General features: G+C 72.0%; 53 protein-coding genes (2 of these 53 only partly in view). 25 read left to right on the top strand and 28 right to left on the bottom strand.

Annotated elements, in window-relative coordinates; all coding sequences use genetic code 11:
- Both ACN28A_RS20325 and ACN28A_RS20320 read left to right on the top strand, forming a co-directional pair.
- Nucleotides 1-1067: the 3' portion of an IucA/IucC family protein gene (locus ACN28A_RS20325; RefSeq protein WP_421397116.1), read on the top strand. Its footprint begins 829 nt before the window's first position; the window shows 1067 of its 1896 coding nt (coding positions 830-1896); its start codon lies off the left edge, out of view; the stop codon is at nt 1065-1067.
- 56 nt (nt 1068-1123) lie between these two features.
- Nucleotides 1124-2695, top strand: a complete 1572-nt coding sequence (locus ACN28A_RS20320; RefSeq protein ID WP_421397114.1) for an IucA/IucC family protein — start codon at nt 1124-1126, stop codon at nt 2693-2695.
- A 37-nt stretch (nt 2696-2732) separates the two neighbouring features.
- On the opposite strand, the gene ACN28A_RS20315 is transcribed toward ACN28A_RS20320, so the two are convergent.
- A complete protein-coding gene (locus ACN28A_RS20315) occupies nt 2733-4961 on the bottom strand; it encodes a hypothetical protein (protein WP_421397112.1) in 2229 nt (742 codons plus the stop codon).
- Between the two features lie 335 nt (nt 4962-5296).
- On the opposite strand from ACN28A_RS20315, the gene ACN28A_RS20310 reads away from it, so the two are divergent.
- The 6 genes from ACN28A_RS20310 to ACN28A_RS20285 all read left to right on the top strand — a co-directional run bounded on the left by ACN28A_RS20310 (nt 5297) and on the right by ACN28A_RS20285 (nt 9645).
- Entirely contained in the window at nt 5297-5515 is a 219-nt protein-coding gene (locus ACN28A_RS20310; protein WP_421397110.1) for a winged helix-turn-helix domain-containing protein, read from the top strand.
- Nucleotides 5516-5770: 255 nt separating this feature from the next.
- Complete coding sequence (locus tag ACN28A_RS20305) at nt 5771-6031, top strand: hypothetical protein (protein WP_421397109.1); 261 nt, start codon at nt 5771-5773, stop codon at nt 6029-6031.
- Nucleotides 6028-6687, top strand: coding sequence for a hypothetical protein (locus ACN28A_RS20300; RefSeq protein WP_421397107.1), 660 nt, complete (start codon nt 6028-6030; stop codon nt 6685-6687). Before ACN28A_RS20305 ends, ACN28A_RS20300 begins: the two co-directional genes overlap by 4 nt.
- A complete protein-coding gene (locus ACN28A_RS20295; protein ID WP_421397105.1) occupies nt 6635-7084 on the top strand; it encodes a hypothetical protein in 450 nt (149 codons plus the stop codon). The genes ACN28A_RS20300 and ACN28A_RS20295 overlap by 53 nt, the downstream gene beginning before the upstream one ends.
- 10 nt (nt 7085-7094) lie before the next feature.
- Entirely contained in the window at nt 7095-8306 is a 1212-nt protein-coding gene (locus tag ACN28A_RS20290; protein ID WP_421397104.1) for a type III PLP-dependent enzyme, read from the top strand.
- Nucleotides 8307-8358: 52 nt separating this feature from the next.
- Nucleotides 8359-9645, top strand: a complete 1287-nt coding sequence (locus tag ACN28A_RS20285) for a GNAT family N-acetyltransferase (RefSeq protein WP_421397103.1) — start codon at nt 8359-8361, stop codon at nt 9643-9645.
- Between the two features lie 10 nt (nt 9646-9655).
- Here the strand turns inward: ACN28A_RS20285 and ACN28A_RS20280 are convergent, their stop codons facing one another.
- Nucleotides 9656-10042, bottom strand: coding sequence for a MerR family transcriptional regulator (locus ACN28A_RS20280; protein ID WP_421397101.1), 387 nt, complete (start codon nt 10040-10042; stop codon nt 9656-9658).
- Between the two features lie 51 nt (nt 10043-10093).
- Between ACN28A_RS20280 and ACN28A_RS20275 the strand changes: the two genes are divergently transcribed.
- A complete protein-coding gene (locus ACN28A_RS20275; protein ID WP_421397099.1) occupies nt 10094-10855 on the top strand; it encodes an MBL fold metallo-hydrolase in 762 nt (253 codons plus the stop codon).
- Nucleotides 10856-10986: 131 nt separating this feature from the next.
- Here ACN28A_RS20275 and ACN28A_RS20270 read toward each other — a convergent pair whose 3' ends face one another.
- A complete protein-coding gene (locus ACN28A_RS20270; RefSeq protein ID WP_421397097.1) occupies nt 10987-12249 on the bottom strand; it encodes an erythromycin esterase family protein in 1263 nt (420 codons plus the stop codon).
- Nucleotides 12250-12323: 74 nt separating this feature from the next.
- On the opposite strand from ACN28A_RS20270, the gene ACN28A_RS20265 reads away from it, so the two are divergent.
- The gene (locus ACN28A_RS20265; protein ID WP_421397096.1) at nt 12324-12515 is read left to right on the top strand and encodes a DUF2795 domain-containing protein; all 192 of its coding nucleotides are present in this window, start codon (nt 12324-12326) and stop codon (nt 12513-12515) included.
- Nucleotides 12516-12539: 24 nt separating this feature from the next.
- On the opposite strand, the gene ACN28A_RS20260 is transcribed toward ACN28A_RS20265, so the two are convergent.
- Nucleotides 12540-13187: a LuxR C-terminal-related transcriptional regulator gene (locus ACN28A_RS20260; RefSeq protein ID WP_421397094.1), complete on the bottom strand. Its 648-nt coding sequence runs from the start codon at nt 13185-13187 to the stop codon at nt 12540-12542.
- On the bottom strand, nt 13175-14317 hold the full coding sequence (locus tag ACN28A_RS20255; protein ID WP_421397093.1) for a histidine kinase: 1143 nt from the start codon (nt 14315-14317) through the stop codon (nt 13175-13177). Before ACN28A_RS20255 ends, ACN28A_RS20260 begins: the two co-directional genes overlap by 13 nt.
- Before the next feature lie 112 nt (nt 14318-14429).
- Here ACN28A_RS20255 and ACN28A_RS20250 point away from each other — a divergent pair, with 112 nt between their 5' ends.
- Complete coding sequence (locus tag ACN28A_RS20250; protein ID WP_421397091.1) at nt 14430-15617, top strand: serine hydrolase domain-containing protein; 1188 nt, start codon at nt 14430-14432, stop codon at nt 15615-15617.
- A 29-nt stretch (nt 15618-15646) separates the two neighbouring features.
- On the opposite strand, the gene ACN28A_RS20245 is transcribed toward ACN28A_RS20250, so the two are convergent.
- The 10 genes from ACN28A_RS20245 to ACN28A_RS20200 form a co-directional block, all read right to left on the bottom strand.
- Nucleotides 15647-16303: a response regulator gene (locus ACN28A_RS20245; RefSeq protein WP_421397090.1), complete on the bottom strand. Its 657-nt coding sequence runs from the start codon at nt 16301-16303 to the stop codon at nt 15647-15649.
- Nucleotides 16267-18195: a sensor domain-containing protein gene (locus tag ACN28A_RS20240; protein ID WP_421397088.1), complete on the bottom strand. Its 1929-nt coding sequence runs from the start codon at nt 18193-18195 to the stop codon at nt 16267-16269. Before ACN28A_RS20240 ends, ACN28A_RS20245 begins: the two co-directional genes overlap by 37 nt.
- Before the next feature lie 172 nt (nt 18196-18367).
- On the bottom strand, nt 18368-20032 hold the full coding sequence (locus ACN28A_RS20235; RefSeq protein ID WP_421397087.1) for a molybdopterin-dependent oxidoreductase: 1665 nt from the start codon (nt 20030-20032) through the stop codon (nt 18368-18370).
- Between the two features lie 61 nt (nt 20033-20093).
- Entirely contained in the window at nt 20094-20720 is a 627-nt protein-coding gene (locus ACN28A_RS20230) for a fasciclin domain-containing protein (protein WP_421397086.1), read from the bottom strand.
- A 131-nt stretch (nt 20721-20851) separates the two neighbouring features.
- Entirely contained in the window at nt 20852-20992 is a 141-nt protein-coding gene (locus ACN28A_RS20225; protein ID WP_421397085.1) for a DUF4383 domain-containing protein, read from the bottom strand.
- 80 nt (nt 20993-21072) lie between these two features.
- Nucleotides 21073-21810 (bottom strand): anti-sigma factor, encoded by a 738-nt coding sequence (locus tag ACN28A_RS20220; RefSeq protein ID WP_421397083.1) that lies wholly within the window; start codon nt 21808-21810, stop codon nt 21073-21075.
- Nucleotides 21810-22418: an ECF RNA polymerase sigma factor SigK gene (gene sigK / locus ACN28A_RS20215; protein WP_421404533.1), complete on the bottom strand. Its 609-nt coding sequence runs from the start codon at nt 22416-22418 to the stop codon at nt 21810-21812. The genes ACN28A_RS20220 and sigK overlap by 1 nt, the downstream gene beginning before the upstream one ends.
- Before the next feature lie 233 nt (nt 22419-22651).
- On the bottom strand, nt 22652-23557 hold the full coding sequence (locus ACN28A_RS20210; RefSeq protein ID WP_421397082.1) for a Gfo/Idh/MocA family protein: 906 nt from the start codon (nt 23555-23557) through the stop codon (nt 22652-22654).
- A 72-nt stretch (nt 23558-23629) separates the two neighbouring features.
- Nucleotides 23630-24361: a hypothetical protein gene (locus ACN28A_RS20205; RefSeq protein ID WP_421397081.1), complete on the bottom strand. Its 732-nt coding sequence runs from the start codon at nt 24359-24361 to the stop codon at nt 23630-23632.
- Between the two features lie 104 nt (nt 24362-24465).
- Nucleotides 24466-26802: a HelD family protein gene (locus ACN28A_RS20200; RefSeq protein ID WP_421397080.1), complete on the bottom strand. Its 2337-nt coding sequence runs from the start codon at nt 26800-26802 to the stop codon at nt 24466-24468.
- A 259-nt stretch (nt 26803-27061) separates the two neighbouring features.
- Here ACN28A_RS20200 and ACN28A_RS20195 point away from each other — a divergent pair, with 259 nt between their 5' ends.
- Nucleotides 27062-27427, top strand: coding sequence for a hypothetical protein (locus ACN28A_RS20195; protein ID WP_278058771.1), 366 nt, complete (start codon nt 27062-27064; stop codon nt 27425-27427).
- The gene (locus ACN28A_RS20190; RefSeq protein ID WP_421397077.1) at nt 27420-27866 is read left to right on the top strand and encodes a hypothetical protein; all 447 of its coding nucleotides are present in this window, start codon (nt 27420-27422) and stop codon (nt 27864-27866) included. The genes ACN28A_RS20195 and ACN28A_RS20190 overlap by 8 nt, the downstream gene beginning before the upstream one ends.
- A 31-nt stretch (nt 27867-27897) precedes the next feature.
- Here the strand turns inward: ACN28A_RS20190 and ACN28A_RS20185 are convergent, their stop codons facing one another.
- A complete protein-coding gene (locus ACN28A_RS20185) occupies nt 27898-29553 on the bottom strand; it encodes an alpha-amylase family protein (RefSeq protein ID WP_421397076.1) in 1656 nt (551 codons plus the stop codon).
- 179 nt (nt 29554-29732) lie between these two features.
- Between ACN28A_RS20185 and ACN28A_RS20180 the strand changes: the two genes are divergently transcribed.
- On the top strand, nt 29733-30395 hold the full coding sequence (locus ACN28A_RS20180) for a DedA family protein (protein WP_421397074.1): 663 nt from the start codon (nt 29733-29735) through the stop codon (nt 30393-30395).
- A 58-nt stretch (nt 30396-30453) separates the two neighbouring features.
- On the opposite strand, the gene ACN28A_RS20175 is transcribed toward ACN28A_RS20180, so the two are convergent.
- From ACN28A_RS20175 to ACN28A_RS20160, 4 genes are all read right to left on the bottom strand, one after another.
- Nucleotides 30454-31845 (bottom strand): chitinase, encoded by a 1392-nt coding sequence (locus ACN28A_RS20175; RefSeq protein ID WP_421397072.1) that lies wholly within the window; start codon nt 31843-31845, stop codon nt 30454-30456.
- Between the two features lie 152 nt (nt 31846-31997).
- On the bottom strand, nt 31998-33434 hold the full coding sequence (locus ACN28A_RS20170; RefSeq protein WP_421397071.1) for a carbohydrate-binding protein: 1437 nt from the start codon (nt 33432-33434) through the stop codon (nt 31998-32000).
- A 65-nt stretch (nt 33435-33499) separates the two neighbouring features.
- Nucleotides 33500-34393 carry a YidC/Oxa1 family membrane protein insertase gene (locus tag ACN28A_RS20165; RefSeq protein ID WP_421397070.1) on the bottom strand — a complete coding sequence of 298 codons (894 nt, stop codon included), beginning with the start codon at nt 34391-34393 and terminating at the stop codon, nt 33500-33502.
- Between the two features lie 321 nt (nt 34394-34714).
- Entirely contained in the window at nt 34715-35074 is a 360-nt protein-coding gene (locus ACN28A_RS20160) for a DUF6412 domain-containing protein (RefSeq protein ID WP_421397068.1), read from the bottom strand.
- Between the two features lie 263 nt (nt 35075-35337).
- Between ACN28A_RS20160 and ACN28A_RS20155 the strand changes: the two genes are divergently transcribed.
- A complete protein-coding gene (locus ACN28A_RS20155; RefSeq protein ID WP_421397067.1) occupies nt 35338-36564 on the top strand; it encodes a carboxylate-amine ligase in 1227 nt (408 codons plus the stop codon).
- A gap of 17 nt (nt 36565-36581) precedes the next feature.
- The gene (locus ACN28A_RS20150; protein WP_421397065.1) at nt 36582-37952 is read left to right on the top strand and encodes an FAD-dependent oxidoreductase; all 1371 of its coding nucleotides are present in this window, start codon (nt 36582-36584) and stop codon (nt 37950-37952) included.
- Here ACN28A_RS20150 and ACN28A_RS20145 read toward each other — a convergent pair.
- On the bottom strand, nt 37877-40873 hold the full coding sequence (locus tag ACN28A_RS20145; protein WP_421397063.1) for an AfsR/SARP family transcriptional regulator: 2997 nt from the start codon (nt 40871-40873) through the stop codon (nt 37877-37879). The two genes, ACN28A_RS20150 and ACN28A_RS20145, sit on opposite strands and share 76 nt — an antisense overlap.
- A gap of 344 nt (nt 40874-41217) precedes the next feature.
- Between ACN28A_RS20145 and ACN28A_RS20140 the strand changes: the two genes are divergently transcribed.
- Nucleotides 41218-42297, top strand: coding sequence for a hypothetical protein (locus tag ACN28A_RS20140; protein ID WP_421397061.1), 1080 nt, complete (start codon nt 41218-41220; stop codon nt 42295-42297).
- 485 nt (nt 42298-42782) lie between these two features.
- Here ACN28A_RS20140 and ACN28A_RS20135 read toward each other — a convergent pair whose 3' ends face one another.
- Nucleotides 42783-44876, bottom strand: a complete 2094-nt coding sequence (locus tag ACN28A_RS20135; RefSeq protein ID WP_421397060.1) for a tetratricopeptide repeat protein — start codon at nt 44874-44876, stop codon at nt 42783-42785.
- Nucleotides 44877-45123: 247 nt separating this feature from the next.
- On the bottom strand, nt 45124-45573 hold the full coding sequence (locus ACN28A_RS20130) for a hypothetical protein (RefSeq protein ID WP_421397059.1): 450 nt from the start codon (nt 45571-45573) through the stop codon (nt 45124-45126).
- Nucleotides 45574-45776: 203 nt separating this feature from the next.
- On the opposite strand from ACN28A_RS20130, the gene ACN28A_RS20125 reads away from it, so the two are divergent.
- Both ACN28A_RS20125 and ACN28A_RS20120 read left to right on the top strand, forming a co-directional pair.
- On the top strand, nt 45777-46016 hold the full coding sequence (locus ACN28A_RS20125; protein ID WP_421397058.1) for a hypothetical protein: 240 nt from the start codon (nt 45777-45779) through the stop codon (nt 46014-46016).
- Between the two features lie 74 nt (nt 46017-46090).
- Entirely contained in the window at nt 46091-46711 is a 621-nt protein-coding gene (locus ACN28A_RS20120) for a DUF1707 SHOCT-like domain-containing protein (RefSeq protein WP_421397057.1), read from the top strand.
- Nucleotides 46712-46825: 114 nt separating this feature from the next.
- Here ACN28A_RS20120 and ACN28A_RS20115 read toward each other — a convergent pair whose 3' ends face one another.
- Nucleotides 46826-48097: an ArsB/NhaD family transporter gene (locus tag ACN28A_RS20115; RefSeq protein ID WP_421397056.1), complete on the bottom strand. Its 1272-nt coding sequence runs from the start codon at nt 48095-48097 to the stop codon at nt 46826-46828.
- A 186-nt stretch (nt 48098-48283) separates the two neighbouring features.
- Here ACN28A_RS20115 and ACN28A_RS20110 point away from each other — a divergent pair, with 186 nt between their 5' ends.
- From ACN28A_RS20110 to ACN28A_RS20100, 3 genes are read left to right on the top strand one after another with little or no spacing between them, the layout of a single operon-like run.
- Nucleotides 48284-48643: a GntR family transcriptional regulator gene (locus ACN28A_RS20110; RefSeq protein ID WP_421397054.1), complete on the top strand. Its 360-nt coding sequence runs from the start codon at nt 48284-48286 to the stop codon at nt 48641-48643.
- Entirely contained in the window at nt 48640-49560 is a 921-nt protein-coding gene (locus ACN28A_RS20105; protein ID WP_421397053.1) for an ABC transporter ATP-binding protein, read from the top strand. The genes ACN28A_RS20110 and ACN28A_RS20105 overlap by 4 nt, the downstream gene beginning before the upstream one ends.
- The gene (locus ACN28A_RS20100; RefSeq protein ID WP_421397052.1) at nt 49557-50249 is read left to right on the top strand and encodes an ABC transporter permease; all 693 of its coding nucleotides are present in this window, start codon (nt 49557-49559) and stop codon (nt 50247-50249) included. Before ACN28A_RS20105 ends, ACN28A_RS20100 begins: the two co-directional genes overlap by 4 nt.
- On the opposite strand, the gene ACN28A_RS20095 is transcribed toward ACN28A_RS20100, so the two are convergent.
- Genes ACN28A_RS20095 through ACN28A_RS20085 form a run of 3 tightly spaced genes read right to left on the bottom strand, consistent with a single transcriptional unit; the run spans nt 50239 to nt 51852 of the window.
- Nucleotides 50239-50535: a hypothetical protein gene (locus tag ACN28A_RS20095; protein ID WP_421397051.1), complete on the bottom strand. Its 297-nt coding sequence runs from the start codon at nt 50533-50535 to the stop codon at nt 50239-50241. The two genes, ACN28A_RS20100 and ACN28A_RS20095, sit on opposite strands and share 11 nt — an antisense overlap.
- A gap of 34 nt (nt 50536-50569) precedes the next feature.
- Nucleotides 50570-51400 carry an Fpg/Nei family DNA glycosylase gene (locus ACN28A_RS20090; RefSeq protein WP_421397049.1) on the bottom strand — a complete coding sequence of 277 codons (831 nt, stop codon included), beginning with the start codon at nt 51398-51400 and terminating at the stop codon, nt 50570-50572.
- Between the two features lie 41 nt (nt 51401-51441).
- Nucleotides 51442-51852 carry a VOC family protein gene (locus ACN28A_RS20085; RefSeq protein WP_421397048.1) on the bottom strand — a complete coding sequence of 137 codons (411 nt, stop codon included), beginning with the start codon at nt 51850-51852 and terminating at the stop codon, nt 51442-51444.
- 207 nt (nt 51853-52059) lie between these two features.
- Between ACN28A_RS20085 and ACN28A_RS20080 the strand changes: the two genes are divergently transcribed.
- The 3 genes from ACN28A_RS20080 (at nt 52060) to ACN28A_RS20070 (ending at nt 55181) form a co-directional block, all read left to right on the top strand.
- A complete protein-coding gene (locus ACN28A_RS20080; RefSeq protein ID WP_421397047.1) occupies nt 52060-53553 on the top strand; it encodes a hypothetical protein in 1494 nt (497 codons plus the stop codon).
- Between the two features lie 21 nt (nt 53554-53574).
- On the top strand, nt 53575-53934 hold the full coding sequence (locus ACN28A_RS20075; RefSeq protein ID WP_421397046.1) for a hypothetical protein: 360 nt from the start codon (nt 53575-53577) through the stop codon (nt 53932-53934).
- Between the two features lie 62 nt (nt 53935-53996).
- Nucleotides 53997-55181, top strand: a complete 1185-nt coding sequence (locus tag ACN28A_RS20070) for an epoxide hydrolase family protein (RefSeq protein WP_421404531.1) — start codon at nt 53997-53999, stop codon at nt 55179-55181.
- On the opposite strand, the gene ACN28A_RS20065 is transcribed toward ACN28A_RS20070, so the two are convergent.
- Nucleotides 55148-56549, bottom strand: the 3' portion of a protein-coding gene (locus ACN28A_RS20065; RefSeq protein WP_421397045.1) for an ABC transporter ATP-binding protein. The gene runs 332 nt beyond the window's last position; only the last 1402 of its 1734 coding nucleotides appear in the window; its start codon lies off the right edge, out of view; it ends in the stop codon at nt 55148-55150. The two genes, ACN28A_RS20070 and ACN28A_RS20065, sit on opposite strands and share 34 nt — an antisense overlap.

Here is a 56549-nt window from a genome sequence, read left to right as displayed (position 1 = left end):
CGCTGACCGCCCAGCGGCTCGACCTGCCGGTGCTCCGCGCCGACCGCATCGCCACCGGCAAGCCGCCGACCGCGCCCGACGCGCCCGAGGTGCTCGTCCGGCCGACCCTGTCGACCCGGACGGTGGCGCTGGTCGACGACCCGTACACGCATCTGAAGTTGCCGCTGGCCACGGCGACGCTCGGGGCCCGCAACACCCGTACCATCGCGCCCGGCACCCTGGTCGACGGCGCGGAACTGCACCGGCTGCTGGCCCGGATCGCCGCCGCCGAGCCGGCGTTCACCGGCCGGATCCTGCACGCGGACGAGAGCTGCTACGGCCATGCCGGTGATCCCGTCCGATCCTTCCTGGTCCGCCGTTTCCCGGCCGAGCTGGCCGGGCGGGTCGTCGTCCCGGTCGCCGCGCTCGCCGCCGAGGACCCGGCCGGCGGTACGGTCGCGCAGCGGGTCGGCGGCCCGGACCCCCGCCCGCTGCTGGAGTCCTATCTGGACCTGCTCGTCGACTGGCACGGCTATCTCTGGCTTCGGCACGGCGTCGCGCTGGAGGCACACCAGCAGAACATCCACCTCGTCCTCGACCGGCCGACCGGCGGCGGTCAGCCCGGCGCCGGGGTCCGGCTGCTCTACAAGGACAACGACGGTGCCCGGTTGGTCCGGCGGCCGGGCCCGGCGCTGCGGGACGACCGGATGTGGGTCACCGATCCCGGCGAGCTGGCCGACGTGTTCACCACGATCACCCTGCACCTGGCCGCCGCCGCACCGCTGCGCGCCCTCGCCGAGCGGGGCGTGCCGGTGCCGGACCCCGGCACCGCGCTGCGGACCCGGCTGACCGCCGCCCGGGACCGCTGGGCCGGCACCCCGGCCGGAGCGGAACGAGACGCCCCGGCCGGCTGGGACGTGGCCGCCGCCGGACGGCAGCTCACCGAACGCGTCCTGACCGCCGACCGGTTGCCGGTCAAGGCGATGCTCACCGCCGGCACGCTGCTGCCGAAGCAGCGCACCGGCTGTGCCGACATCAACAAGTACTACCGGCGCACCGGCCCGAACTACCTGCGGTCCGACCGGTGACCGGGGTGGCGAACCGGGCGCCGGGAAGCAGGCACCGCAGCAGCGAGGAGCAGCCGATGACCGCCGCCGTGTCCCGGCCCACCGCCGACGTCGCGAGTACGCACACGCTGCTCGGCTGCGTCGCCCGGGAGGTCGCCGGGCCGGAACGGCAGACCACGCTCGCCGACGGGCACGCCGTGGTACGGCTGCCGCGCAGCGCCGTACTGCTGCGCTGTGCGGTGGCCCGGGTCTCCGAGGTGGGCGCGCACCGCTACCAGGGGCCGGTGCAGCGGCTCTCCGCCGGCACCTGGGCACCGGTGGACGCGGCCGAACTCGCCGCGCTGGTCGCCGACGAGCTGACCCTGCGCACGGGGGTACGCAACGACGAGTTCGCCGAGCAGGTGGTGGCGAGCCGGGACGCGCTGGACCGGGTACTCCGGCTGCGCCCGGCGGCCGATCCGGACCCGACCGGCGACCCGGCGATCGACTCTTATGTGGACTCCGAGCAGTCGCTGGTGCACGGCCACCCCCGGCACCCGACGCCGAAGTGGCGCAGCGGCGACGTCGAGGCGTGGAACGCGTACGCCCCGGAGCTGCGGACCAGCCTGCGGCTGCGCTGGATCGGCGTACCGGAGGAACTGCTCGGCTCGGCGGGACCGTTCGACGAGCTGATCGGGGTACTCGACCCGCCGGAGGCACCGGTCGGGTACGCCGTACTGCCGGTGCACCCCTGGCAGTACGCGCTCGCCCGCCCGCTCGACCCCCGACTCGTCGACCTCGGTACGGCCGGTGCGATACTCCGGCCGACCGCCAGCGTGCGTACCCTCTACGCCCCGCGCGCCGACCTCTTCGTCAAGACCAGCCTGCACGTCCGGATCACCAACTGCGTGCGAAAGAACGCCCGTTACGAGCTGACCGGGGCGGTGGCGCTGACCCGGCTGCTCGCCGGGCTGCCGCTGCCGCCCGGGGTGGCGCTGCTGCCCGAGCCGGCGTACCGGACGGTGGAGCTGCCGGTGCTGGACGAGACGTACGGGGTGATCCTGCGCGGCGGGCTGCGCCCGCACCTGGCCGACGGCGAGACGCCGCTGCTCGCCGCCGCCCTGGCCGCCGCGCCGCTGCCGGTGGCCGACCCGGTCGGCTGGTGGGCGGCGTACGTCCGGCTGCTCGTCCCGGCCGTACTGGAACTCTGGGGGCGGCACGGGGTGGCGCACGAGGCACACCTGCAGAACGTGGTGGTGGTGCTGGACGCCGAGCGGTGGCCGGTGCGGATGCTGCTGCGCGACCTGGAGGGGGTCAAGCTGGACACCGAGCGCCGGGCCGACTGGCTCGCCCGGCTGCCGGCCCCGATCGGGTACGACCCGGAGCAGGCGTTCAACCGGGTCAGCTACTGCCTCTTCGTCAACCATCTGGTCGAGCTGGCCGGGGCGCTCGCCGACGCGCGACCGGGGATCGAGGCGCGACTCTGGGCGGTGCTGCGCGAGGTGGTGGCCGAGACCTCCGCCCGGCTCGGCGAGCCGCCCCGGCTGCGGGCGCTGCTGGCCGGCGTACCGCTGCCGGTCAAGGCCAACCTGCTGGTGCGCTGGCAGCGGGCCGCCGACCGGCACGCCGACTACCTGCCCTTCCCCAACCCGATCGGGGAACGCTGGTGAGCACGCGTGCGCCGAGCCCGAGTCCGAGCGCGGCTCGTCAGAGGCCGAGGGCGCCGATGGCGGCGGGCAGGGTGGCCGCGACGGCGAGTTGGCGTACGTCGTGGTGCTCGCGGACCGACACCCGGCAGGTGCCGTCGTCGTAGTGCACGGCGACGGGTTGCCCGGGATGGTGGCGGGCGAGCCGGCGCAACAGGGGTACGGGATCGTCGACGGTGCTCGGGGTCGGGTTCTGCGGTACCGGGATCGGTGCGGTCGGATCGGCAGGGACGTTTCCGGCGATGGCGAGTTCGAGATAGTCGAGGCAGTACGCGGTCGCGGCCTCCGGGGTGGGCTGGGTGGGCGGATCGGCCGGGGCGGGCGGGACGCCTGGACGGTCGACTGTGACGTCCCAGCTCTCGCCCTGGACGAGGAGCAGGTCGCCGGCATTCCGGCTGTGGTCGGTGAGGGTGATCGTGACCGTCAGCCGTAGCCCGAGGAGGAGCCGGAGCAGGTCGGCCAGGGGCGGCGCCTCGGGCCGACGGGCGAGCACGAACAGTCTGGCTGCGGGGCGGCCCCGGGCGGCCCAGCTCAGATACTCGGTGAGCGGGTCGGCGTCCGGCTGGTGCAGGGTGACGGTGCCGTCCCGGAGACAGTGGTCGAGGGTGCCGCCGCCGTCGAGTTCGACCAGGTCCTCCGGGCGTACGCCGAAGTGGTCGGCCCAGCCGGCGAGCCGGAACTGTTCGGGAAGCTGGTGCAGCGGTTTGCCGCCGGGGTGGGTCGCGACGTGCGACGCCGGAACGTGCTGCCCGGCTCGCCAGTGTTCCTCCCCCGCCGGCCGGGCCGGCTCGGCGACATCTCCGGCAAGGTCGTCGGGCCGGGCGAGGCCGTCGGGTCGGGCGAGGCCGTCGGGTTGGGCGGTGAGGTCGGCCCGCCAGGTCTGCTCGCCGGTCTGCCAGCCGGACGGACCGGCCCGCCAGTGCAGGTGCGCGACCCGGCCGGCCAGGTCGGTGATGGTGACCGTCACCGCGCCGTGCAGCCGGCGGCTGTCGAGACAGGTGTGGCAGCGCAGCACTGACGGGCTGCGGCCGGAGCCGGCGCAGTGCGGACACTCCGGGTCGGCGCGGTCGGTGCCGAGCCGGCAGCCGCAGCGGCGCAACCGGCTGTGCGGATCGCAGTCGGGGCAGTCGACGTACCGGACGGGTGGACCCTGCCAGGATGGTGCCGGCGGCTGCCATCCGCGCCGCAGTACCGGCGAGCGGCGGCTGACGATCTGCCCCGTGGACCGTTCGGTGAGGGTTTCGGTGCTGCCGTCGGCGCGCAGGCTGGTGTGCCACCAGCGTCCGTCGCGCCAGACCGCCTGCGCCCCGCAGGTCGGGTCGCCGGTGCGCAGATCGACACAGTCGGCGAGGATCCGCCGTTCGAGCTGGTCCAGGTCGATCGTCGACGGCCCGGCCGAGGGTGCTGTGCCGGTCAACTGGTGGGCGGGGGTGGTCAGGCCGCGCGCCTCCAGCCCGTAGAGGGCGTCGAGATCTGTCGTGGCGGTGATCGCGCCGGCCAGGTCGTCGGCGTACCCGTAGGTTTCGGTCGGGACCGGCCCACCCGGCACCTCGAACCGGACCGCCCAGGTCAGCGCAGGCGTGGCGGCCAGCCGGCGGGCCTCGACCACCAGGTCGAGGCAGAGCAGGTCGGCCAACCGGCACCACCGGCGCAGTTCGGCCGCCGCCTCCCGTTCCGGAACGACGGTGGTACGACCGAGGTAGAGCCGCCACGCGTCGTTGCTCTCCCCGGCGATGGCCTCCGCCTCAAGCACTTGCCGCACCGGCCCGGGTTGGTCCGGCCGCCAGGCGCGCGGCAGCAGGACGAGCGGCCCGTCCGGTTCGGCGGGCTGCCGGACGTCGGTCCACGAGCCGACACCGACCAGGCCGGCCAGCTCCCGCAGCAGCGGGCCGAGCGGCAGATGCCAACTTCCGCCGCCGTCACCCGGCCAGGGCGTCGGGTCCACGACTCCGGGTACGACGTTCGCCGACGCCACCGCTCCGCTGTCCAGGTTCGTCATCGTCAGCACGAGTTGCGCCCGCCGCCGACCGGTCTGCTGGCAGTCGTGGCACGGGCGGCCGACCGTGCCGACCCCCTGACACTCCCGACAGTCCCGGTACGCCTCCGCCGCCGCCGGCCGGTCCTGCTCCGTGACCAGCAGGCGGTCACCGCCGTAGGTGCAGTGGCAGCGGTCGAGCGTGAACGCGAGCCCGTCACACGACCGGCACGACACCACCGGCACCCCGGCCATCAGAACCCCGCCAGTAGCCGTGCCGAAGCCGACCGGCGCCCCGGCCTGAGCCGCCGTAGCGACTCCCCCTCCCGCTGCGACATCCACTGAGACGGAACGCGCACGACCTCACCGACCTCTCTCGACCATGGCAGTAGCTGGACCGGGTGGTCCCGGCCCGAGCCCGGGACGGACAACCCGCGCGAGCTGGCCGTCCCGAGCAGTAAGTGATCACAAAGTGCTACCTAGGGATCACCCAGACAGAACATATCGCGGTATGCGCGAGAAGTACAGGTAGTTGAACCTGTCGACCGTGCGTGATCGAATCGACCTGCTACCTAGGGAGATACGCACACATGGTCACGCCGAACTACCAGCGTGTCGCCGACGACCTACGCGAACAGATCAAGTCTGGAGCGCTCGGTCCGGGCGATCGCCTACCCTCGATCCGGCAGCTCCAGGCCGATTACGGGGTCGGCAACAATGCCGTCCACATGGCGATCGTCATCCTGAAGTCCGAAGGTCTCGTCTACGGCCACCAGGGCAAGGGTGTCTTCGTGACCGAGTCGGAGTAGGCGGTAGCCGCGACTCGCGTAGCGAGCGGTCGACAGGGCTGCGGCCTCGGATGCTCTCGGATAGTGTTCGACCCGCCACCCAGGAGTGACACACCAGCGATGTCCGTCCTTGCTGGCGCACGTCCCACAGCCGTAGGGCACTGGCACTCGCGAAGTGACACGGCCAGCATCGAGCAGGTCAGGGCCGAACTCGCCGCCAGCGGCTGGACAGTCGGGACTTCAGGGATCCGAGACGCCAACACCGGATGAGGTGCAATGAACGTCGGAGATGTGAAAGCCACAGTTCGTCAGGGCCTCCGGGCCGTCGACACGGGACGGCGCACGATCGAGGCGGTCGCGGCCGAAACAGCGGACGCCACCAGTCGGGCCGGCTACGCGGTGTACGACAGCAGCCATCCCGAGATCGACGAGGCGATGACCTGCCTACGGGAGGCGGCCCGCGAGGTGGAACTAACGAACCGTCGCATCGAAGCGACGACCGAGGCAGCCCACGAGTTCCTGAAAGCCCTGGGATGAGCAGCGTTGGCGACGTCGTCGCACAACTCCGCGAGGTGATCGAGCAACTGGACCGGACCGCGATGGCGGCGATCCGGGCCCAGCAGGACCTGACGAGCGGACACTCGTCCTTCACCGACGCGGGACGAGGAAGTGACCACCCGAAGATTCGCCTGACGATCTCCGAAGCCGAGACGGCCGGCGCGAAGGCCGGCAAGATCGCTCGCTTGTTGGCCGACGGCGCCGATCACTTCGCGGCCTACATCAACATCATCGCACCTGGTGCCGTGCCACCACGAGGCCAAGCTACGAATTCCGCACCGTCCGGTGAGGAAATCGTTCAGGATGCAGCCAAACGCGCCTCCATCTTCCGCAAGGCGTCGAGAGCGACGACGCACAACGCCGAACAGGTGGGCGACTACGCCAAGAAGTTTGCCGACTTCATCGACGCGGCCCGCCCGAAGGGCGCCAAGGCGCAGATTCAGCAGCAGGAACCTCCGCCCGCCGCGACTCCACCCCCGACCCATGGCGAGACGGCGCAGGCACTGGTGGTGACAAGCGCCGTTCTGATAGCGGGCGCACTGCATCTCGTTGACAAGTTCAGGCAGAAACGAAAGGACAACCATGACAGAGCGACGCGCGCACCTCGAACTGATCCGCCTGATCTCGAAGGGTGACGGAGACAGCTACCGCCGGCACTGTGCGCACCTTGACGCCGAAGGCTGGGAGGGGTTCGGGGAGGTGGTCGGCGCCGCCTTCTTCCTCGCGGCCGACCGCGCATTTGGCACGAACGTCTCGACCGCCGAGGTGATCCGCTTCGTTGCCGATGCCAGGGCAGAAATCCAGGACACCGGCTTCGATCTCGACCCCAGGGCCGCCGAAACGCTGATACTCGCGGCCAAGACCGGCAAGCCGGACGCACTCGAAAAGCTCGACCAACAGACGATCATCGAGAACGAGATGCTACTCCTCTGGAAGTTTCTAGAAGATCTTGACGACACGGGTCTCGACAGCTTCTTGAACGAGGTCGAAGCGCTCGTTGAGCAATGGAGCAGGGACGCCCAGCTTGACTAGCATCAGCGCGGTGAGCGCGAGGAACGAGCCCGGAATCCGAACCCGCCAGCGCCGACGCACGGCGACCTCGGTGCCGGGTCCCGCCAAGCCGGGTTACTGGTACGACCTGGCCGGGCTGGACGCCTGGGCGGCGGCGGTCCGGGCCGCGTTGCCGGCCGGGGTCGAGCTGCTCTACGCGATGAAGGCGAACCCGGACCCGGGCATCCTGGGTACCCTCGCCCCGCACGTCGACGGCTTCGAAGCGGCCAGCGGCGGCGAGCTGCGGCACCTGGCCGAGGTCTTCCCCGGCACCGCCCCGGCTGCCTTCGGCGGGCCCGGCAAGACCGACCCGGAACTCGCCGCCGGGCTGGCCGCCGGGGTACGCCGGTTCCACGTCGAGTCTCCGACCGAGCTGTACCGGCTGTCCCGGCTGGCCACCGACCGGGGCGTGACCGCCGACGTGCTGCTCCGGGTCAACCTGCCGGCGACGGTCGGCGGGGCGGTGCTGGTGATGGGCGGCCGGCCGAGCCCGTTCGGGATGTCCCCGGCCGACGCCCGGGACTGTGCCGGGCTCGACCTGCCGGGGATCCGGATCCGGGGCGTGCACGCCCATCTCGGCAGCGGACTGGACGCACCGGCCGCCGCCGGGCTGGCCCGGACGATCGTGGAGTGGGCGGTGGCCGAACTAGACGCCCGGGAGGTGAACGTCGGCGGCGGCATGGCTGTCGACTACACCGACCCGACCGCCCGGTTCGACTGGCCGGCGTACGGGGCAGCGCTCGCCGACCTGCTCGCCGGGTATCCCGGCCGGACGCTGCGGATCGAGCCGGGCCGGGCGATGGCCGTCTATTGTGGACGTTACCGGGTCGAGGTGCTGGACGTGAAGCGTTCCGGTGCCGAGTGGTTCGTGGTGGTGGCCGGCGGCACGCACCAGTTCCGCACCCCGGCCGCGAAGGGGCACTCGCAGCCGTTCACCGTGCTCCCCCGGCCGGAGTGGGCGCACCCGTTCCCTCGGCCGGTCACCGGTGACTCCGGGCCGGTGACCGTCGTCGGGCAGCTCTGCACTCCGAAGGACGTGCTGGCCCGGCTGCCGGACGCGGCCGTACTGCCGCCGCCGGGCCGGATCGCCGCCGGTGACACGATCGTCTTCGAGATGGCCGGCGCGTACGCCTGGAACATCAGTCACCGGGACTTCCTGATGCACGACCCGCCGGAGTTCCGGACCGGCGTACCGGAGAACTGATCCGCGCGCCGAAGGACTGACCGGCGACCGATCTCTGACTATAGTCAGAGAAATGACGGCGACGACACAGGCGACCACACAGGAACAGGCGGCGACAGCGGAACAGGCGGCGATCCTCGACCAGGCCCGGTCGGTCCGCGACTTCAACCGCTACTACTCGCAGCGGCTCGGGCTGCTCACCGACCGCTACCTCGGCCAGGACCGGCCGCTGAGCGAGGCGCGGCTGCTCTACGAGATCGGCACCGGCGCCTCGGTCCGCGATCTGCGCGCCCGACTCGGCTGGGACTCCGGCTATCTGAGTCGGTCACTGCGCTCACTCGCCGGGCAGGGCCTGGTCCGGCTCCGGACGCACGAGACGGACGGCCGGGTCCGGGTCGCCGAACTTACCGACGCCGGCACCGCCGAACTCGCCGAACTGGACCGCCGGTCGACCGCCGCGGCCGGTGAACTGCTCGCCCCGCTCACCGCCGCCCAGCGGGCCGAGCTGATCGAGGCACAACGGCGTACCCGCCGGCTGCTCCGGCTGGCCGCCGTCACGGTCGAGCCGACCGACGCCGACTCGGTCGCCGCCCGGCGCTGCCTGGCCGAGTACGCCGCCGAACTCGCCACCCGGTTCCCCGAGGGCTACGACCGGACCGCCCTGGTCAGCCCGGACCAGGTCAGCGGCGGGGCCGGCGCGTTCCTGGTCGCCTACGAGCAGACCCGGCCGGTCGGCTGCGGCGGCATCCGCACCCTGGCACCGGGGGTGGCCGAACTGTGCCACCTCTGGGTGCACCGGGACGCCCGCGGGCTCGGGCTCGGCCGGCGGCTGCTCGGGGAGCTGGAGCGGCAGGCGGTGAGCCGGGGACTGCACACCGTCCGGCTCGGCACCCACCGCTCGCTGCCGGAGGCTGCGGAACTCTACCGCTCGGCCGGCTACCACGAGATCCCGGCCTACGGCGACAGCCCGTACAACCAGGTCTGCTTCGCTCGGGTGCTGGCCGACGGAGTACCCGGGACCGGGCTGCCGTCGCTGCACGGCCGGCGGTTCCGCGCGGTCGCCGAGGTCGACGGCGGCGAGGTCGGCACCGCGACCGTCTTCGACTACCGGGAACGCGGCGGGGAGGTCTCGGCGAGGTACGCCGGCGGCAGCATCCGGACCGGCCACCTGGTCGGCACCCGGGACGGTGACACCCTCGACTTCCGCTACGTGCAGCTCAACACCGCCGGCCAGACCGCCACCGGGCACTGCGTCAGCCGCATATCGAAGCTGCCCGACGGCCGGCTGCGGCTGGACGAGACCTGGACCTGGGAATCCCGCGAAGGCTCAGGCGCCAGCGCCGTCGAGGAGATCGAGTAACCGTTGTGGCTCAGGGCGCCGACGACACGAAGTCCTGACAGGCGGGACACTCGCGAAGCACGGGGTGGGAACACTCCAGGACGTGATCGAGGAAGGCCGCGACCCGTTCGAGTTGGGCACGTTGGCGGTTGATCACGTCGCGCTGCTTGGCGACGAGGCGCCGGCGCTCGTGTCGGCGGCCGTTCAACAGCTGGGCGATCACGCTGAGCGACATGCCGGCCTGCTGGCACTTGATCGCGATCGAAAGCGCATCCAGCAACTCCGGGTCGTAGCGTCGGGCGCCGCTCGCGGTGCGATGCGGAGTGATCACCCCTTCGACCTCCCAATGCCTGAGGAGGTGTGCCGAGACCCCGAGACGTTCGGCCGCCTCGCCGATTCGCAGTAGTTGCATGCGCATGTGCCAATGATCGTTGACTTCGTGCCGACACGAACTTCTACCCTGCACCGAGTGCGAATCCACGAGCTCAACTGCGGAACCCTCAACGTCCCGGGCGGGCAAGCCGTATTCGGGGTACCTCACTTCGTCTGCCGATGCCTCCTGATCGAGCTGGAAGGCCGGCTCATCGCCGTCGACACCGGGATCGGATGTGCGGACCTCGAGTCCCCCGGGCCTCGCCTGGGTGAAGGCTGGATCGCGCAGGTCAACCCAGCACTCGATCCCGACGAGACGCTCATTGCCCGCGTCATCTCGCTGGGCCTGGATCCGGGAGACATCTCCGATGTGATTCTGACTCACCATCACCGCGACCACGTTGGTGGCCTTGCCGACCTCCCGGCGGCCCGCGTTCACGCCACGAGCGCGTGTCGATCCGCTGTTGAAGACGGTGACGGACGTGTCATGCCCGCACAATGGGCGCACCGTGTGGCGTGGGCTCCCCCGCCCACCCCGGCGCATCCGTGGCGGGGACAAGCCTGCTGGGCGCTCGACGACATCCCGGCATCGATCCGTCTGGTCGCGTTGGCCGGCCACTCGCCGGGACACGCCGGCGTACTGATCGAGAACGCCGCCCAGGGGCAGGAACTCCTGCACGTCGGTGACGCGATCTACCACCACGCACAGCTTGCCTGCACCGCACCGCCCGCAGTCGAGGCGTTCGCCGCCGCGACGCAACACGACGAAACCGCCAGACTCCACACGCAACGACTGCTGGCGGAGCTTGCCGACGACAGGTCGGTTCGCCTGGTCAACTCACACGACCCCTACCTCTGAGCCACCCGCACGGCGAGTTCTCGGCGAGCGTGATACCACCAGGTCATCATGATGCCTCTGTGGTATCACGCCAGAACCTCCTGCCGCCGTCTCTCGCGGCTCGAAGCTGGCGCTGAGCTGCACCGCCAACGCTAGACGCCGGAGGGGTACGTCTCCAGTTCACCGGGGGCGGCCGAGGCGGGCAGCGGGTGCAGGGCGGTGGTGTGGTCGCACCAGAGAAAGGCGTCGTAGCGGTCGCCGAGCCGGGTCGGCACGTAGTTGCCCCACGCCTCGAACGACGGGTCGTAGACCACCCCGATCGCCCGGTGGTCGGCCTCGTCGTCCAACCAGTCCGGCCGGTCGCCGTCACCCGCGTCGAAGACCAGCAGCGCGCGCTCGGGCAGCACGTGGTGCATCCGCTCCTCCACCGAGCCGGGCCGGGCCGGCGGCACGGTCATCACCTCGGCCGGTGCGCCCCACCGGTCGGCGGCGACCACGCTGCCCTGGTAGCTGCCGAAGCCGACCAGCACCACGTCCTCGGCGCCGTACCGCTCGCGGGCGAGCTGGCCGATGTTGACCATCCCACCGGCCGCCATGTCGGTGGCCCGGGCGTCACCGACGTGCGTGTTGTGCGCCCAGACGACCGCCCGGGACCGCGGGCCGTACCGGTCCAGCAGCCGGTCGAGGGTGTCCATCATGTGGCTGTCCCGCACGTTCCAGGACTGCGGGCCGCCGCCGACCATCGCCCGGTAGTACCTCTCCGCGCCGGCCACCACCGCCGCGTTCTGCCAGGCCGAGAAGGCGTCCGCGCCGTCGGCGGCGGCCCGTTCCCGGGTACGCGCCAACAGCCGAACCACCTCCTCCTCGCAGCGGGCCGAGACGAACCGGCTGGCCAGCCCGTACTCCTCGATCCGGCTGCCGTACGGCTCGAAGCACCGGTACGCCTCCTGGGCGGTCTCCAGCGACGCCGGGTCCTCCTCGCCCAGGTAGTCCAGGATCGCCCGCATCGAGTCCCACAGGCTGTAGACGTCGAGCCCGTGGAAGCCGGCCCGCGACCCGTCCGGCCGGTCGATGTTCCACGCCCGCAGCCACCGGCAGAACCGGGACACCTCGGCGTTGGCCCACATCCAGGTCGGCCACCGCTCGAACCGTTCCAGCGCGCGCTGCGGGTCGTCGTCGCCGCCCGGCGCACCGACCACCGAGCGGTGCACCAGGTCGCAGTCCGGCCAGTCGCCCTCCACCGCCACGAACGAGAACCCGCACTCGGCGACCAGCCGGCGGGTGAGCTGCTCACGGAGCCGGTAGTAGTCGTACGTGCCGTGGCTCGCCTCGCCGAGCATTACCACCCGGGCCGAGCCGATGCGCGCGAGCAGCGGGTCGAAGTCGTCCGCCGCCCCGAGCCGGGATACCAGCATGGGCGGCGGCTACCCCGCGGACCGCACCGGCAAACCCGTGGTGTGGGTGGGACGAAACCGGGTATCCGGCCGGTATGCGAGCCAACGCCATCCAGTTGCAGGAGTCGCTCGCCGGGCTGGACTACCCGGTGTCGAAGGAGGACCTGGTGCGCTGGGCCCAGGAGACCGGTGTCGACACCCAGACCCTCAAGCTGCTCCAGTCGCTGCCGGTCGAGCACTTCCAGACCCCGACCGAGATCGGCGACGCGATAATCGAACTCTCCTGACCGACGGCGAGCGACCGGGGGGTGTCAGCCCTGCCGCTGGAGGTACGCGAGTACGGCCCGAACCCGGCGATGACCGCTGTCGGCGGTGACCAGTCCCAGCTTGGCGAAAACGTTTCCCACATGCTTGTGCACGGCGTTGTCGGTGACGAAGAGTCGGGCCGCGATCGCCGCGTTGTCGTGCCCCTCCGCCATCAGCGCCAGCACCTCCCGCTCCCGGCGGGTCAGCGCCGCAATCGGGTCGCCACCGGAACGGGTGAGCAACTGCGCGACCACCTCCGGATCGAGCGCGGTCCCCCCGGCGGCGACCCGGTGCAGCGCGTCGAGGAACTCGTCCACCCGGCTGACCCGGTCCTTCAGCAGGTAGCCGATCCCGCCCCGTCCGCCGGAGAGCAGCTCGGTGGCGTACGCCTGCTCGACGTACTGTGACAGCACAAGTACCGGCAGGTCGGGGTGGGCGCGGCGGGCCCGCAGCGCCGCCCGGATGCCCTCGTCGCGGAAGGAGGGCGGCAGCCGTACGTCGACGATAGTGGCGTCCGGCCGGTGCGCGTCGACGGCGGCGAGGAAGCCGTCGACGTCCGCGGCGACCGCCGCGACCCGGCAGCCCCGGCTGCCCAGCAGCAGCTCCAGCCCGGCGGAGAGCAGCACGTTGTCCTCGGCGATCACCACCCGCACGGCAACTCCACCGTGATCTCGGTCGGCCCACCGGCCGGGCTTCGCACCGTCACGGTGCCGTCCAGCGCGGCGGCCCGGCGGCGGATGCCGGACAGGCCGCTACCGCCCCGCTCGTCCGCCCCGCCGATCCCGTCGTCCACGACGGTGACCCGGAGCAGGTTGTCCTGCCGGGACACCCGCACCAGGGCACGGTCGGCCCGACCGTGCCGGGCGACGTTGCTCAGCCCTTCGGTGACCGCGAAGTACGCCACCGCCTGCACCGCGACCGGCATCTCGGCCAACTCCCCCACCTCCAGCTCGGCCGGTACCCCGCTGCGGGCCACCACGGTACGCAGCGCACCGGCCAAGCCCTGGTCGGCGAGGACCGGCGGATAGATCGTCCGGATCACCTCGCGCAGCTCGGTCATCGCCTCCTCCGTCCCCTCGTGCGCCTCCCGGAGCAGCTCGGCCACCGCCTCCGGATCGCCCGGCAGCCGGTCCCGGGCCACCGCCAACCGGATGGCGATCGCCACCAGCCGGGCCTGGGTGCCGTCGTGCAGGTCCCGCTCGATCCGGCGCAGCTCGGCACCGTGCGCCTCCAGCACGTCGGCGCGAGTCCGGGTCAGCACCGCGACGCGGTCGGCGAGCCGCTCCGCCGCCGACGGCGCCAGGACAGCCAGGCAGACCCGGGCGTGCGCCCCGGCAAGCCGGGGGAAGCTCCAGTACGCCACCGCCGCCAGCCCGGCGACCTGCACCGGCCCGAGGGTCAGCGCCGTGGCCCAGCCGGTCACCGGCACCTCGACCAGCAGCCGGGCCGGGTCACCGACGGGGAACGCCCACCACAGTGGCGTCACCACCGCCGCCAACAGCAGGTTGCCGAGGCAGACCAGCGCCACGGCACCGGCCGGCAGCCCGATCGCGAGATGCGCCGGCAGCCAGCCGAGCGCCCGGCGCGGCCGGATCCGGTGCGGCGGCACGGCGACCCGGCACAGCCGGCCGGCCCGCCGCTCGTGCCAGGCCGCCCACCGGCGGAGCACGGCGGGATGGCCGAGCAGCGGCAGCAGCGGCACGGTCAGTACCGCGCTGGCCAGCGTGCCCAGCAGGTATCCCGTCGCCCACCACACCCGGGCCCGGTCTTCTCCTTCGCGCATCGCTCTCCAGCCTCACCGGGCGACGGCGGGATGGCACTACAGCCAGCGGTACCATTTTCCGGCCGGTCCGGGGTATCGAGTCAGCCCGATACGGCGGCCTAGCGTCCCCGCCATGAGATTCTCGCTCCTGCGCGCCACCGTCGTCGTCGCGACGCTGGCCGCCCTCGGCGGCGCGGCGACGGTGGTCGCCGGCAACGCCGGACCCGAACCCAAACCCAAACCCACCCACCGCCAGGACCTGGAGCGCCTGCGCGGGGACGCCGACGCGCTCACCGCCCTCGGGGTGACCGGCGTGCAGGCCCGGCTGGTGCTGCCGGACGGCACCTCGCAGGTCGCCACCAGCGGCGTCGCCGACCTGCCCGGCAAGCGTCCGGTGCCGCCGGACGGGCATTTCCGGATCGCCAGTACCGCGAAGTCGTTCGTCGCGGTGGTGGCACTGCAACTCGTCGGCGAGGGGCGGCTCGGCCTGGACGACACCGTGGAACGCTGGCTGCCCGGCCTGGTCCGGGGCAACGGAAACGACGGGCGCCGGATCACCGTACGGCAGCTCCTCCAACACACCAGCGGGATGCCCGACGACTTCCCGGACCACGCCTCGGCGGAGGACTACCGGCGGCACCGCGACGACGTGCACACTCCGGAGTCGTTGGTGGCCCGGGCGCTGAAGCACCCACCGGCCTTTCCACCCGGTACGGCGTGGCGCTACTCCAGTACCGGCTTCGTTCTGGTCGACCTGATCATCGAACGGGTCACCGGCCGACCCTGGCACGAGGAGGTTTCCAGCCGCATCATCAAGCCGCTCCGGTTGACCGGTACGAGCTGGCCGGGGCGTACGCCGACACTGCCGGAGCCGCACGCCCGGGCGTACCAGCCGTTCGACACACCGACCCTGGTGGACGTCACCGACCAGATCGTCGCCGACCCCGAGGGGGCGGTCATCTCCACCACCCGGGACCTGAACACGTTCTTCCGGGCCCTGCTCGGCGGCCGGCTCCTCCGGCCGGCCCAGCTCGCCGAGATGACCCGGACGATGCCGATCGGCCCGGATTTCGCCGAGCTGCTACCCGACACCCGCTACGGTCTCGGCCTGTTCGAGCGGCCGCTGCCCTGCGGCGGCACGTACTGGAGCCACGGCGGCGGGGACGGCGGCTACATCACCGACAGCGGGGTCACCGCCGACGGGCGGCGCAGTGTCGTCGTGTCGATGTCCAGTGTGCTCGGCCGCGCCCCCGAGGACCACATACGCCAGCAGCGCGCCATGGACACCCTGGTCGGCAACGCCCTCTGCGGCAGGGAGTGACCGCGGCCCGGTCGCGACCGAACCGGACGTCAACCGCCGGCAGCGCCGTCCAGGTATGCCAGGACGGCCAGCACCCGGCGGTTGTCGTCGTCCGAGGGTGCCAGGTCGAGCTTGCCGAAGATGCTGGCGGTGTGCTTGCCGACCGCACTCTCGCTGAGGAAGAGCCGCTGCCCGATGGCGCTGTTGGAGCGCCCCTCCGCCATCAGCTCCAGCACCTCCCGCTCCCGGGCGGTCAGCCGGGCCATCGGCGCGTCCCGGCTGCTCCTTGCCAGCAGCTTGGCGATCACGTCCGGGTCCATCGCCGTACCGCCGCCGGCCACCCGGCGCACCGCGTCGACGAACTGCTCCGCGTTGAAGACCCGGTCCTTGAGCAGGTAGCCGATCCCGCCGGTGCCGTCGGCCAGCAGCTCCCGGGCGTAGAGCTGCTCGACGTGCTGGGAGAGCACCAGCACCGGCAACCCGGGTACCTTCCGGCGGGCGGCGAGCGCGGCCTGCAGCCCCTCGTCGGTCTGGGTCGGCGGCAGGCGTACGTCCACCACCGCCACGTCGGGGCGCAGCTCCAGCAACGCCGCCAGCAGCTCCGGACCGGTCTCCACCGCCGCCACCACCTCGAAGCCGTGCGCGGTGAGCATCCGGGCCAGGCCGTCCCTCAGGAGATAGAGGTCCTCGGCGAGGACAACGCGCACGGCACCTCCAGGGTCACCGTCGTCGGGCCGCCCGGTGGACTGCTCAGGTCGACGACGCCGTCGAATGTACCGAGCCGGCGGGCGATGCCGCGCAGCCCACTGCCCCGGGCCTCGTCCGCGCCGCCCCGCCCGTCGTCGGCCACCACGATCCGCAGCCGGCCGTCGACGTACCCGAGCTGCACGGTGATCCGGTCGGCGCGGGCGTGCTTGACCGCGTTGGTCAGCAGTTCGCTCACCGCGAAGTAGGCCGCCGACTCGATCGGCTGCTCCAGCCGGCCCGGCAGCGCGACGGTCACCTCGGTCCGGACCGGGATGTCCAGGGCCAGCGCCCGGACGGCGTCGGCGAGCCCGCGTTCGGCGAGTACCGGGGGATGGATTCCCCGGACCAGGTCGCGCAGCTCGTCGAGTGCCTTCGCCGACGCCTGCCGCGCCTCGGCCAGCAGCGCCCTGGCCGCCTGCGGATCCCGGTCCATCAGGTACTCGATGTTGCCGAGGTTGATGCCCATCGCGACCAGCCTGGCCTGGGCGCCGTCGTGCAGGTCGCGTTCGATCCGGCGCAGCTCGGCGGCCTGGCTCTCGGTGGCGTCGGCCCGGGTCTCGGTCAGCCGCTGGACCCGCGACGCCAGCCGGGCCCCGGCGGTCGGGGCCAGCAGCAGCGCCACCCACCGGCCGTTGGACCGGAGCACCACCGGACCGGCCAGCAGGCCGAGCGCGACCAGGGCCAGCCCGACCGGGATCGCCGCCGCGTCGTAGCCGGCGACCGAGGCGTACCAGTCGCCGCCCTCGTCCGGCACCAACCCGACGGTCATCCAGAACCGGGGCAGGGCCAGGCCGAAGATGCCGTAGCCGATCGCCGCCAGCGGTGCGGCCAGGGCCAACCCGCCGACCACCGGGTCGAGCAGCAGGAAGCCGAGATCCCGCCAGTTCGCCGGATCGCGGACGAGCGAGCGCAGCCGCTCGTGGTACGCCGCCCACCGGGCCGTCCGGTAGAGGTTGTTCCCCACCTGGTAGCGGCCGTCCGGCCGGGGCTGCGGCACCCCGGGCCGGGGCCGGTACGGCGTGGCCACCTCGACCCCGCTCCACCGCCCGGCCAGCTTCCGACGCAGCTCCGGCAGGCAGCGCTGGTTCTCCAGCATCGGCGGCAGCACCACGACGGCACCGAGCCCGTAGGCCAGTACCAGGCCGATCACGGAGGCGGCGGCCAGCGGCAGGGCGAGCAGGCTCAGCCCGAGCAGCGCGGCCAGGCGCAGCAGCAGGAGGAGCTGCCGGCCGTACCAGATCCGGAGCCGGCCGGGCTGCCGCTGCTCCGGCCCCAGCCACCAGTGGGTCCAGCGCCGGTGGGTGGCGAGCAGGCAGGGGGCGACCGCCAGCCCGGCGGCGGCGACGGCGAGCCCGGCCGGCAGGGCCCACCAGTGCCGTCCGGCGTTGCCGAGCGCGTACCAGGCGCCGGCGGCGAGCAGCGCGACCGGAAGACCGCCGAGCAGCGTACCGACCACCGGGGTGGTGATCATCCAGCCCAGGTCGCGGTAGCTGGCCGGGTCGCCGAGCACCCAGTCCAGCCAACGGAGGAAGGCGGGCACCCAGGGCCGCCGGTAGAGCCGGTTGTCGTGCGGGTAGCGCCCGCTCTCCTCCGGTCGCGGCGGTTCGGGCCGGGGCCGGTACGGCGACCCGATCGGTGCGCCGCCGGCGCCGGCCAGCCGCCGGACCAGGTTGGTCAGGTACCGCCCGGCCAGGATCGGCAGCGGCACCAGGAAGACCAGCCCGAGCCCGAACCCCGGCACGAAGAAGACCAGGTGCACCAGGAGCAGCACCGCCCCGGCCAGCCCCAGCCCGGCCAGCGCCGCTCCGTGCAGCAGGGCGAGACCGCTGGTGCGAAGCGCTCTGGTTGCCATGCGCCCCAGTCTGACCAGTCCCGTCCGGCGGCGATACTGCCGAAACCCGCCGACCCGGGGTGGGGCTAGCCACACCGTCGACCGGTGCCCCGCTCGATTCCCGGGCCCTGCCCCATTTCCGTGCCCTGTCCTATTCCCGGCACTTTCGGCCGGCCGGGCACGGACGGGACGTTCAGCCGACCGTCACCGAGACGGTGTGCCAGCCCGTCGCGCCGGACGGGAACGGGGTGGCCCGTTGCCCGGTCTGCACCTCGCCCCGGCCGTCGACCGCCCGTACCCGTAGGATGTGTGCCCCGGTGGACGCACGCCACTCGTACCGCCACTGCACCCAGGTGTCGGCGGACGGGACCGGGGCCAGGCTCGCCGGCTGCCACCGCCCGTCGTCGACCTGCACCTCGACCGCCCGGATTCCGCGCCGCTGCGCCCAGGCCACCCCGGCCACCCGCACCGGGCCGGCTGACAGCCGGGCGAACGGTGCGGGACGGTCGATTCGGGAGGCCGTTTTCACCGGTGCCCTCGCCGCCCAGCCCCGCCGTACCCAGTACGCGTCGAAGTCGTCGAACGTCGACAGCTCCAGCTCGGTCAACCACTTGCAGGCGCCGGCGTAGCCGTACAGGCCGGGGGTGAGCATCCGGACCGGGAAACCGTGGTCGTGCGGCAGCGGCTCGCCGTTCATCCCGACCGCGAGCATCGCGTCCCGGCCGTCCAGCACTGTCTCGACGGGTGTGCCGATAGTCATCCCCTCGACGGACCGGGCCACCACCTGGTCGGCGCCGGCCTGGATGCCGGCTTCCCGCAGCAGCGGCGCGAGGAGTACGCCGAGCCAGCGGGCCGTGCCGACGTACGGGCCGCCGACCTCGCCCGAGACGCAGTTGAGCGTGATGTCCCGCTCGACCAGCTCGCGCCGGAGCAGGTCGGTGAAGCGCAACTCGACCGGCCGGTCGACCCGGCCTCGGATCCGCAGTCGCCAATCGTCGACCTCGAGGCGGGGCACCGTCAGGGCGGTGTCGACGCGATAGAACTCAGCGTTCGGGGTGTGAAAGCCCGGCTGTACGCCGGCCGGCAGCGGGCCGGCCGGTCGGGCCGCTGCCGGAAGCCGTACGGTCTGCCTCGACCGCGCGGCGTCCCGGTTCCTGATCTGCGTCAGCAGGTAGCCGGCGGCGCCGGTGAGCACGGTTCCGCCGGCCACGACAGTCGCGGCCCGGACGAAGTTCCGTCGGGTCGACCCCGCGCCTCCGGGCTCGGGTTCGGGCGCGGCGACATCCGGCGCCGGCGGGGAAACCGGCTCGGCTCCGCCGGGACCGGACGCCCCCTCGGTCGTCCGGTCCGCTCCGGCCCCGAACGGCGGCGGACCGGACCGGACCGCCCCGACCGCGCGGCGCGGCAGTTGGTGCAGCACGATCGCGGCGACCATGGCGCCTGTGGCGGAGGGCAGCAGGTCGGCGGGGCCGGCCGCCGGCCGGGTCAGTGCGGCAACGGCGCCGACCAACCCGAACAACACGGCGCCGGCCACTCCGACGATCGGGCGCCGCGCCGCCAGCAGCCCGGTGAGTACGGCGAACGCGGCGAGCAGCAGCCCGATCCCGCCGAGTAGCACCGGCTTGTCGTACGTGCCGAAGGTCCGGACCGCGAACTCCTTCAGCGGGGTGGGTGCCGCGTCGACGACGGCGGACCCGACCGCGACCAGTGGACCGGCCTGCGGCCGGGTGGCGGCGGCGACGAGTTGCGCCACCGCCACCCCGGCGGCCCCGCCGAGCAGTCCGGCGAGACCTCGACCGAACGGCTGCCCCAGACGTCCACGGCTCCGGGCCGGTTCGGCCCCGCGCGGCGCTGCCATTGCTCTCTCCTCCCTCGGGAACGAGAACCGCCGAGCCCATCGGCAGCCCGGGGCGTCGGGGTCAGGACGGCGGCATCAGGACGGAGTCGACCAGGTACACCACCGCGTTCGCGGTCTGGACGTTGCCGCAGACCACGGTCGCCTCCGGGCCGACCTTGAAGTCGGTGCCGGAGCCGGTCACGGTGACGGTGCCGCCCTGCAGCGTCTTGTGCGAGCCGGCGAGCTGTGCCGGGGCGAGCTTGCCCGGCACCACGTGGTAGGTGAGCACCCCGGCGAGCATCTTCTTGTCGGCCATCACCTTGTTCAGGTCGGCCTCGGGAATCTTCTCGAACGCGTCGTTGGTGGGCGCGAAGACGGTGACGTCGTCGGCGCTGTTGAGCGAGTCGACCAGATCCGCCTCTTTGACCGCACTGACCAGTGTGGAGAGCATCGGGTTGCCGCTGGCGGCGGTGGCCACCGGCACCTTCGCCATCGCCTCGAAGCTGCCCGGGTTCGTCGCGTCGGTCGGCACGGCGGCACAGCCGGGGCCGAACTCGCCGTCCATCATCGCCGGTGCGCTGGTCGCCATCGGCGGCGCACTGGTCGCCGGGGCGCTGCCCGCCTCGTCCGCCGGGTCGCCGCCGCAGGCGCCGAGCGCCAGGACGCAGGCCGTGGCCACCATCACCGGCGCGAAAGTCTTGGTACGCATGATAGGAAGTCCCCTTCATTTCATCTCATGGCTGACTACTAGTGATTCGTCACCGCATCTCATCCGGATTGGTCCGGCTCCGAAATTCCTCGGGAAGACGCCCGGAACTCAGCCGGAAGCGTGCTCGGAACTCAACTAGCCGTGCGGTCGGCACCGAAGCCGATCGCCGTGAGGACCAGGCCCAACCCGAGGTGCAGCAGGTTGTCGGCGCCGTTCAGCGCGACGATGTTCGCGGCCTTACCGATCACGAAGAGTCCGGCGGCGAAGAGCACTCCCTGTTGTGGTGGTGGTCGCCGCCGCTACGGCGACCTCACCAGGGATTCGGAGCCGACCCGCCGACAGATGGGTCCGGTCAGGTGATCGGCACCTCGGCCACGGTCGGCAGGGTCGGCTGCGTCGAACCCGTCGCCGGCTCCACCGTCAGGCCCAGCCCGTCGGCACCGCGTACCCCGGTGATCAGCCTGGTGGCGCTGGCGGCGTCGGCGGCCAGTACGCCCGCGTCGGCCGGCTGCCCGCCGCGCAGCAGCCACAACTGGTAGGCCCGGTCCGGTCCGGGTGCCGGAGCGCCGCCGAGCAGCACCACACCGGCGTCCAGACTCTCCGAGGTCACCAGGCTGATCCGCCCGCCTCCGGTCACGGCGCCGCCGTGCAGCACCGCGTCCGGAGCGGCCAGCACCGAGCGGATCCGTTCGGCCTCGGCCCGGGCCGCCTCGGCGACCGTCCGCTGCTCGCGTACCCGCTGCTCCTGAAGGGTGTAGCCGAGCGCGCCGGCGCCGGCGGCCAGGATGCCGGCGGCGACCGCCGCTGCCGTCCAGCGGCGCCACCGCGACAGGGCCGGCGAACCCTCCGGGTCGGCGCGGCCCGGCCGGAGTTGCCGGGTACGCCGGACCCGGTCCAGCACCTCGGCCCGCATCCCGGGCGGCGGCACCGACCAGGTCGGCCCGGCCAGCCGGGCGACGGTCTCCCGCAGTTCGGCCACCTCGACCGCGCAGGTGTCACAGCCGGCCAGGTGCCGGGCGAAGGCGGCCCGCTCGATGTCGTTCACCGCGTCCAGGACGTAGGCGCCGACCAGCGCGTGGATGTCGGTCATCAGCGAGTCACCTCCACACCCAGGCAGTCGCGCAGCCGGATCAGGCCGTCCCGCATCCTGGTCTTGACCGTCGGCAGCGAGGTTTCCAGCAGCCGGGCAACCTCGGGGTACGTGTGCCCGCCGTAGTAGGCAATGGTGATTGCCTGCCGCTGCAACTCGGTGAGCCCGTCCAGGCAGCGCCGGACCTGCTGCTGTTCCAGCCTGGTCGTGGCCGTCTCCACCACGTCGTCGTACGGGGTCTGCCCGCTCGCGACGGCGAGCCTGGCGGCCCGGTCCACCCTGGCCTGCTCGGTGCGGACCCGGTCGACGGCCCGGCGGTGTGCGATGGTGAACATCCAGGCGGTCGCCGAGCCCCGGGCCGGATCGAACCGGCCGGCGGTACGCCAGATTTCGACAAGCACCTCCTGGGCCACCTCCTCGGCCTGGGCCGGATCGCGCAGCACCCGCCGGACCAGGCCGAACACCCGGGGCGCGACGATCTCGTAGAGCTGGCCGAAGGCCGCCTCGTCGCCCCGGGCGACGGCCCGCAGCAGGCGTTCCGGTTCGCTGGCGCCGTCGGTCGGTACGGTCCGGCCCGGCTCGCCGGCCCGTTGTGTCGGCACCGCCATGAGCCGTTCGGGCCGGAGCCGACGCGGCTGCCCGGCCCCCTCGGTCGGATCCGACCGGTCGGCTCCCGGGTCACCCGGTTTCATGGTCGACAACCTCCCGTCCGGTGCCGGCATGGCACAGACGTTATTCGGCGCCACCGGCCCGCCGGATGGGTCCAACCTGCGACCACTTCCGGCCGCACCGGCCCCGTCGTCCGCGCGTTCGCGGGCCGCTGGGCCGGGCGGGTCGGCCCTCAGGATGGCAGGGTGACCGTGCGGCCCTGGTCGCGAGCGGTCTCGGCTGCGGCGAGCACCGCGACCACCTGCCGGCCGAACCGGACGTCGCACTGCTGGTCGCGGCTGCCGCTGTCGACCTCCGTGCAGAGCTGCTCGATCGCCAGCCGGAGCGCGTCGACCGGGGCGGCGTCCCGGTCCGGCACCACGCCGATCCCGTCCTCGCCGTGGAAGGCGTACCCGACTGCGGCCGAGGCGGGCGGCGCGTCCAGGGCCAGCGACAGGGTGCTGGTCGCCGCCTCGCCGTGCGCCAGCGTCAGGTGCACGCTGTTCCGGGGCCCGCCCATCGCGGCAACCTGGGTCACCGGGCCGAGCACCGGCAGGACCAGGGAGAGCGCGTGCGGGCCGACATCCCAGAGCGCGCCGTGCTCGCGTCGCCAGGCCGATCCGCCGTACGGGTTGCCGGGCTGGAAGATCGACGCGTAGTGCACTCCCCGGGCGCCGTGCCAGCCACCGGTGGCAGCCGCGCTGGCCAGGAAGGTGGCGATGGCCGGCTGGAAGCGGTTGGTGAAGAAGACCACCGAGGCGATCCCGCTCTGCGCGGCGGCCGACACGACCCGGTCGGCGTCCGGCAGGGTCAGTGCCAGCGGCTTGTCCAGCAGCAGGTGCCGGCCGGCGGTGGCGGCCCGGACCGCCAGGTCGGCCTGCACGTCGGGCGGCAGCGCCACCGAGACCGCCTGCACGTCCTCGATCAGCGCGTCGGCGTCGGAGTAGGCCGGCACGCCGTACCGCTCGGCGAGCGCGCCCGCCTTGACCGGGTCCCGGCCCCAGACCCCGGCAAGCCGGGCCCGGGGATGCCCGGCGAGCGCGGCGGCGTGCACCTCGGTGGCCCAGACACCGGTGCCGAACAGTCCGAACGTGAGCACGGGGATCCCCCTCTTGATGCACTCCGAGCAGGAAATTCTTCCTAACACATTCGGCCGGCCCAGGGATGTGAGCTAACGTGCCCCCGGTCGACGCCGCCGGGGCCGGCCGCCGTGCCGCTGGCTGAACCGCTGGACGGTGTCGTACGCCTCCCGCACCTCGGCCATCGACCGGTCCGCCTCGGTACGCAGCTCCCAGGCGGCGGCCTCGGCGACCGCGACCTCCTGCTCGGCGCGCCGGGCCAGCGCGGCGGACCGGTCGTACGCCCGCCGCGCCTCGGCCAACCGCAACCAGACCAGGTCGAGCTGCCGTTCCCGCTCCTCCTGGATCGGCACCCAGTTCCCGCTGCGCCGGAACACCTCGCGCAGCTGCGTCAGTGACAGGTCGCCGCGGCGGTACGCCGCCAGCGCCGCCCGGGACACCGCACGTTCCCGCTCCGGGTCCGGCTCAGCGTCGGCGACCGGTGCTCCGACCGTGCTCGCCTCCCGGGCGGCGAGCACCGTCCGCCACACCCGGTCGTACTCCCGCTCCGCCGCCTCCTGGTCGGCCCAGGCCGCGTCCCGGCACCGCTCGGCCTCCACCAGCGCCACCCGGGCCGCGGTGGCCACGGCGGCGGCGCGGCCGGCGTCGGTCTGCACGGCCATCGCGTACGCCTCCAGCTCGGCCACGGCGGCACGCAGCCGGGTCAGATCGGGGCGGGGGCCTCTCGGCCGGTCCGCCAACACGGCGAGCAGGAGCAACGAGAACAGCACCAGTCCACCGGCGATCAGCAACGCGGAGCGCGCGTCGATGCCGGACAGGTCCACGCGGTGGGGCTCCCGGTGAGGTGGCGGTGCGGGGCGGCCCAATCATAGAAGACACTGATCGTCCAGCCATGATCGCCCGGTGCCTCCGCACCCGCCGGCCGGCCTCAGTCGCGCAGCGCCTCCGGCAACGGCTCGCGGTGCAGCACCACCAGTCCCGCGACGGCCCGGGTCAGCGCCACGTAGAGCCGGTTTCCGCCCCGGGGTTCGGCGGCCACGATCTCGGCCGGTTCGACAACGACCACGTGGTCGTACTCCAGACCCTTGCACAGGCTGGCCGGCACCACGGCGACGGATGGCAGGTCGGCGAGCCCGGCAGCGAGTTCGTCGGCCGTGTCGTCGGCGGCGATGACCGCCACCGTGGCGTCGGGCGGAGCCTGCCGGGCCGCTGCCCGGACGGCGGCCGGCAGGTCGTCCACCTGCCGCACCGACAGGCTGCCGCCGGCCCGGTACGACCGGGTCGGCGCGATGCCGGGGGCGAGCATCCGGGCCGCGTACTCGGCGACGAGCCGGGGCACCCGGTAGCCGGTGTTCAGCTCCAGCGTCCGTACCTCGCGTTTGCCGAGCCGGGCGAGCAGTTCCGGCCAGGAGTCGGTGGCCAGCGGATGGGTCGCCTGGCCGAGGTCGCCGACAACCGTCATCGAGGCGTACTCGGCCCGGCGGGCGATCATCCGGCACTCCATCGGCGACAGGTCCTGTGCCTCGTCCAGGATCACGTGCAGGTAGGGGTCGTCACCGGACGGCTCGTCGTCGGGTTCCGCCACCGGCAGTGGCTCGGCCAGCAGTGGCACGTAGCCCTCCTCCCCGTGCGGGTCGAAGCCGTCGGTCCAGCCGACCACCCGGTGACCTTCCCGCAGGATCACCGCCTCGGCCCAGCGCTGGGCGGCGCCGGTGGCGTCGTTGTCGATCCCCGGCCCGGCCAGCGCCATCGGGGTCGGCAGGCCCGGCGCGTACAGCTCCCAGCCCTCGCGCAGGCCGCAGCTCAGCACGAAGGTCCGCACGGTCCGCGCACCGACGCCCAGCTCGCGTAGCTGCCACTCCGGCTCCGGTGCCTTCGGCGCGGGCGGCGGCTCGCCGAGCAGTTGGGCCAGCTCGTCGAGCAGCGGCACGTCGTCCACGGACCAGTCGTCCACGGACCAGTCGTCCACGGACCGGTCGTCCACGGACCGGTCGTCCGGCCGGCGTCGGTAGGAGGCGGCCAGCAGCTCGGCGGCCCGGTCGTCGTCCAGCCCGACCACCCGGGCGGGATCGGCGAGCCAGCCGAGTACGGCCGTCGGGGTCAGCACCGGCCACCAGGCCCGGAGGAACCGGTGGAACTCGCCGCGGTCCCCGACGTCCTCGGTGAAGAGGTCCCGGTCCAGGTGACCGCCGTGCACCCGGTCCCAGAGCGCGTCCAGCAGGGTCGCGGCGGCGGCCCGGCGGGCGGCGTTCGGCAGTGTGCCGGTCTCCGCGCAGCGGTTCCGTACCCGGGCGCGGGCGGCGGTCAGGTCGGCTCCGTGCAGGGTGAGCACCTGCCCGGCGTAGACGATCCGGAGCCGCTCCGGTGCGCTCGGCGGGGTCTGCCAGACCAGCTCGGCCAGCACGTTCCGGACCCGCTCGTCACCCTTGACCCGGGCCACCTCGGCCCGATCCCGCCGGGTGGCGGCCACCCCGTCGACGAGTTCGCCGATGGCTCGCAGGTGCACGCTCTCCTCGCCGAGCGAGGGCAGTACCCGGCCGATGTAGTTGGTGAAGACGGTCGACGGACCCACCACCAGGATCCGGCCGTCGGTGAACCGGCCCCGGTCGGTGTAGAGCAGGTACGCCGCCCGGTGCAGCGCCACCTGGGTCTTGCCGGTACCCGGCCCGCCGGTGATCAGGGTGACGCCCCGGGCGGGTGCCCGGATCGCCTCGTCCTGCTCCCGCTGGATGGTGGTGACGATGTCCCGCATGTGCGGGCCACGGGAGCGGCGCAGCGCGGCCAGCAGTGCCCCCTCGCCGAGTACCCGCAGGTCCTCCGCCGCGTCCGGGGAGAGTACGTCGTCGTCGAGGTCGACCACCTCCGCGCCCCGGCAGATGATCACCCGACGGCGTACCACCCCGAGCGGTTCACCCGGGGTGGCCCGGTAGAACGGCGCGGCGGCCGGTGCCCGCCAGTCGACGAGCAGCGGTTCGATGCCCTCGCGTACGCCGAGCCGCCCGATCCGGTAGGTCTCGCCGTCGTCGAAGTCGAGCCTCCCGAAGACGAGTCCCTCGGCCTCGGCGTCGAGCGCCCGCAGCCGGGTGGCGGCTCGGTGCGCCATCGCGTCCCGTTCGACGAGCCCGGTGAGCGGGCCGGCTGCCGCCCGCTGCCGTCCCTCGTCGGCGACGGCGGCGGCCTGCTCCCGCAGTACGTCGAGTCGCGCGTAGACCCGGTCGACGACCCGTTGCTCGGCGGCGATCTCCTGGGTTCTGGCGTCGGACACAGTGCTCCCCCGGATGCGTCTGCGAAGTGACTCCGGCGAGCATATGTACCGGTCAGGGCCGAGAAATCATCATTCGCGCCGACGCGAGGGACTTGCCACGCCCGTAAAATGAAGATGGCGGCCCGGAACGAGCCCCGCCCGGAACGAGCCCCGTCCCGGCGCCCTACTACGTGGGTTAGTAGACTGCCCGGGTGAGTCGAGACCGGTTCCGCGCCGCCGCGTCGCCGCCGCGCACCGGCATCCGCCCCGGTGCCCGCCGATGAACGACTTCCTGGTCGCCTCCTCGATCGTGCTGTCGCTCGTACTCGCCGGCTGGAGCCTGGTGACGACGATGCGCAACCGGCCGCCGGACGTCTCGCACCTCGCCGGCCTGGCCGTGCTGGAGCTGGTGCTGCTCGCGCTCGCCGCCACCGCGGTGGCCGCCTGGATCGGCGGCGAGCAGCCCGCCGAGGCCGGCACCTTCGCCGGCTACCTGGTCACCCTGGTCTGCCTGCCGCCGCTGGCCGGCGTGCTGGCCCGGATGGAGCCGACCCGCTGGGGTTCGGTGATCGTCACCGTCGTCTGCCTGGTGGTCCCGGTGGTAGTGCTCCGGCTGCAACAGACCTGGCAGCTGCCCGGTGGCTGAGCCGACGACCTCCGACCCGGCCACCCCGACCGGTCCCGGACCGGCGCCCCGGCGGGTCAACAGCGGCCCGGGGCGGGCGCTGGTCGCCGTCTACCTGCTCTTCGCCATCGCGGCGAGCTGCCGGGCCGGGGTGCAGATAATCACGAAGTTCGACGAGGCGCCGCTTGCCTACCTGCTCTCCGCGCTCGCCGCCGTGATCTACATCGTGGCGACCGTCGGGCTGGCGAAGGGCGACCGGGCCGGCCGGCGTACCGCCCTGGTCTGCTGCACCGTGGAACTCGTCGGGGTGCTCGGGGTCGGTGCGTTGAGCCTGTTCGACCCGGCCCTCTTCCCGGACGACACCGTCTGGTCGGACTTCGGTGGCGGCTACGGCTACGTCCCGCTGGTGCTGCCGGTGCTCGGCCTGCTCTGGCTGGGCCGCACCCGCTCCGCCACCTGAGCGGGCCCGACCGCCCTGACCGCCGGGGCCACTACTCGACCGAGTCCGAGCGGAACAGCCGGATCCAGCGGTAGCCGTAGCCGGCCAGCTCCAGCGCGTCGAGCTTGCCGACCGGTGGGTAGTCCCGGTCGGCGAGCACGTCGTTCGGCATGTCCGCCTCGGGGAAGAGCGAGCCCAGGTTGACCACCGCGCGCCGGGTGCCGAGGTTGTGCAGGAAGAGCATGCAGCCGGTCGGACCGTCGGCCCGGTGTGCCAGCACCCCGGGCGGCATCTCCTGGTCGACGTGCGTGCACGCGCCGGAGCCGATCTCCGGGGCCTCGCGCAGGGTACGGATCATCCGCTCGAACCAGCCCAGCAGCGACGACGCGTCGTGCCGCTGCGCGGTGACGTTCACCCGTTCGTAGCCGAACTCCCCGTCGTCGATCACCGGGCGGACCAGCTTGTCGGCGGGCGCGCTGGAGAAGCCGGCGTTCGGCTTTCCGGACCACTGCATCGGGGTACGGATCGACTCCCGGCCCGGCAGCGACAGGTCCTCGCCCATCCCGATCTCCTCGCCGTACCGGAGCACCGGGGTACCACGCAGGGAGAACTGGAGGGCGTACGCCAGCTCGATCCGGCGCCGGTCGTTGCCGAGCATCGGGGCGAGCCGGCGCCGGATGCCCCGGTCGTAGATCCGCATGTTCTCGTCCGGCCCGAACTGCTCGTACACCTGCGCCCGCTGCTCGGCGGTGAGCCGGGAGAGGTCGATCTCGTCGTGGTTGCGCAGGAAGGTGGCCCACTGCGCACCCTTCGGCAGCGCCGGGGTGTCCCGCAGGCCGTCGATGATCGGTTCCGGGTCCTGCCGGGCCAGCGCCAGCATCATCCGGCCGTTCAGCATGAAGTCGAAGAGCATGTGCAGCCGGTTGGCGGAGCCGCCGCTGTCGCCGAAGTAGACGTGCAGCTGGTCGGGCTCGACGTTCGCCTCGGCAAGCAGCAGCGCGTCGGCCCGCCGCCACTGGACGTGCTGGCGCAGCTCGGTCAGGAACTCGAAGTCCTTGGGCGAGTTCGGGTTGCCTGGTTCGGTCAGCTCGATGATGAACGGCGCCGCGTCGATCCGGAAGCCGGCGACACCGAGCTGGAGCCAGAACGACATGATCTTCTTGACCTCGGCGCGTACCGCCGGGTTGCCGAAGTTGAGGTCCGGCTGGAACCGGTAGAACCGGTGGTAGAACCAGGACTTCGCGGTCCGGTCGTAGCTCCAGGTCTCGTCCTGCTCACCCGGGAAGACCATGCCCTGGTGCCGGTCCGGCGGCTCCTGGTCCGACCAGACGTACCAGTCCCGGTACGGCGAGTCCGGCGACGAGCGGGCTGACTGGAACCAGGGGTGCTGGTCCGAGGTGTGGTTGACCACCAGGTCGATGATGACCCGGATCCCCCGGTTGGCGGCCTGGTGCAGCAGCTCCGCGAAGTCGCCGAGGGTGCCGAGCCGGGGGTCGACGCCGTAGAAGTCGGTGGCGTCGTAGCCGTCGTCGCGCTGCGTCGACGGGTGGATCGGGTGCAGCCACAGGCAGGTCACCCCGAGCCGGGCCAGATAGTCGAGGCGGCCGATGAGGCCCTGGATGTCACCGATCCCGTCGCCGTCCGAGTCGGCGTACGTGTCGATGTCGAGGCAGTAGACGACCGCCTCCGTATACCACCGGTCCGTCATGCCTGAAGCTCTTTTCCGATCCGCGGCGCCGGCAAACCGGATCGGCCGGCCGGGTCACCGGGCGGTGGGGTGTAACCAGCGGGGTAACGGGGTAACGGGATCGCTTCATCCGGGGGCTTACCCGAGCCGACCGACGAGCCGTGAGCCGACCGACGAGCCGACGAAGGAGTGGGTGCGCCGTGGCCCTCGCCCAGGACGTGGACCCGACGCAGGTCGGTGGCCTGACCGGCTGGATCGCCGGCGTGATCGACTCACTCGGCGTACCCGGGGTGGGGTTGCTCGTCGCGCTGGAGAACCTCATCCCGCCGGTGCCGAGCGAACTGGTGTTGGCGATGGCCGGCTACCTGGCCGGCGAGGGACGGATGAACGTGGTCCTGGTGGCCGTCTCCGCGACCGCCGGCTCGGTGCTCGGCGCGGTACTGCTCTACTGGCTCGGCGCGGCGCTCGGCGAGGACCGGCTCAAGCGCTGGCTCGACCGGATCCCGCTTGTCGACCTCGACGACCTGGAACGGGCCGACCGGTGGTTCGAGCGGTACGGCTCCTGGGCGGTGCTCTTCGGCCGGATGATCCCGGTGGTCCGCAGCCTGGTCTCGATCCCGGCCGGCGCCAACCACATGCCGGTGGGCCGGTTCCTGGCGCTCACCACGCTGGGCAGCGGGCTCTGGAACGCGATATTCGTCGGCCTCGGCTACTCGCTCGGGTCGCGGTGGCAGCAGATCGACAGGTACGCCGGCTACTTCGACTACGCGCTGCTGGCCGTCTTCGCGGTGATGATCGGGCTGTGGGTGGTCAAGAAGGTGCGGCGGCGGTCCGGCCGGCGCCGGGCCGCCAGCACACACTGACGACCCGGCGCCGGGTGCCGGTACCGCCGGCCGGCCGGCCGGCTCGGCTCGGCTCGGCTCAGGGCAGGGTGGCGAGGTGCGGGCGTACGGTCCGGGCGAAGCTGTTGCCGTTGCTGACGTCCCAGTTGATCGACCAGGTCATCGCGCCGCGGATGCCGGGGTAGGTGCGCGGCGGGCGGAAGCTGCCGCAACCGGTCCCCCTGGCCAGGCAGTCCAGCGCCTGGTTGACCAGGCTCGGCGCGACGATGCCGCCACCGGCCGCCCCCGGGCCGGCGGGCAGGCCGAGGGCCACCTGGTCGGGGCGGAGTCCGGCTTCGAGTTGCAGGCAGGCCAGCGCCGTCATGAAGTTGACGGTGCCCTGGGCGTACGCGAAGGACTGGTCGCAGCCGAGCATCGAACCGGAGTTGTAGAACTGGGTGTGCACGACGGTGAGGATGTCCCGGATGTCGAGCGCCAGTTTGAAGTACGACACCGAGGGCGACTGCATGTCGATGGTCTGCGGCGCCATCGTGATGATCAGACCGGCGCCGACGCGGCTGCGCAGTGACCGCAGCGCCTGTGCCATGTACGTCGGGTTGAGCCCGTTCTCCAGGTCGATGTCGACGCCGTCGAAGCCGTACTGCTGGATCAGGCTGTGCACGCTGTCGCTGAACGCGGTCGCCGAGGCGGCGTCGTTGACCGCGACCCGGCCGGTCTCGCCGCCGACCGAGAGGATCACCTTCTTGCCGCGCGCCCTGACGGTGCGCACGTCGGCGGCGAAGTCGGCGTTCGTGTAGCCGCCGACCGAGGCGGACAGTCCGGGGTCGATGCCGAAGGTGACCGCGCCGGGGGTGCTGGTCGCCTCGGCGAAGGCGACGGCGATCAGGTCGTACTCGGCGGGCACGTCCCGCAGCCGCAACTCGACGGCGGGGTTGTCGAAGTTGTGCCAGTACCCGGTGAGGAAGTGTTTCGGCAGCCCGGTCGCCGGCGGGTCCGTCGGCGGGTTGGTGGGCGGCGCGGTGGTCGGCGGGGTCGTCGGCGGGCGGGTGGTCGGCGGGGTGGTCGGGGTGCTGGTGCCGCCGCAGGCCGCGCCGTTGAGCGTGCAGTTGACCGGGCTGCCGGAGCCGGTGGCGAGAAAGCCGAACGAGACCGAGGCGCCGGGGGCGACCGTGCCGTTCCAGGACCGGTTGGTGAAGGTGTGCCGCTGCCCGGAGGAGGTGAGCAGGGCGTCCCAGTAGCTGCCCATGGTGGTGCCGGCGGGCAGGTCGAAGGCGACCGACCAGCCGTTCATGGTGCTGGTCCCGCCGTTGGTGATGGTGTACTTCCCCTCCCAGCCGGTCCCCCAGTCGGCGGTCTTGACGAAGGTCGCGGTCGGCCCGGCCGCGTACGCCGGCAGTGCTCCCCAGGCGACGCCGACGGTTGCCACCAGGCCGGCGACTACGGACAGGACAAGGCTTCTGCGGCGTCTCATGTGCTCCTCCACCGGGGCGGTCGGGTAGGCACAGCCATCGACTGTCCGCTAATTATTAGGAAGGTTAACTGTTAAAGCAAGAGATGCCGGGGCAGGGTCTTCCGGCGCTACCCAGCCGCGCGGAGACGCCCTGCCCCGGCACCTTCTCGCGGTCAGCGCCGGAAGGTGAACCAGTTGAGGTTGGCGAAGTCGGCCGGCTGGCCGCTGCCGAAGGTCAGGTAGACCGTGCGTACCCCGGTCACCGACGAGACGTTGCCGGGGATCGACTGCCAGTTCTGCCAGCCGCCCGTGTTGCCGACCGACAGGCTGCCCAGCACCGGGCCGGTCGGGCTGTCCAGGCGCACCTGCACCAGGCCGCTCACCCCGCCGCCCGCACCGGAGGCGACCCGGACCACGAAGTCCCGGGGTGGTGTACTGCCGAAGTCGACCCGGTCGTACCGGACCCAGTCGCCGTTGGCCAGCCAGCCGATGTTCTGGCCGCCCTCGCTGCACGCCTCGACCGCGACACCCTGCTGCCCGCTGTAGGACTCGGCCTGAATCGTCGAGTACGCGCTGACCGTGCCGCCCGCCGGTGGCGTGGTCGGCGGCGGGTTGGTCGGCGGGTTGGTCGGGTTGGTGCCGCCGCCCCGGCTGTAGACCGCGACGTAGTCGACGAGCATCGGCCGCCCGGAGACGGTCGCGGCGGTCGGCGTGGTGCCGCCGGCCACGCCGTTCGGGAACGAGCCACCCATCGCGACGTTGAGCAGCAGGAAGTAGCCGGCGTGGTCGGTCATCTGCGACCAGTACGAGCCGACCTGCGCCTGGGTGACGGTGTGGTAGTGCTGGCCGTCGACGTACCAGCGCAGTTGCTGGGGGCTGACCGAGGCGTCCCACTCGAAGCGGTAGGTGTGGAACGCCGACTGGCAGGTCGAGCCGGGGCAGGCCCGCTGGGCGCCGATGCCGTTGAACTCGTTGCACGGCCCGCCCGGCGCGACGCCACAGTGCAGTACGCCCCAGACCGAGTTGACCCCGTTGACGTTCTCCATCACGTCGAACTCGCCGATCCCCGGCCAGTTCTGGTAGTTCCCCCGGTAGGGCGAGCCGAGTGCCCAGAACGCCGGCCAGTAGCCGGCCGCCTCCGCACCTGTCACGTTCGGCATCTGGATCCGGCCCTCGATCGCCAGTACGCCACCGGCCGGCGCCTTGAAGTTGCTGCGTACCGTCTCGATCCGGGCGGACGTCCAGCCGCCGGAGGCGTTGCGCAGCGGGGTGATCCGCAGGTTGCCGCCGCCGTCGTGGCTGACGTTGGCGGTGCTGTTGGTGTACGTCTGGATCTCTCCGGTGCCCCAGTTCGGCGGGCCGCCGGGATAGCTGGTGCCGGTGTCGATGATCCAGTTGGCCGACGAGGGCAGCGTGTTGGCGGCGCCGGTGAAGTCGTCGGCCCAGACCAGGCTCCAGCCGGAGGCTGGTGGCGGTACGGCGGCGCGGGCGGTCACGGTCACCGTGCCGAGGACCGTGGCGAGCAGCGTCGACGCGGCCGCCAGCAACGCGAGCCGGCGTCTGGTGGTCCGGCCGGCGAGGGCCGGCCGGACGGTCCGGGTGGTGTTCATGTGGGGGCCTCTCTACGGGGGGACGGAAAGCCCTACCGGGGACAGCGGGGCGAGAGAGCGCTCTCTCAGGAGTTGTACGTGCCGGGCCCTTTCCTGTCAACACCTGTCGATGCCCCACCTCGGCGCAGCACCACCTGCTCCACAGCGGTCCACGCGGTGGTGGTGACCAGGTACAGCACCGCCGCCAACGGCACGACCAGCGCCACCAGTACCGTCCCGTACGGCAGCAACGGCAGCACCCTGGCCAGCACCGCCGCCCCAGGCACCTCGGCAGCACCCGCCGGCCCACCGGCCGCACCGGCTCCATCGGACGCCGAACGCCGCACAGCCGGTCCACCCGGCGCCGCCGACGCCGGATCGGCCACAGCGGCCGGACCGCTCACCGAAGCCAGGCCGGTCGCCGCGGTCCGGCGCAGCCGTCGGGAGGACCACCAGGCCAGCAGGACCAGTAGTCCGAGCAGCACCCCGAAGACCGGGCCGGCCGCCCCGGCCAGCCCGTCGCCGAGATGCTGGCCGAGCGGCACCCCGAAGAGCCGCTCGGCGAGCAGTCCGGGCCCGGCCGGCCCGGCAGCCGCGCCCGCCCCGGCGGCCGGGACGGCGAAGAGCCGGTACATCAGGAAGAAGAACGGCGCCTGGGCCAGCGCCGGCAACAGGTTGCCGAACGGCGAGACCCCGGCCTCCCGGTGCAGCGCGACCAACTCGTCGCGGAGCCGGGCCGGCTGGTTCCGGTACCGCTGCTGGAGCTCCCGGATCCGGGGCGCCAGTACGGCCCGACGCCGCTCGCCCCGGATCTGCGCCCAGCTCAGCGGAGAGATCAACAGTCGTACTCCGATGGTGAACAGCACGATGGCCGCAGCGGTGGCACCGGTCCCGGCGACCGGCTCCACCAGGGCGGCGAGCAGTGCGACGGCGTGCGCGGCGGCGCCGACCGCGCCGTCGAGTGGTGCGAAGGTGAGCATGCGGGGACCCCTCGGTTCGATTCCGGAACGCCCGGACCCGGGATGTGCCCCCCGGTCCGGCGGGACGGCCCGACGTCACGCCCCGGCCGCCGACAGATCCACCGGCCCGGCTGGCCGGCGAGCCAGAAAGGGGTTGGACACGGTGGCGGCGGGCTGGACGTCCGGGCGGACTGACTGACGCGGAATCGGCCGGCGCGGCGATGTGCGGTCGCAACCACTGGGCGGAATGCCTGCCCCGAGCGGAATTTCCCGCCGGGTGCAGCACCGCCTGGGTGGAGCACTCCGCTCTGGTGCGGCGCCCCGCTCGACGGGGCGCCGCCGCTAACCGGCCGAGGGGTACCCGGAGGGTGCTCGCGGCCGGGGACGACCGGCCGCGTCGGGATCGAGCTGGCGGGGCGTACCGAGTCGCCGGGACCGCTGCCGGAACGTGGCGCCCAGGCGTACCCGGTCGACGCCGGCGTGCGGACCGGCCGGCAGCCGGCCGGCGAGGGCGACCGTGAGCAGCGAGGCCGCCGCCAGCACCGCGGCGCCGGCCAGCGACTCCACCGCCGGCCCGGTGGGCGTGCCGACCACGGCCAGCGCGTACGCCGACCAGCCGAGCGCCACCGCCAGCCAGCCGAGCAGCAGCGCCACCCCGCCGGACGGGACCGCCCGGCCGAAGGTGGACCTCGATCCGCTCACCGGCACGGCGCCCAGGCTAATCGGCACAGGCAAGCGGCCCGGCGAGCAACCCGGGGCCGCCTGGACCTGGTGGCACGCGGGGCCGCCTGGACCTGGTGGCACGCGGCAGCGGCGGTAACCCGGACGGTCTGATGCCGCGATTGGTGCCCCCGGGGAGTTTCCCGGCATCGACACTGAGGGTAATGAACCAACCGGTCGCGGCAGCGACGCTGATCCGATCGAGTGACGGGTCGACCGAGTGACGGGCGGTGATGGTGATGGTGATGGTCGACGGACCGGCCACACCGGTGCGGGGCGGGCTGGCCGCACCTGCGGGGGACGGGCTGGTCACACCGGTGGGAGGCGGGCGGGCCGTACCCGTGCAGGCCGGGTCGGATGCCGGGACGGAGCGGCTCACGGTCGGGGTCGAGGAGGAGTTCCTGCTCGTCGACCCGGCGACCGGTGCGGCGGCCCCGGCGGTGGAGGCGGTCCTCGCCGAGGTGCCGGACGAGCTGCGCGGGCAGGTGCAGCGCGAGTTCCAGACCAGCCAGATCGAGATCGGTACCCCGCCCGGCCTTGAACTGAGCGCGCTGCGGCACTCGCTCGGCCTGCTGCGTACCGGACTGGCCGACGCGGCCGAGGCGGCCGGGGTCCGGCTGGTCGCGGTCGGTACCGGCCCGGTCGACGGCCCGGTGCCGCCGCTGGTGGACAACCCACGGTTCCACCGGATGATCGAGCGGTTCGGGCCGCTCGTCCCCTCCCCCGGGGTCAACGGCATGCACGTACACGTCGGGGTGCCCGAGCCGGAGATCGCGGTGCAGGTGCTCAACCACCTCCGCCCGGCGCTGCCGATGCTGCACGCCGCCACCGCCAACTCGCCGTTCTACGCCGGTCGGGACACCGGGTACGCGAGCTGGCGCTCGGTGCTCTGGGAGCGCTGGCCGTCGGTGGCGCCGACGCCCTGGCTGGAGTCGCACGCGCACTACGAGAGCCTGGTCGACGACCTGATCGGCACCGGGATGATGCTCGACGAGGGCATGCTCTACTGGTACGCCCGGCTGTCGTCGAAGTATCCGACCGTGGAGATCCGGATCGGCGACGTCTGTCCGGGCCTGGACGACACGATCCTGGTCGCGGCACTGGTCCGGGCGCTTGTCGACACCGCGCTCACCGACATCGCGGCCGGCCGGCCGGCTCCCCGGGTACCGCACCACATGCTGACGGCCGCCCACTGGCGGGCTGCCCACGATGGCCTGGAGGGGCTGGCGGTCGACCCGGTCGACGGCGGCCTGCGTCCCGCCTGGCACCTGATGCGCCGACTGTTCAACCGGCTCCGGCCGGCCCTGGAACGGCACGGCGACCTGCCCCTGGTCACCGCGTTGTTGAGCCGCTTGCAGGCGCACGGCACCGGCGCCGCCCGGCAGCGGGCCGCGTACGCGAAGCGGCACGAGATCTCCGACGTGCTGGACGACCTGGTCCGGCGTACCCGGGGTGCCGAGCGGAATGGCTGAGAAGGGCGACGACCGGGATGGCTGAGAAGCTGGTGGTGGTCGGCGGCGACGCGGCGGGGATGTCCGCCGCGTCGCAGGCCCGCCGCCGCCGGGACGCCTCCGACCTGGAGATCGTCGCTTTCGAGCGCGGGCACTTCACGTCGTACTCGGCCTGCGGCATCCCCTACTGGGTGGGCGGGCTGGTGGACGACGTGGACCAGCTGGTCAGCCGGGATCCGGTTACCTTCCGGAAGGACTTCCAGATCGACGTCCGGCTCCGGCACGAGGTGGTCGGCATCGACCTGGACCGGCGCGAGGTGCTGGCCCGGGACCTGGCCAACGGCGGGCGCGAGGTCCGGGAGCGCTTCGACCAGCTCGTGTACGCCGCTGGTGCCGTCCCCGTCACGCCGGAGTGGGCCCGCACGGACGCCGCCGGGGTGTTCGGGGTGCAGACCCTGGACGACGGCGCCGCGCTCATCGACTGGCTGGACGGCGACCCGGTGCCACGCAACGCGGTGGTGGTCGGCGGCGGCTACATCGGTGTCGAGATGGCCGAGGCGATGATCCAGCGCGGCCTGTCGGTCACCCTGGTCGAGCGGAGCCCGGAGCCGATGTCGACAGTCGATCCCGACATGGGCGCCCTGGTCCGCGAGGCACTGTGCGGCCTGGGGCTGGACGTGCGCAGCGGGGTCGGCGTCACCGGGCTGGAGACCCGGGACGGCCGGGTCACCGCCGTGGTCACCGAGGACGGCACGCTCCCGGCCGACGTCGTGGTGCTGGGCCTCGGGGTACGCCCGAACGCCGCGCTCGCCGCCGACGCCGGCCTGCCGATCGGCCCCACCGGGGCGATCCGGGTCGACCTGCGGATGCGGGTGGTGGACACCCCCGGGGTCTGGGCGGCGGGCGACTGTGTCGAGTGCGTGCACCGGGTCTCCGGGCAGCCGGTCTTCGTGCCGCTCGGCACACACGCCAACAAGCAGGGCCGGGTCGCCGGAATCAACATCGGCGGCGGGTACGCCACCTTCGCCGGGGTGGTCGGCACCGCCGTGACCCGGGTCTGCGACCTGGAGGTGGGGCGCACCGGGCTGCGCGAGGACGAGGCCGCGGCGGCCGGCTTCGAGTTCGTCGTGGTACGCGTCGAGTCCACGAACCGGGCCGGTTACTACCCCGGGGCTGAGCCGATGACGGTGAAACTGATCGCCGAGCGGCGCAGTGGCCGGCTGCTCGGCGCCCAGATCGTCGGCCGGTCGGAGGCGGCGAAGCGGATCGACGTGCTCGCCGTGGCGCTGTGGAACCGGATGACCGTCGACGAGATGTCGGGGCTGGACCTCGGCTACGCGCCGCCGTACGCCCCGGTCTGGGATCCGGTGCTGGTCGCCGCCCGCAAGGCGGTCGACGCGATCCGTTGACCCGGTGGGCCCGGAGCCAACGCACTCTCGATCTTCAGTAGCCGGTTGAGCACGGGATCGAGGTCAGATCCGGTGAGCTCGCCGATGATCGCCAACGCCTCCAGGCAGTGGTCGTACGCATCCGACCGATCCCCTCCGGCCAGGAAGGTGTCGGCCAGTACCGCGAGCCCGGCCGCCCGTCGTCGCGAGTCGGCGATACCGTCGCTCAGGGCGATCGCCGAGCAGGCGCGTTCCAGTGCCGCCGGGTAGCGGCCCAGGGCGCGTTCCGCATCGGCTGCGGTGATCAGGATGTCGCAGCGGGTGGCATCGTCCCGCCCCCGATCCTGGAGTGCCAGCGCCAGCTCGCAGCGGCGCAGCGCCGCCTCCGGTTCGCCGGTCCGTAGTTGCAACGCCGCGAGACGCTCGTGGGTCACCGCCTGGTCGCGCCAGGCCGCGAGGCGCTCCCGGATGGCCAGCGCTTCGCGATAGCACAAGGCGGCCTGGTCATACCGACGCAGCTGCTGGTGCGCGTCGCCCAACCGGTGCAGGATCGCTGCCTGGCCGAGCAGATCCCCGCCTTCCCGGCAACCCGTCAGTACCCGCTTGAAGATGCCGACCGCCTTGTGGACATCGCCACTCTTGAGGTACACATTCGCCAGGTTGTGCGAGCAGACGTTGATCGGGCCGCTCGCGCCGAGCCGCCGGGCAAGTCGCAACCCGGCCTCGAACGCACTGGCCGCCCGGTGGTAGTCGTGCAACGCGAAGTAGGTCCCGCCGAGATTGTTCAGTGTGCCGATCTGCCCGATCTGGTGCGTGTCCGTCTCGGCCGCCTCCAGCGCGATCTGGTGCATGACCAGTACGTCGTCCTGTCGGCCGTACCGGCCGAAAAACTCGTGCACCGCGCCCGGGATCTGCCAGGCGTGCCGGTGGAATCCGTTGTCCGCAGCGGATCGGACCATGGCGGCCAGGTTGGCGCGTTCTGCCTCGCACCAGCGCTGGGCCTCAGCCGGGCCGCCGAACCGCAGGGGTTCGACAGCATCCGGCTCGGGCAGATCCGGTACCGGACGACGGTGTGGGGTCAGCACCCGGGCCGCGTTGGTTGCGGAAAGCAGATACCAGTCGAGCAGCCTGCACAGTGCCGCCCGACGGCACTGTGCAGGCTCCTCCTGCTGTGCCCGGTGCGCGGCGTAACGTCGCAGCAGATCGTGTAGCTGGTACCGGCTGGCGGTGTCGTAGTTGACAAGGTGGCGCTTGGCGAGCCCGTCGAGGAGCCGCTCCGCGTGCCTCGGCTCGGTCCCGAGCAGCGCGGCGGCGGCCGCAGGACTGATGTTCCGGCCGAGGTGGAGACCCAGCAGTCGGAACAACCGGGCCGCAGGCGAGTCCAGTTCGTTGTACGACCAGGCGAAGACCGTGCTCAGCTTGGCGTCGTCCTCGTCGTCGTCCGGCGAGTCCAGCAGTCGAGCCCCCAACTCGTCGACCATCTCGGCGATGCTGGCCCGGGGACGGGCGGTGATCTGCTCACCCATGATCCGCAGCGCCAGCGGCAACCCGTCGGAGAACTGTGCCAGCGTCTCCGTCGGCCCGGGTTCGTCCCGGGTCCGGACGGTGCCGATCACCCGGCTCAGCAGCGTGCGGCGGTCCTCATCGGACAGCGGTGGCACGACGAGGCTGCGGATGCCCTGCCGAACAGTGAGGCTGATCAGCCGAGTCCGGCTGGTGACCACGGTGACACACCCCTCGGCCGTGGGGAGAAGGGGTCGTACCTGGTCCGAGTTGCGGACGTTGTCCAGCACGATCAGCACCCGCCGGTCGGCGAGCAACTGGTTGAACCGCTCCCGGCGTTGTTCACCACCTGGTGGAACCCGGTCGGCGGGAACACCGAGGGCCCGTAGGAACCGTCCCAGGGCGTCCTCCGGGGTGACCGGCGGCGTCGGGCCGTACCCATCGGCATCGAGGTACAACTGCCCGTCGGGAAAGCGGTCGCGGTGCCGGTGCGCCCAATGCACGACCAGGGTCGTCTTGCCCACTCCCGGCATGCCGGTGACCACCACCACCTGACTGCCCGCAGCCGGTGCCCGTACCACCGCGTCCAGCTCGACCAGTACGTCGCGTCGACCGGTGAAGTCGGAGATGTCGGCGGGAAGCTGCTGCGGCGGGCGAAATCCCGCCGGGTCCTCCGACCCGTTACGGGTGGTTCCGCCGCGGGCCGACCGGGGCCGCAGGTGCAGCGACGGCAGATCGATCGTCGGCTCGGTGCGCAACTTCCGCCTGAACCGGTGCCGGAAATCGATCGAGAAGCGCCGGGCCTCATCCTCGCGTCCGCTCGCGTAAAGCGCTGTGATCCAGTGACGGGCCAACGCCTGATCGACGTCGTAGGTCAACAGCAGCGGTTCGAGTCGGCGTATCACCTCGTCGTATCGGCCAATTCGGGTGTGGCTGGCGGCGAGCAGCAGGTGCGCCGCCAGGAACTTTTCCTTCATCGTCCGGCGCATGTGTTCGGAACTGGCGCCGCGAAGATCGGCCAGTGGTTCGTCACGCCACAGATCCACTGCCGTGCTCAGTAATTTTGTCGACCGTTCGTGATCGCCTTCGTCAGTGCTCCTTCGGGCCCTGTCCACCAGTCGGCAGAATCGGTGGTAGTCGACCAGTTCCGGGTCGACATCGAGCCGATACGCGTCTGCACCAGGCGTTCGGGCGAGGGCGTTCGGCAGACCTGCCGCCCTTAGTACAGAGCGGTTGCGGCTGACCAGAGCATGCAGACTGCCTCGACACGCATCGACCGGACGGTTACCCCACAAATGATCGACAATCACGTCCACCGGTACTGCGGAGCCAGGTCGATAGAGAAGGACAGCAAGGAGGCCGCGTTGTTTTGCCGCACCCAGCGACACAGCCCGCCCACCTGCGCTCAGGGCTGTCTGGCCGAGTATCACGAACTCCACGGGCGTCGTCCCTCCGTCGGACCGACTTACCCTTTCTCAGTTTCTTCCCCACGAACACACCGACCAAGCCAGATTCCCATCGTCAAACTTCCGACATTCCGCTATGTGGACACTGCAAGCCGACTGCAAGCCATCCTGCAAGTGGATCGTCAACGATGTCATCGACCCTCCCATGGTCGGCAGCACGACGATGGGGAGTTGATGAGATGAGTACCCATGAATGGTCACGGGTCCCGATTGGCGTCGAGGCGTCCCGATGGGTAAGCCGAACCGGTTGCCGGAGTGTATTGATCGTCGCACACACCATTGCCAGCTGTCACCGCCTTCTGGATGTCGTCGAACTGTTGGAGGAGGACCCTCGGATCCAGACGGTCTTCACCGTTCCGCCCGACGCCTTCAACCGGGGTGTGGCACAGCACCTGCAACAGATCGGTGCCCTCCTACTGCCCTGGCCACAGGCCGTACGGGAGAGGTTCGACCTCGCCCTCACCGCCTCGTACGGCGGCCTGGCGGAACTGCACGCTCCGGCGCTGGTCATGGCACACGGAGCTGGGCACGGGAAGGCAACCCGACCGTCCGGGCGACGCGGACCGGTCCTGACCACGGCTCCCGTCTACGGGCTCGACCCGCAGCGGCTGACCCGCGACGGCGAGGTGTTACCTGCCGCGATCGCACTCTCGCATGACCATGAACTCGACATCCTGCGGCGGCAGTGCCCGGATGCGGTACCCGTCGCGGTGGTGGCAGGGGATCCCTGTTTCGACCGGCTCGTCGCGAGCCTGCCCGAGCGGGCCCGGTACCGCAAGGCGCTCGGCGTCGATGACGATCGTGAACTGGTCGTGGTCAGTTCGACCTGGGGACGGACCGGGCTCTTCGGCAACCAGCCCGACCTGCTGCCGCTGATCATGCAGCAACTTCCCGAGCAACGGTTCCGGGTCGCCGCACTGCTGCATCCGGCAGTCTGGTGCGCGCACGGCCGCCGGCAGGTCCGGGCCTGGCTGCGGAGCTGCCGGGAGGCCGGGCTGATACTGCCCGATCCGGAGGACGACTGGCGGAGTGTCGTCGTAGCCGCCGACCACGTCGTCGGTGACCACGGCTCCGTGACCACATACGCGGCGGCGCTGGGACGTAATGTCCTGCACCTCGCGCCCGGTTTGAGCGCCGTGACCGCCGGTTCGGCCCAGGAGGCGACGATCGGTGGTGCGGATCGGCTCGATCCACGTAGGCCACTGCTCGACCAGCTCCGCGCGGTAAGCCCCGTCGACCCGGCGACGGTGGCGGCCCGGCTCACATCCCGACCCGGCCAGGCCGGCCTCGTGCTCCGACAGACCATGTACCGGCTGCTCGGGCTGGGCGAGCCGGGGCGGCATCGTCGACCGACTCCGGTGCCGACACCCCGGGTGCGCCCGGAGCAGTCGTCGTGACCGAGACGCCGGAGCCGGTGATCGCGTGGATCGGCCCCTCCAGGGTCGAGCGCGGAGGAGCAGCCCTGGCAGACGTACTGATCGAGGTCGAGTGCCGGCGACCCCCTGCCGACCACTGCGCGGACCTCTTCGCCCGGTACCCGGGTCTGACGCTGGTCCTGTCGATCTCCGACGATACCGGCACCATGTCCGCCGACCTGATCGAAGAGACCGGCCGGTACGCCGCAACCGCAACCGCAACCGGAGCTGGGATCGGGATCGGGATCGACGGGAAGCCGGCGCATCCCTTCCAGGGCCGTCTCCGGCTCGCCGCCGGGCTACGCGACGGCCTGCTGTTGACCCTCACGCTCGACCAACCAGCCCGCAACGCCTTGTCCGGGCACGGCCCTACCGGAACGGGTGCGCCCCCACCCGACCCTCCGACTGTGGAGGAGGCTGCCGGTTGGATCTACCTGCACTGGTCGCTCGGCGTCGACCTCGCCAGCTCAGCCGGACGGAGGCTCGCCGCGAGCGCCGGGCTCCGGCTGCACAGCCAACCCGCCCGCTGGCGGCGAGGGCGACGGCAGGGCGTCCCCGTCCGGGCTCTGTCCCAGTTCGGTCAGACGCCGATCGACCTCGGTCGCTCGTGACGAATCCAGCCGTACGAAGATCGCCCTTGCCCGTTCAAGGTGCTTCCGCGCGGCGGTGGCATCCCCGTGCCGTCGCGCAATCCGTCCGAGCTGGACGAGCGCCTCCGCATACTCGTGCTCGGAGCCGAGGTCCCGCATCCGGTGGGCCGCCTCGGTCGCGGCCCGCTCGGCCGCGGTCAGGTCGCCCGCGCCGAGCAGAGCACCGGCGAGAGCGATCAGAGCCCGTGCACCGTTGTACGGGTCGACCGCGTCCAGCTCGGCGAAGATGCCCTCGGCCTCACGCAGAAACCCGATCGCCTCGTCCGGTCGGCCGAGTTCGACGAGCAGGGTACCCAGGTTGATCAGGGTGAGCACGGTGTTCCGGTCGTCGCCGAATTCTCGGTTGGCTCCGACCAGCCGGACGAGAAGGTCCACCGCCTCTGTCGTCCGTCCCGACTCGCGGTACAGGGCGGCCAAGCCGGCCTCGGCGTCGAGACGGCCACGGAGGTCATCGGCCTGTTGGTAGCGAAGGACAGCCTCCCGGGTGTGGCGCTCCGCACCCTCGTTGTCGCCGAACTTGCTGAGCACCCGGCCCAGTCGCTTGAGCATCACCGCCTCGGCCCAGGCATCACCAAACGCCCGTGCCGCCTCGACGCCGCACCGGTCGACCTCCAACCGGTCCATGTAGTGCTTCCGATACAGCAGAAGTGGCCAGACCACATCCGAGAGCTGCCAGGCCAACAAGGCATGGCCGTGTTGCAGGGCCGTGCGCCCCGCCGCGAAGAGGTTGACCCGCTCCCGGTCCAACCACGCCAACGCCGACTCCCGGTCCAGAAGCCGGGGCAGGTCGCGGGGCTGGCCGACGAAGTCGTAAGGCAGCCGTCGCCGGTACGGGGTGAGCGTCTTGTCGGCCCGTGCCGCCGCCGCCAAATACCACTCCAGCAACCTGCGGACCGTCATCCGGCGCTCCGCCTCCGGCTCGTCCGTCCGCGCCTTCTGCCGCGCATGGAGCCGTATCAGATCGTGGTACCTGAATCGATCCTCGGCGATCTCCTCGAGCAGGCTCGCCTCGAGCAGCACCTCGACCAGGTCGGCCGCGACCTCGGACCGCCCGGCCGGGTCGGCGTACGGCTCAGCAGACCCTCCCGGGCCGATGTCGTCTGGAAGGAGCACCGGCAACACGGCCGCCACGACCCCGATGCCGAACTCCAGGCCGGGGTGCAACGCCATCCGCCGGTAGACCGCCGCCGCCTCGGCCGGCAGGGACCGGTACGACATGTCGAAGGTCGCCTGCACCGAAAGCCCATCCACCTTCGACAGTTGACGCAACCGGTCCGCCTCGGTGGACAGGTCCCGCGCCATCCGGCCCACCGAGAGTCGTGGACGGGCGGCCAGCCGGGCGGCGACGACGCAGAGTGCGATCGGCAGTCCTCCGCAGATTTCGGCGAGCCGGGCGGCGTCGTCCGGCTCGCGGTCCATCCGGTCCGATCCCGCTGCCCGGGACAGCAGCAGTACGGACTCGGCCGGCCTCAGCGGGGTCAGCTCGATGAGACGCCCGCCCTCGGCCACCAACCCGACCAGACGGGCCCGGCTGGTGACCAGCACCTTGGATCGCCCTCCGGGTAGCAGTGCCCGCACCTGGGCGACCGAGTGCGCACTGTCCAGGACCACCAGGAGGGTCCGGTCGGCGGTCGTCGACCGGTACAGCGCCCGCCGCTCGGCCAGCGTCACCGGCAGCCGCTCGGCTGGCGTGCCGAGTGCGTGGAGAAGGTCACCCAGGGCTTCGCCGGGATCGACCGGATCGCCGGCACCGAAGCCGTTGAGATCGACATACAGCTGCCCGTCGGGAAAACTCTTCCGTGAATTCTCCGCCCAATAAGAAGCCAGGGCGGTCTTACCAACGCCACCGGGACCGCTGAGGATCGCAAGGCCCGACGTCTCGCTTCCGAGTATTTCGTCGAGCTCGGTCAACTCCGGGACCCTGCCGACGAAGTTCGACGTCGGAACCGGAAGCTGACGTGGAATTGCCGAACGGTTGTCCGGGGTTGCGTGAATATGTATGTCACCGGAGATCGAGCCGACCTGGAGGCTCGGCCCGCATACCGTCCCAGACATAATGTTGGAAGTCCCGGAACCAGATCCTCGGGCTTCACTGATTTCCGGGTCCCGATCGGATCGCTGTCGCACGGACACCTCCGCACATCGGCCTTAGAACATCTCAGAAGGAGACGTCACCCCGGATGTCCCGGGCCTGCACCACCCGCTCAGCAGTGCCGCTGAACTGGTTGATCACAGCGGCGGGTTGCGCCGACACCTCAGGCTCGGCAGCCCGCCAGAGCCTTTCGACCTCGCCGCGGAGATCGGGATCGTCCGCTAACAGCTGGCTGATCTTCTCGGCGAGCCGGATTCGATCTATCGCACCTGGTTCGTCCCCGCCAGCCACCAGGTCGCCCACCTCCTTCCCCTGCGCTCGAAAACGGTCGCGCAGCAACCGATAGAGCCGACCGAGTGCGCTGCCACCACTCATGATCAGCGCCTCGCCACCCTTGGCCGCCAAGGCGGTGGCAATGGCCAGAACGAGTTGATCCTGCATGGCGATCTCCGTCATCCCCGGACTGGGCGCATCCGGACCACGAATGATCAGATGTGAGCCACTCTGCTCGATCATTCCCGTGACCAAACACTCTACCGTCCGCTCGCCGGAGACCCGACATCCACGACGCAGCCTCGCAGGGCCAGACGAAATGCAAAAATCCAGCAATTTAGTTTTTGTATTGACAAGTCTAGATTTCTTGTCGCCAAAGCGGTTATGTCGCCAAAGGGGTAGGGATCTCGGTTGAAACCCGACGGAAGCTGCGGTAAGTTGCAGCCGTGCATGACCTGATCATCCAGCTCGTCAATCCCATCTTTCTGTCACTGGAAGCGTTACCGTCGGTGACATCCCGGATCGAACAGGTAACCAGCTGGATGGACTGGTTGGCGATCGGCTGTATTGCGTACGTCTTGCACGCAGCGCAACTCTTTCGTCACTCTGCCAATATTCGGCTGGCAATTTGGCGAAGAGTTTCCGCTGCCCTCAGCTTCTGGCTGACCGGTCGATCCGGACGATAGTTGCGGTCGAGCCCGCCATAGGGCGCCGGGCTTCGGCTGCCCACCACCTCGGCTGACCGCTAGGCTGTGCGGCCATGGAGCGGGAACCGCAGGACGGGGCGGACCGGATCGACGAGGCCGATCGGATCCGGGTCTCGGACCGGGAGCGGGAGCAGATCGTCGAGTTGCTGGGTTCGGCGGCCGCCGAGGGCCGGCTGACCCTGGACGAGTACGCCGAGCGGGCCACCGCCGCGCACGCCGCCAGGACCCGGGGTGAACTGGCCCGGCTCACCGACGACCTGCCGACCGGCCAGCCGCCGGCTCCGGTGCCGGCCCGCCGGTCCGAGTCCGCCGTCGCCGGGCCGGCCCCGGAACGGCTGGTCGCGATCTTCGGCAACGAGACCCGGAAGGGACGCTGGCCGGTGCCGGCCCGGCTGGAGGCCCGGTCGATCTTCGGCGACTGCCACATCGAGTTGCAGGACAGCACCATCCCGCATCCGGTGGTCACGATCGAGGCGACCGCGATCTTCGGCTCGGTCACGATCTTCGTGCCGGAGGGGGTGGAGGTGCGGCTGACCGGTACGGCGATCTTCGGTGCCAAGGAGTCGAAGCTGCGCGGCGACGCCCCGCCGGGCGGCCCGGTGCTGGAGGTGCACACCAGGGTCGTCTTCGGCTCGGTGACCGTACGCCCGCCGAAGCGCCGCTGGCTGGGCTGACCCGGCAGCTACCCGGCCACGTCCGACCCGGCGGCTGCCCGGGCACGTCTGACCCGGCCTCGTCTGACCCGGACGTGGCTGAGGTGAAGCCCGCGCGGACCCGGCGGATCGGCGTCAGGCCGCGTGGCCCAGGTGCAGGGCCGCCCAGAGCGCGACCACCCCGGCGAGCAGGCCGGCGGGGGTGGTGAGCACGCCGAGCCGCAGGAAGGTGCCGGTGGCCGGCGGCTCGTCGCGCAGGTGCAGGAGGCGCCGCCAGAGCAGGGTGGCCAGCGAGCCGACGTAGTAGAGGTTCGGCCCGACGTTCACCCCGATCAGCACCGCCAACACCAGGCCGGGCGAGTGGGCGACCGCCGGCACCAGGACCAGGGTCGCCGGCAGGTTGTTGACCAGGTTGGCCAGCAGCGCGGCGAGCCCGGCGACCGCGAGCAGCCCGAGCAGGTCGGCCCGGTGCGGGGCGAGCCGGCCGACCAGGTCGTCCAGCCCGTGCCGGCGTACGGCGAGGACCACGACGCCGAGGGCGAGGACGAAGAGGCAGAACAGTGGCTGCGCCTCGGCCACGAGCCGGCCGGCCACCCGCAGCCGCTCCGCTCTCCGGGTACGCGCGACAAGCGGCACCCCGAGCAGCAGCGCTCCGAGCCCGGCCACCCAGCCCGGGTGCAGGTGCACCGGCTCGGCCGCCACGAACCCGGCCAGCGTGGCACCGAGTACTCCGAGCGCGTACCGGGGCGGCGGCACCGGCTCGACCGATCCGGGCCGGGTCGGGGCGGCCAGGTCGGCGCCGAAGAACCGCCGGAACACCAGGTACTCGACGGCGATCACGGCCAGCCAGGGCAGCGCCATCGTGGCGGCGAAGCCGGCGAAGGTCAGTCCGCTGGCGGCGAAGGCGAGCAGGTTGGTCAGGTTCGACACCGGCAGCAGCAGTGAGGCCGAGTTGGCCAGGTGTGCACAGGCGTAGACGTGCGGCCGGGCGCGTACCCCGGTGGCGGTGGCGGTGGCCAGTACCACCGGGGTGAGCAGCACGACTGTGGCGTCCAGGCTGAGTACCGCGGTCACCGCGGCGGCGATCCCGAACACCACCGCGAGCATCCGGGTCGCCGGACGCCCGCCCCGGCCGCCCCGGGCGAACCGCGCGGCCACCGTTCCCGCGTAGCGGAAGACGCCCCAGGCGTCGGCCAGGTACGCCAGCACGAGGATCGCGGCCAGGAAGCCGACCGTCGGCGCGAGCAGCGCCAACTCCGCACGGGCGGCCGACCACGGCACCAGGCCGACCGCGATCACCAGCAGGGCGGCCGGCAGCGCGGCGGCAGCCTCGGGCAGCCGTCGCGGGCGCAGTACGGCGAACCCGAGTACCGCCGCCAGCAGCATCGCGGCGGTGATCGTCGGCATCAGCTCGGCAGCCTATGGCCGTCCCACCCCGACCGCCTCCGCTGGAACCGGGGATGTGTCCAGGGCAACCTCCACCGTCGGCTGCCCGACCTTGACAACGAACGGCGTTGGTTACATGGTTAGTTACATGAGTAATGAACCGACCAAGCCCGGCCGGGCCGACGGCGCGGCGGGCGGATCCGGCTGATGGAGGACGGGCGACCGATCTTTCTGCAGATCGCCGAGCTGATCGAAAACTCGATCATCGACGGCACGCTCGCCGAGGAGGGCCAGGTGCCCTCCACGAACGAACTGGCGGCGTTCCACCGGATCAACCCGGCAACGGCCGGCAAGGGCGTCAACCAGTTGGTCGACGACGGGATTCTCTACAAGAAGAGAGGTATCGGCATGTTCGTCGCCACCGGCGCCCGGGCCAGGCTGCGGGACCGCCGTCGCGAGGAGTTCGCCGAGCAGTACCTGCATCCGCTGCTCACCGAGGCCAACAAGCTCGGCATCGATGCCGACGAGCTGAAGCGCATGATCGACCGATGGGAGCAGGGGCGATGAGCACGGTGGTGGGCGCCCGGCACGTAAGCAAGCGGTTCCGCGACGTCACCGCCCTGGACGACGTCAGCTTCACCCTTCAGGAGAACCGGATCCACGGCCTGCTGGGCCGCAACGGCGCCGGCAAGACCACCCTGATGCAGATCATGACCGGGCAGCTGCTGGCCAGCTCGGGCGAGCTGACCATCGACGGCAGGGCGCCGTACGAGAACGAGGCGGTGCTCTCCCGGGTCTGTTTCATCAAGGAGAGCCAGACCTATCCGCAGTACTTCAAGGTGCGGCACGCGCTGGAATCGGCCCGGCTGCTCTTCCCCGGCTGGGACGAGGACTTCGCGCGGACGTTGCTGGCGGACTTCCGGCTGCCGCTGGACCGGCACGTCCGCAAGCTCTCCCGGGGCATGCACTCCATGCTCGGCATCGTCATCGGGCTCGCCTCCCGCGCCCCGCTGACCCTCTTCGACGAGCCGTACCTCGGTCTCGACGCCGTCGCCCGGCACCTCTTCTACGACCACCTGCTCACCGACTACGCCGAGCATCCGCGGACCGTGCTGCTCTCCACCCACCTCATCGACGAGGTCGGCGAACTGCTCGAACACGTGCTCCTGCTCGACCGGGGCCGGATGCTGCTGGACACCACCGCCGAGGCGCTGCGCGGCCAGGTGGTCACCGTCGCCGGCCCGGCCGCCGCCGTCGACGAACTGGCGGCGCGCAACGAGGAACTGCACCGGGAGACGCTGGGCCGGTACGCCCGGGTGACCCTGCGCGGCAGCTTCGACGCCGCCGAACGCGCCCGGGCGGCGGAGCTGGGCCTGGACCTGGCGGCGGTCTCGTTGCAGGACATCGTCGTCCGGCTCACCACCGCACAGGCCAGGTCCGGTGGCGAGGCCGCCGCGACCGACCGGAAGGAGACCGAGCGATGAACCGGGTGCTGACAGTGAACCGGGTCCAGCTGGTCGGCTGGCAGAACACCCTCGGCTGGCCCTGGCTGGTGCTGCTGATGGTCTTCGCCGTCAACTACGCCCTCTTCCTGGCCATCGGCGACCGGGAAGAGAACCCGACGACGGGCGCGCTGGTCTCGATCTACATCGTCGTCTTCGTCGGCAGCATCAACTGGATCACCCAACTGCTGCCGTTCAGCATGGCGCTGAGCGTGATCCGGCGGACCTTCTACCTCGCCTCCGCGCTCTTCCTGGTGGTCCAGTCGATCGTCTTCGGCCTGCTGCTCTTCTGCTGCCAGCTCGTCGAGGACGCCACCGACGGCTGGGGCATCCGGCTGCGGTTCTTCGGGCTGAACTTCGTCGACGACCTGAATCCGCTGCTCCAGATCGCGGTCTACACGATGCCGTTCGTGCTGCTCGGCTTCCTCGGCATCTTCGTCGCGGTCTTCTACAAGCGGTTCGGGATCAACGGGATGTGGCTGCTCTCCGCCGGCATGCTGCTCGGCTTCGCGCTCGTCGCCATCGTGTTCACCTGGCTGGATCTCTGGCCGGCCGTCGGCGGCTGGCTGGCCGACCAGCCGACGGTCGCCTGGATCGTCGGCTGGCCGGCGCTGCTGACCGCCGCGCTCGCCGCGGTGGGCTACCTGACCATTCGCCGGGTCACTCCCTGACGGAATGGTGAGCGCCGGACCCCTGCGTTCGCCACAGGGGTCCGGCGCTCACCGTCCGGATGCGGGGGCCGACGACCAGCGGCGGCACCGACGCGACCAACACGCCGACGGCGTTCACCTCGTGCTCCCCGCTGTGGTCCCGGTACAGGAACGAGGCACCGGCGATCTTGCCGACAGCGAGGACGAGGAGGTTGCCGACGGCCACCGCGACGACGCCGCCACCGATCGCCTGCCACCAGTTCAGTCCACGACCGGTCAACGCCGGTCGGTTCTCGGTCACACTCATGGCGATGACTTTCCAGTCTCAACAGAGCTTGAGGTCAAGCCCGGCGGCGGGCGCGGGGCGCCGGCTGGCACCCGGGGCACCAGTAGGAGTTCCGGCCGGCGAGGTCACCGCGCAGGATGGCGGTGCCGCAGACGTGACAGGGCAGGGCCGCGCGGCGGTAGACGTAGACCTCGCCGCCGTGCCGGTCGACCCGGGGCGGCCGGCCCATCGCCTCCGGCAGATGGTGCTGACGCACAGTGTCGATCCGGCCGGTCCGCACCGCCGTACCCATCAGTTCGACGAGATCCGCCCAGATCCGCTGCCAGCCCGCCGGGCTGAGGTCCCGGCCGGGGGTGGTGGGTGGCAGGCCGGCCCGGAACAGTGCCTCGGTCACGAAGATCAGACCGGTGCCGGCGACGATCGACTGGTCGAGCAGCAACGCGAAGAGCGGCGTGGGGCTGCGCCGGATCCGGGCGTACGGCGCGTCGGGGTCGGCGTCGGCGCGCAGCGGGTCGGCGCCGAGCCGGGCCCGCAGCGCCGCCACCTCGGGCGGCGAGAGGAGTTCGCAGGCGGTCGGGCCGCGCAGGTCCAGCCAGTGCCTGTCACCGCGCAACCGCAACCGGACCTGGCCGACCGGCTCCGGCGGCTCACCGTCGCCGTCGGCGAACCTTCCGTAGAGGCCGAGATGTACGTGCAGGGTCCGGTCGCCGTCGTAGTGGTGCAGCAGGTGCTTGCCGTACGCCTCGGTGGCGTCGAGCACAGACCCGGAGAGCAGCGCGGCCCCCTCGGCGAACCGCCCCTGCGGGCTGCTGGCCAGCACCTTGTCCCCACCGAACAGCTCCCGGTGCCGGGCTGCCAGCCGGTGCACGGTGTGACCCTCGGGCATGGTCGCCAAGCATAGACAGCCGGCTCGCCGCAGCCGGCGGCTCAGCCGCGTGGCGCGGAGATGTTGACCATCCACGGTACGCCGAACCGGTCGACGCAGGCACCGAACTCGTCGCCCCACATCTGCCGCTCCAGCGGCACCGACACGATGCCGCCGTCGGCGAGCGCGGTCCAGTACCCGCGCAACTCGTCGCCGTCCTCGCCGCTCAGGCTCACCGTGATGGCGTTGCCCGGCTCGTGGTCCATCTCCGCCGGCACGTCGGAGCCCATCAGGGTGAAGCCGCGCTCCGTCTCCAGCATGGCGTGCATTACCTGGTCGCTCTGCTCGCCCTCGGTGCCGAACTCGCCGAAGGTGTTCACCACCAGGTTGCCGCCGAAGATGCGCTGGTAGAACTCCATCGCCGCCCGGGCGTCGCCGCGGAAGCTGAGGTACGGGTTGAGTCGGGTCGGCACCGGATGCTCCTGGAGTCGCGGGAACGGATCGTCGTCGGGGACTAACGACTCAACGGCACGCGGGTTCCACCCGCACCCGTCCCACCCGCGCCCGTTACCCAGCCGGCAGGGGTAACGCCACGGATAGCGTACCGCGCCGGTTGTGGCCGGTCACTCGGGCAAAGAGCCCTGTCGACCAGGGGTTTTGTGTTCCTACACTCGACGCTCGTGACCGACGACGACTGGATCGCCCCCGCCCTGGCCGCCAACCCGTCCGTCCCCGAAGACCTGCTGACCGAGATGGCCTCGACCCACGACGAGAAGCTCCAACTCGCGCTGATCGCCCCCCGCCGGCCCGCCCCGATGTCGCTGTCGGTGGCGACCGTACTTGCCGACAGCCCGCATCCACGGGTCCGCCAAGACCTGGCCGGCTGCGTCGTCGCCGACGAGATCGTCGTCCGGCTGGCGGCCGATCCGAATCCGGGGGTCCGCCTGTCGGTCGTGCTCCGGCCGGAGGAGGTGTTCTACCCGATGCCGTGCTACGTCCCGGAGGCGGCGTACGCGCTGCTTACCGAGGAGGACGATCCGCGGGTGCAGGGCGAACTGCTGTACAGCTTCGGCACACCTGAGCACGTCAAGCGGGCGGTCGCCCGGCGGGCGCATCCGGATCTGCGGGACGACGCGCTGCTCAGGTTCGGCACGGACGGCGAGGCGACCGGGGCGTACCACCGGATGGTGACGGACTCCGATCCCGAGGTACGGCGGACGGCGCTGCGCCGTGGACGCTTCCGGCCACCGGCGGACCTCGTGCCGGGCCTGCTCGCCGATGCGGCGGTCCGGCTGGCCGCGATCAGGCGGATCCCGTTGACCGCCGAACTGGCCCGCGCCCTCGCCACCGATCCCGACCCCGACGTCCGGTGCGCCGTGACGGCCAATCCCGACCTTCCCGACGACCTGGTCGAGCTGCTCTCCCACGACCCCGACGAGCGGGTCCGGATGGAACTCTTCGACCGGCCGCACCTGCCGCTGCACGTCGTGGACCGCTACGACGACGCCCAGGATCGGCCGCGCCGGACCACCCCGGTCGAGTGGCTCTGGAAACACCGCGACGACAACGAACTGCTCGACAGGTATTCGCGGGCCCGGCACGTCCGCTACCGGCGTACGGTGGCCCGCGTCCCCGGCCTGGCGCCGGAGACGGTACGCCGGCTCGCGGCCGACGACGACTACGCCGTCCGGCTGATCCTGACCGAGCGGAATCCCGACCTGGTTCCGGTGGAGTTGCTTGTCGAGATGGTCACCACCTGGGAGGGCTACAGCGCCGGCACCATCGCCGGCAACCCACGGCTACCCGACGAGGTGATCGACCAGCTTCTGCGCTCGGCCGAGCCGCGCCACCGCTGGTACGCCTATCTCTCCGGTCGGCTGACCGAGGAACAGTTGGCGCTGCTGGCCGACGATCCCGACCCGAAGCTCGCCGCCAGGGTCGACCCGCCGGCTCCGCCCTCGTGGCCGGAGTTCGAGGCCCGGCTCGCCGACCCGACCCCGGTGCCGGCGGACCATCCCGCACAGCCGGGGCATCCGACGGTCCGGGAGGCGGCGGCCCGGCACCCGCAGCTTCCGGTCCCGCTGATGTGGCAGCTCTGGCGCCGCGCCCGGAGCGCGGCGCATCCCGAGGAGACCATGAAAGAAAATCGTCAAGTCAACTTGACGTCAAGGTGATCTGACGGCAGGGTGGACCGCATGACCACTCCCGACGAGTTGGAGCAGCGGTTCACCCTGCTGACCGCCGCCGCCCGATACGACCAGCTCCGATTGCGCGACGCGCTCGCCCCACCGGCCGACGACCCGGAGGACGACGACGCCGAGCCCGACCCGGACGCCCGGCCGCTGAGCCGGGAGGAGGCGCTGGAACTGCTCGCCCTCGGCGAGGTGCTGGTGCGGAAGGCAAGCTACGGCCGGCAGTTGACGGTCCGGACGGCGCGCGCCGCCGGTGCCTCCTGGACGCAGATCGGCGCAGCCCTCGCCACCAGCAAGCAGTCGGCCTGGGAGACCCACACCCGCTGGCTCGCCGACCAGGAGCCGGACGGGGCCCGGTCGTGAGCGGCGGCACCGGCACGGAAGCTGGCATGCGGCCCCGCCTGGATCACCGCGGCGGGGACGAGGTGCGGCCGTACCGGCTGGCGGTGGCCGAGGCCGAGTTGACCGACCTGCGCCAGCGGCTGGCCCGGACCCGCTGGCCGGGCGAGATCCCGGACACCCCGTGGCGGCGCGGGGTGCCGCTGCGCTACCTGCGGGAACTCGCCGAATACTGGCGCACCGGCTACGACTGGCGGCGGCAGGAGGCCAGGCTCAACGAGATCCCGCAGTTCACCACCACCATCGACGGCGCCACGGTGCACTTCCTGCACGTACGCTCACCGGAACCGGAGGCGCTTCCGCTGCTGATGACGCACGGCTGGCCCGGGTCGATAGTGGAGTTCCTGGACGTACTCGGCCCGCTCACCGACCCCGGCCGGTACGGCGGCGACCCGGCCGACGCGTTCCACCTGGTCGTACCCTCGATTCCCGGCTTCGGGCTCTCCGGCCCGCTCACCGAGCCCGGCTGGGACGTCGGCCGGGTCGCCCGGGCCTGGGCCGAGTTGATGCGCCGGCTCGACTACCGGCGGTACGGCGCGCAGGGCGGCGACTGGGGACACGCGATCAGCCGGGAACTCGGCATCCTGGCCGCCGGACACGTCGTCGGGGTGCACCTGAACACCCTGCTCACCCTCCCCTCCGGTGACCCGGCCGAGCAGGCGGCGCTTACCGACGAGGACCGGGCCCGGCTGGACCGGCTGTTCCGGGCCGAACCCGAGATGTCCGGGTACGCCAAGATCCAGGGCACCCGCCCGCAGACTCTCGGCTACGCGCTCACCGACTCGCCGGTCGGCCAGCTCGGCTGGATCGTGGAGAAGTTCAAGGAGTGGACCGACTCCACCCACGCTCCCGAGGACGCGGTCGACCGGGACCTGCTGCTGACGAACGTGATGCTCTACTGGCTCACCGGCACGGCCGGCTCCTCGGCCAACTACTACTACGAACACGCCCACCCGGCCGCCGCCGACCCCGGTCCGCGCCGGCTGGCCGTGCCGACCGGGGTCGCCGTCTTCGGCGCGGACGTCGCCGCACCGGTACGCCGGCTCGCCGAGCGGGACAACCACATCGTGCACTGGACGGAGTACGACCGGGGCGGGCACTTCGCCGCGATGGAGCAGCCGGACCTCTTCGTCGCCGACGTCCGGGCCTTCTTCCGGGCGCACCGCCATGCTCACAGTCAGCCGTGCCAGGAGCGCCAGAGTGCCGCATAGGCGCCGTCGGCCCGCAGCAGCTCGTCGTGACTGCCCAGCTCGGTGATCCGGCCGTCCGCCATCACCGCCACCCGGTCGGCGTCGTGCGCGGTGTTCAGCCGGTGCGCGATCGCGATCACCGTACGTCCGGCCAGCACCGCACCGAGCGCCCGTTCGGTCCGCCGGGCCGTGCTCGGGTCGAGCGCCGCGGTCGCCTCGTCCAGGATCAGCGTGTGCGGGTCGGCCAGCACCAGCCGGGCCAGCGCGAGCTGCTGCGCGTCGGCGGGACTCAACTCCCGGGCCCCGTCGCCGAGTTCGGTGTCGAGCCCGTCGGGCAGCTCGGCGTACCAGTCGGCACCGACCGCGGCCAGCGCGGACCGCATCTGCGCGTCGGTGGCGTCCGGGGCGGCGAAGGCCAGGTTGTCCCGCAGCGAGCCGAGGAAGACGTGGTGCTCCTGGGTGACAAGCGCGATCCGGCGGCGACGCTGCGCCGGGTCGAGGTCGGTGATCGGGCAGCCGCCGAGGGCCACCTCGCCGTGCCGGGGCCGGTCGATCCCGGCCAGCAGCCGGGCCAGCGTGGACTTGCCGGCGCCGGACGGACCGACGACGGCCAGCCGCTCGCCGGGGCGGATCACCAGGTCGATGCCGTGCAGCACGTCGGGACCGTCCGCGTAGCCGAACCGGGCGCCCCGGACCAGGAGTTGCTGCCCGGGTGGGTCGGAGGTCCGGCCGCGCGGCTCCGGCGGCACCTGGCCGACGCCGAGCACCCGGGCGAACGAGGCCAGCCCGCGTTGCGCCTGCTCCAGCCACAGCAGGAGCTGGTCCAGCGGGCCGATCGCCTGCTGCAGGTAGAGCGTGGCGGCGACCACCTCGCCGAGCGTCACTAGCCCGTCGTGCAGACCGAGACCGCCGACGAGCAGCACCGCCGCGATCGGCAGCGGATAGCTTCCCTCCACCACCGGAAAGAAGACCGAGCGCAGCCCGAGGGTACGCCGCCGGGTCGCCCAGACCCGGCCGATCCGCTCCCGCCCGTGCGCCACCCGTTCGTCGGTGAGCCGGAGTGCCTCGACGGTCCGGGCGCCCTCGGCGGTGGTGGTGAGCGTCTCGGTCAGTTCGGCCGAGGCGGCGCCCTCGGCGAGGTAGGCAGCGGACGCCCGGCGCAGATACCAGCGGGTCACCGCGACGATCGACGGCATCCCGGCCAGCGCGGCGACGCCGAGCACCGGATGCAGCAGGAAGATCGCGCCGAACAGCAGGACCAGTTGCGCCGAGGCGATCGCCACCACCGGCACCACCCGGCGGACCGTCAACCCGACCGTGCCGACGTCGACCGAGCTGCGGGTGGCGAGGTCGCCGGTGCCGGCCCGCTCGACGACCGAGACCGGCAGC

This window comes from Plantactinospora sp. WMMB782 (genome assembly GCF_049179135.1).
Lineage (GTDB): Bacteria > Actinomycetota > Actinomycetes > Mycobacteriales > Micromonosporaceae > Plantactinospora.
Note: the sequence above shows the minus strand (reverse complement) of the source record. Positions and strands in the feature narration are given on the sequence as shown.

Bases quoted from the DNA above. Each gene is read 5' to 3' on its own strand.
- ACN28A_RS20255 (WP_421397093.1), bottom strand. From the start codon at position 14,317: ATGCGCGAAGGAGAAGACCGGGCCCGGGTGTGGTGGGCGACGGGATAC.
- ACN28A_RS20130 (WP_421397059.1), bottom strand. From the start codon at position 45,573: ATGATCGAGCAGAGTGGCTCACATCTGATCATTCGTGGTCCGGATGCG.
- ACN28A_RS20300 (WP_421397107.1), top strand. From the start codon at position 6,028: ATGAGCAGCGTTGGCGACGTCGTCGCACAACTCCGCGAGGTGATCGAG.
- ACN28A_RS20270 (WP_421397097.1), bottom strand. From the start codon at position 12,249: ATGCTGGTATCCCGGCTCGGGGCGGCGGACGACTTCGACCCGCTGCTC.
- ACN28A_RS20150 (WP_421397065.1), top strand. From the start codon at position 36,582: ATGGCTGAGAAGCTGGTGGTGGTCGGCGGCGACGCGGCGGGGATGTCC.
- ACN28A_RS20185 (WP_421397076.1), bottom strand. From the start codon at position 29,553: ATGACGGACCGGTGGTATACGGAGGCGGTCGTCTACTGCCTCGACATC.
- ACN28A_RS20320 (WP_421397114.1), top strand. From the start codon at position 1,124: ATGACCGCCGCCGTGTCCCGGCCCACCGCCGACGTCGCGAGTACGCAC.
- ACN28A_RS20285 (WP_421397103.1), top strand. From the start codon at position 8,359: ATGACGGCGACGACACAGGCGACCACACAGGAACAGGCGGCGACAGCG.
- ACN28A_RS20110 (WP_421397054.1), top strand. From the start codon at position 48,284: ATGGAGGACGGGCGACCGATCTTTCTGCAGATCGCCGAGCTGATCGAA.
- ACN28A_RS20305 (WP_421397109.1), top strand. From the start codon at position 5,771: ATGAACGTCGGAGATGTGAAAGCCACAGTTCGTCAGGGCCTCCGGGCC.
- ACN28A_RS20220 (WP_421397083.1), bottom strand. From the start codon at position 21,810: ATGACCGACATCCACGCGCTGGTCGGCGCCTACGTCCTGGACGCGGTG.
- ACN28A_RS20155 (WP_421397067.1), top strand. From the start codon at position 35,338: ATGGTCGACGGACCGGCCACACCGGTGCGGGGCGGGCTGGCCGCACCT.
- ACN28A_RS20165 (WP_421397070.1), bottom strand. From the start codon at position 34,393: ATGCTCACCTTCGCACCACTCGACGGCGCGGTCGGCGCCGCCGCGCAC.
- ACN28A_RS20120 (WP_421397057.1), top strand. From the start codon at position 46,091: ATGGAGCGGGAACCGCAGGACGGGGCGGACCGGATCGACGAGGCCGAT.
- sigK (WP_421404533.1), bottom strand. From the start codon at position 22,418: ATGGCGGTGCCGACACAACGGGCCGGCGAGCCGGGCCGGACCGTACCG.
- ACN28A_RS20090 (WP_421397049.1), bottom strand. From the start codon at position 51,400: ATGCCCGAGGGTCACACCGTGCACCGGCTGGCAGCCCGGCACCGGGAG.
- ACN28A_RS20280 (WP_421397101.1), bottom strand. From the start codon at position 10,042: ATGCGCATGCAACTACTGCGAATCGGCGAGGCGGCCGAACGTCTCGGG.
- ACN28A_RS20265 (WP_421397096.1), top strand. From the start codon at position 12,324: ATGCGAGCCAACGCCATCCAGTTGCAGGAGTCGCTCGCCGGGCTGGAC.
- ACN28A_RS20310 (WP_421397110.1), top strand. From the start codon at position 5,297: ATGGTCACGCCGAACTACCAGCGTGTCGCCGACGACCTACGCGAACAG.
- ACN28A_RS20195 (WP_278058771.1), top strand. From the start codon at position 27,062: ATGAACGACTTCCTGGTCGCCTCCTCGATCGTGCTGTCGCTCGTACTC.
- ACN28A_RS20230 (WP_421397086.1), bottom strand. From the start codon at position 20,720: ATGCGTACCAAGACTTTCGCGCCGGTGATGGTGGCCACGGCCTGCGTC.
- ACN28A_RS20235 (WP_421397087.1), bottom strand. From the start codon at position 20,032: ATGGCAGCGCCGCGCGGGGCCGAACCGGCCCGGAGCCGTGGACGTCTG.
- ACN28A_RS20170 (WP_421397071.1), bottom strand. From the start codon at position 33,434: ATGAACACCACCCGGACCGTCCGGCCGGCCCTCGCCGGCCGGACCACC.
- ACN28A_RS20075 (WP_421397046.1), top strand. From the start codon at position 53,575: ATGACCACTCCCGACGAGTTGGAGCAGCGGTTCACCCTGCTGACCGCC.
- ACN28A_RS20100 (WP_421397052.1), top strand. From the start codon at position 49,557: ATGAACCGGGTGCTGACAGTGAACCGGGTCCAGCTGGTCGGCTGGCAG.
- ACN28A_RS20115 (WP_421397056.1), bottom strand. From the start codon at position 48,097: ATGCCGACGATCACCGCCGCGATGCTGCTGGCGGCGGTACTCGGGTTC.
- ACN28A_RS20295 (WP_421397105.1), top strand. From the start codon at position 6,635: ATGACAGAGCGACGCGCGCACCTCGAACTGATCCGCCTGATCTCGAAG.
- ACN28A_RS20095 (WP_421397051.1), bottom strand. From the start codon at position 50,535: ATGAGTGTGACCGAGAACCGACCGGCGTTGACCGGTCGTGGACTGAAC.
- ACN28A_RS20175 (WP_421397072.1), bottom strand. From the start codon at position 31,845: ATGAGACGCCGCAGAAGCCTTGTCCTGTCCGTAGTCGCCGGCCTGGTG.
- ACN28A_RS20240 (WP_421397088.1), bottom strand. From the start codon at position 18,195: ATGGCAACCAGAGCGCTTCGCACCAGCGGTCTCGCCCTGCTGCACGGA.
- ACN28A_RS20105 (WP_421397053.1), top strand. From the start codon at position 48,640: ATGAGCACGGTGGTGGGCGCCCGGCACGTAAGCAAGCGGTTCCGCGAC.
- ACN28A_RS20250 (WP_421397091.1), top strand. From the start codon at position 14,430: ATGAGATTCTCGCTCCTGCGCGCCACCGTCGTCGTCGCGACGCTGGCC.
- ACN28A_RS20315 (WP_421397112.1), bottom strand. From the start codon at position 4,961: ATGGCCGGGGTGCCGGTGGTGTCGTGCCGGTCGTGTGACGGGCTCGCG.